This window comes from Pseudomonas sp. 50_B (genome assembly GCF_017491625.1).
In the GTDB taxonomy this organism is placed as follows: Bacteria; Pseudomonadota; Gammaproteobacteria; order Pseudomonadales; family Pseudomonadaceae; genus Aquipseudomonas; species Aquipseudomonas danubii.
This window is the reverse complement of sequence record NZ_JAFGYX010000008.1, coordinates 166,765-224,079: the sequence shown is the minus strand read 5'-3', so window position 1 is coordinate 224,079 and position 57,315 is coordinate 166,765. Positions and strand designations below refer to the sequence as shown.

Genomic DNA, 57,315 nt, shown 5'->3' with positions numbered 1-57,315 from the left:
CTGGGCGATGCCGCCACAGGCGGCGATGTGGTTCTCCTTGATCAGGAAGGCGTCATACAGACCGATACGGTGGTTGTGGCAGCCGCCGCAGGTAACCGCGTATTTCTGTGCCAGGCGCAGGCCGGGAAGGGTCTTGCGGGTATCCAGCAGCTTGACCTGGGTATCGGTGACAAAGTCGGCCAGATAACGGGCGCGGGTGGCCACGCCGGACAGCAGTTGCAGGAAGTTCAGAGCGCTGCGTTCGCCGGTGAGCAGTGAGCGGGCCGGGCCTTCCAGGTGGAACAGCGCCTGGTTGGGTACCACCCGCTCGCCGTCAGCCACTTGCCAGTGCACGGCAACCCGCGGGTCCAGTTGGCGGAACACCGCATCCACCCAGGCTGTACCAGCGACGACCGCCGCTTCGCGAGTGATGATGGTGGCTTTGGCCAGGCGTTCGGCCGGGATCAGTTGCGCGGTGATGTCGCCGCTGCCGATGTCCTCCAGCAACGCGCGGCGCACGTTGGCTTCGATTTCGGCGGTCAGGTCGGCGAGGCGTAGATTCGGCATAACGGGCTCCACAAACTAAGTGCGCCGATTATAGGGGCATGGGATCGGCGAACCCAAGGTGGCAAATCTCGGCGAGTCTTTGACGAACCTGTCTTTCGTCGATTTGTCTGATGAGCTGGAGTGATTTTTCTTGTTTGCCTGAGGGTTATTTCCGGATAGGCGGCAGAGTCTGCTGGCGCAAGAGGGGGCTTTTACAAGATAATATGACTTGTAATTGACGTCATAGCTTTGACGTGTCTTTGGCTCCCCCTTAAATAAAGTGCAGTGGAATGCATTTGCCTCCGCTGAGAGCCGACTGTGAGCGCCGTCGGCTTGACTGAACCTTGATTTCGAACCGAAGAAACACCTTTCCAGGAGGCTTGGATGCACAACGACGGGAATGTAGTGCCTTTGCACAAGGCGGCTACAGATCAGGCGACCGCTTCGCCGCTTGCCCGCCTGCCGGTGATCCTGCTTCAGGTTCGAGACAAGGCCGCCCAGCAGCTGCGTCATGGTTTACAGGGACTGTTCGATAACGCCGACGACACGCTGTTCGAAATGGCCGATCGGGCGCAGAACAATGTCGAGCAGAACACTCTGTTTGAGGCCATGCGCGATCTGCGCTTGAAGCGCAAAAGCATCGAACGCGGTTTTCTGGAAAAGTTTTTCGAAGCCTTCGCCGGCCTGGTGCAGTACGACCCGGCCCTGGTCATTCCCCATACGGTGGCTTACGACCCTTCTCTTGACCCTTCCCGGGATGATCTGGAAAAGACCGTGGCCGTGGATGCCATGGTGGCCAAGGTTCTCAACCGGGACGGCTTCGCCCTCGGGCAACTGACGGCGCGCCTGGGCGTACTGCTGGGCCGGCGCTTGGCGGATGCGGAAAACCCTCTGGCTCCGGCGCTGCTCTGTGAGTACTTCCTCCAGTCCGGACGCAGCCTGGGGGTGGAGATCAAGGTCAAGTTGATCATCCTCAAGCTGTTCGAGCGGTACGTGCTCAGCGATGCCGAACTGCTCTATGGCGAAGCCAACCAACTGTTGATCGCCACTGGAATCCTGCCGGAGCTGATGCCGGCCCCGGCGCGCCGGGCCTCGGATCGAGCCCAGGCTGAAGCCCAGACCGCCATTGCCGATGGCGGTGCGCACAAACCGGGTCAGAGCCCGCTCGACGAGAGCGTGCAGGAAGTCTTCGCGGCCTTGCAGACACTGCTTTTGCATGTGCGCGGCAGCGTTGCCCCGACCCTTGAGCCCAGCGCTGAAACCCAACCGATTTCGACCCGTGATCTCATGCGTCTGCTGTCCCATCTGCAGCAATACGTGCCGGCCCCCAGTGCCCAGGAAGATTTCGACCTGCGCAATCAGCTGGAACAACTGCTCACCCGGGTCAGCGTCAAGAGCGGCAAGTCCCGGGTCGTGGATGTTGCCGACGAGGATGTGATCAACCTGATCGCCATGCTCTTCGAGTGCATCCTTGACGACCGTAACCTGCCGGAGTCCCTCAAGGCGCTGATCGGCCGCCTGCAGATTCCCATGCTCAAGGTGGCGGTGCTGGACAAGAGCTTCTTCAGTCGCGGCAACCACCCGGCGCGGCGCCTGCTCAATGAAATCGCTGCCGCAGCGATGGGCTGGGGCGGCTGCGATGACCATCAGCGCGATAGCCTGTATCTGCGAATCGAACAAGTGGTGCAACGCCTGCTGAGCGAATTCACCGACGACCCGGCGATCTTTTCCGAGCTGCTGGCCGATTTTCTCGCCTTTACCGCCGACGAACGACGTCGTGCCGAGTTGCTGGAGCAGCGCACCCGAGACGCGGAGGAGGGGCGGGCCAAGGCTGAGCTGGCGAGACGGCGGGTGGAACAGGCGCTCAATGAAGCGCTGCTGGGCAAGGTGCTGCCGCACACAGTGGTGGATTTTGTTCGCGATGCCTGGAGCCAGGTGCTGTTGCTCAGTTGCCTGAAGCACGGTGATGACTCTGCCGAATGGCGCACTGCTGAGGGCGTCATGCGCGAGCTGATCTGGAGTGTGCAACGCCACGAGCAGCCGGACACTGCAATGCGCCTGCTGGCCGTGGTGCCGGGACTGCTCAAGGGCCTGCGAGACGGTTTGAGCAGCGCAGCTTTCGATCCTTTTGCCACTAGCGAATTCTTCAGTCAGCTGGAGCTTCTGCACCTGCAGGCATTCGAGCGTGAAGCCCAGGCACCGCAACAGCGAGTGGTGCCCCTGGGGGCCGAGCGTAGCGATCTGATCGTGGTGGCCCAGGAGATCGTTCTGCCCAGCGCCGAAGAAGGCCCCCTGGAGGCCGCTCCGCTGGCTCTGCCGGCCAATGACCCCGGTGTGTTGCAAGTGGAGCAACTGCGCTTGGGGGCCTGGGTCGAGTTTCAGGAGGACGAGGACAATACCTTGCGCTGCAAACTGGCGGCGATTGTTCCCCATCCCGTGGCCAAGTACGTATTCGTCAACCGCACCGGACTGAAAGTCCTGGAGCGCACGCGCATGGGCCTGGCCCTGGAGTTTCATCGCGGCGCGGTGCGGGCGCTGGACGATACCTTGCTGTTCGATCGGGCCCTGGAATCGGTGATCGGCAATCTGCAGCGACTCAATCACGGCAAGTGATCGCAACCCGAGGGGGTAACGCGGCATACTGGGCCACTCAAGGCTTTAGTTGAAGGAATCGGTATGCGGCTGGACCCTGCCACGGGTTGGTGTCACGGCGTACGGCACTGCCCGTCAGTCAATTTCAATGAACGCCCGGCAGGCGAGATATCCCTGTTGGTGATTCATAACATCAGTCTGCCGCCGGGGCAGTTCGGCACCGGCAAGGTGCAGGAATTCTTCCAGAATCGCCTTGATGTCACAGAGCATCCCTATTTTGCCGGGATCGCCGACTTGCGCGTGTCTGCGCATTTTCTGATCGAACGTGACGGCGCGGTCACTCAGTTTGTCTCTTGTCTGGATCGGGCCTGGCATGCCGGAGTGTCGAGCTTCGAGGGGCGGGACACCTGCAACGATTTTTCCCTGGGCATCGAACTGGAGGGCACTGACGAATTGCCCTTCACCGACGCCCAGTACCGTTCCCTGAGTGCCCTGACCAAACAATTACAGGCGGCTTTCTGCGCCATCACGCCACAACGGATTTGTGGTCATAGCGACATCGCTCCCGGGCGCAAGACCGACCCGGGCCAGGCTTTTGACTGGGCACGTTATCGTGCCGCCTTGGAGAAGGGAGAAGGACAATGAGTTTTCTGGTGTTGCTGCTGGCGGTGTGGATCGAGAAATTCTCGGCCTTGCGCCAGCGGGTGCAGCGCGACGGTTGGTGGCTCAAGGAGTTGGCGCGGCTGGAGGCCCGCCCGCGTCTGGCGGGGCATCCATGGTGCCTGTTGCTGGTGCTGGTATTGCTGCCGGTAGCCTTGCTCGGTCTCTTGCTGCTGGTGCTGGAGCCGGTCACCTATGGACTGTTGGCCCTGCCGGTGCATCTGCTGGTGGTGATCTATGCTCTGGGCCGGGGCGATCTGCTCGGTGGCCTCGGGCCGTTTCGCGATGCCTGGCGCCGTGAAGACTTGCAAGCAGCAGTGCATGTGGCCAAGCGTGACCTGAACATTGACGCCGACAATGGCGAGCAACTGCTCGAACGGGTCCAGGGCTATCTGCTGTGGCAGGCCTTCCAGAGCTTCTTCGTGGTGATCTTCTGGTACTTCCTGCTGGGCCCGGTGGCGGCCTTGAGCTATCGCCTGCTGGCGCTGGCTGCCGAGCACGGCAAGAATCCCGCTCTGGTGGAGCGTGCGGCGCAGTTGCGCCATGCCTTCGACTGGTTGCCGGTGCGCCTGCTGGCGGCAAGCTTCGCCCTGGTGGGCAACTTCGTGGCCGTGAGCCGGGTGATGCTCCACGAGTTGCTCAACTGGCACATCAGCGCCGCGCAACTGGTAGAGAAGGTCGGCCTGGTGGCCGCCGAGATTCCTCCGCCTTTGGCCGGGCCCGAAGGCATCAATAGCCTGGACCGCATCTGGGAGCTGCAGCTGCGGGCGGCCGTGCTCTGGTACGCCGGTTTTGCCCTGTGGACCGTTCTCGCCTGAATCTGTGCCCCTGGCGCAGCGAGCCAGTCTGGCTCGCTGCGCCAGCCGGGGCCAGGGGCTCGATCCACCGCCCCGATCCACCGCCCATGCGCGGTTAACTTTAAGTTACAAAACCTCCCCCGAAATTGAGCTATACAGACGGAGCGCCGAATAGTGGCTTTCTGCTGCCTTCGCCTGCCGGCCCATAACAATAAAAGAAAAGGGAGACTTCCTTGTGAAGAGCTTGCTCTATCCCGCTGTCGCGCTGATGAACCGCCTGAGCTTCGGCATGAAGTTCAGCCTGATCAGCGTGCTGTTCTTTGTGCCCATGCTGGTGACCAACTTCTATCTGGTACGCGACTCCTACCGGGAGTTCCAGGGCACCCGGGTCGAACTGCAAAGTCTCGACCTGTTGGGCAGCAGCCTGGCCCTGCGCCGGGACCTGGAGACCCTCAACAACCTGGTGCAGATCAACGCCAGCCTTGGTCAGTCCGGCAAGGCAGGGGATCTGGAGGGCAAGATAGTCGCCCTGGAAAAGTCCGTGCTCGAGCGCATGCAGGCTCTTGAGGCCGTCACCGTCGATCCCCAGCAGGTCGAGGTGTTCAACGCCAAGCGCGACGAGCTGGTGGCGGCCTTCAAGGCCCAGCAGGTGGAAAGCTCGCTGCTGAACAAAAGCGGGCTGATCGGCAAGCTCCTGGGCAGCGCGCAGTTGTTCAGCCAGATCATCGCCAGCCAGTCGGGCCTGAGCCGCGATGGCCAGGGCGACATCCGCCAGCTCAGCGACCTGATCACCAGCATCACCCCGCAAGTGACCCAAACCCTCGGCGAGGGCCGTGCCATGGGCGCCTATTCCCTGGGCCAGGGTTTTCTCAACTCTTCATCCAGCACCCGCTTCGACGAGCTGCTGGTGCAGATCGAAAAGCTTCAGGCCGAGTACGGACTCAAGCTGCAGGATGCCCTGGGCTCCAGCCGCGCCGCCCACGACGCCCTGGACAGCCTGGCCAGTGCCAGCAAAGGCAGCCTCAAGCAGGCCAGCGAACTGTTCGAAGAGCAGGTGGTGATGGCCGATACCCTGGACGCGCCCTGGCAGGGGTTCTACGACCAGATCAGCAGCCTGATGGCGCAGACCTATCAACTCAACGAAGGCACCTTGAAGTTCCTTGATGTCGAGCTGCAAAAACGCCTGCAGCAGAACCGCAGCCACATGGTGCTGCTGGTAGCGGCCCTGGCCCTGGTGTTTCTCTCCATCGTTTATCTGTACGGCGGCTTCTATGCCTCCACCCGCACCACCCTGCGCCAACTGGGGGCGATGATGGACAAGGTGGCGGCGGGGGACATGACCGTCACCTTCACCGCCCACAGCCGTGATGAGCTGGGCGAACTGGGCAGTGTGTTCAACGGCACGGTGCGCAAGATCCACGACCTGATCGAACGGGTCGGCCATACCGTCAGCGAAGTTGAGCGCCAGGCTGGGCAGGTGGAAAGCGTCTCGGCTCAGAGCAATCAGGCCGTGGCTGGCCAGCGCAGCCAGATCGAACAAGTGGCCACGGCCATGAACCAGATGTCCGCCACCTCCCAGGAAGTGGCCCGCAGCGCGGCAGCGGCGGTCAGCAGTGCCCACAGCGTCAACGACGAAACCATCAGCGGCCGTGGGCTGGTGGAGTCCCAGCAAGACAGCATTGCTCGCCTGGCCAGTGAGATCGATCAGTCGGTGCGGGTGATCAACCAGTTGGCCAGCGACAGCCAGTCCATCAGTCGGGTGCTGGAAGTGATCAAGAGCATTGCCGAACAGACCAACCTGCTGGCCCTGAATGCCGCCATCGAGGCCGCCCGCGCCGGCGAGCAAGGCAGGGGTTTTGCCGTGGTGGCCGATGAAGTGCGGACCCTGGCCAAGCGCACTCAGCAATCCACCGAAGAAATCGAGGAAATGATCGGCAAGCTCCACGGCGGCGTCGGCGCGGCGGTCAAGGCCATGGGCAGCAGTCACGCCATGGCCAATGGCACGGTCGACCAGTCGGAAAAGGTTCAGCAGGCCTTGGAAAACATCCTGGGTGCGGTAGGCATGATCGTCGACCAGAACCAGCAGATCGCCGCCGCCGTAGAGCAGCAGACGGCAGTGGCCCACGACATTGACCAGAACATTGTCGAGATCAATCGCGCCGGTGAACGCACTGCCGAAGGCGCGCACCAGACCGAGGATGCCAGCCGCCAGCTGTCGGCCCAGGTGGTGCAGTTGAAACAGCTGATTGGGGCTTTCCGCGTCTGACCTGGGAGGAGGCGATCGTTACGGCGTGCCTGAGGGCCAGCCGAACAGCTCGCAGGCATTACCGGTGCTGGCCCTGGCCAGTTGCTCGGGAGCGATACCGATGATGTCTGCCAGGGCGCTGCAGATCGCCGGTAAATGCTGCGGACTGTTGCGCTGGCCGGGAAACATGGCGGGCGCCATGTCCGGCGAGTCGGTCTCCAGCACCACAGAGTCCAGGGGCAGGTCGGCAAGGACCTTGCGCAGGCGCAATGCCTGAGGCCAGGTAGCGGCGCCGCCCAGGCCCAGCTTGAACCCCAGCTTGATGTATTCCCGGGCTTCCTCGCGGCTGCCGGCAAAGGCGTGGATGATGCCGCCGCGCTTGAGCTTGAAGCGCTTCAAGGTGGCGATCACCGCGGCGTGACTGCGCCGCACGTGCAGCAGGGCGGGCAAGTGAAAGTCCGCCGCCAGCTGCAACTGGGCCTCGAACAGCGATTGCTGGCGCTCGCGGTCCAATTGCGCAAGAAAGTAATCCAGGCCGATCTCGCCCACCGCGCACAGCTGGGGATGCCCTGCCAATCGCGTCAGCCAGTCCTCCAGTTGCTGGAGGTCGGCGGGTTGATGAGCGTCCAGATAGACCGGGTGCAGGCCAAAGGCCGCGTACAACCTGGCATCGCTCTGCACCAGGTCCCAGACCCGCTGCCAATTGGCCTGATAGACCCCCAGCACCACCATTCGCGAGACGCCCCGGGCGCGGCTGTCTGCCAGCAGCGCCTCACGGTCATCGTCGAAATCCGGAAAATCCAGATGGGTGTGGGTGTCGATCAGTTCCACGGATCAGGCCTGCCGGATGCGCTGTTTGAAGGTCCGGGCGATGGCCTGGACGCCGGGCTGGTATTGCCCTTCTTCGATGGCGGCCAGGGCCAGTTGCAGGGCTTTTTCGGCGATCAGTTGATGCTGCTGGGCCATGGCGTTGACCGGCAGCGGCAAGAAGTCCAGCAACTGGGTATCACCGAAGGTGCCCAGGCGCAGCGGCCGGGATTTGAGCGGGAAGTCGTGCAAAGCGTCGAACACCCCCTGCAGCAGCACATAGGAGGTGGTCACCAGGGCATCTGGCAGGTGCCCCAGGCGCTGTAGCAACTCTTCCATCAACTGCCGGCCGCAATCACGACTGAAGGCTTCGCCGTGCTCGATCAGCACCTCACCGCCGAAGCCTTGCAGGGCCTGGCGGAAACCGGCGGCGCGTTCCTGGCTGATGCTCAGTTCCGGGCGCGCGCCGATCAGCACGATCTGCTTGGGCTCGGGCTCAAGCAGGCTCTGGGTCAGCTGCAGGCTGGCGTGCAGGTCGTCGCTGATCACCGAGCAGAACAGCTCGGACGGCATCACCCGGTCGATGGCGATGATCGGCAGGCCCTGGGCCTGCAATTGCTCATAGCTGTCGTCTTCCGGCGGCAGGCAGCTGGCGACGAACAGCGCATCGCAACGCCGCGCGCGAAACAGCTGGAGCAATTGCCGCTCGCTGTCCGGTGCGTCGTCGGAGCTGGCGATCAGCAATTGATAGCCCCGGGCCCGGGCGCCTTGCTCCAGCAGCTTGGCGATGCGCGCGTAGCTGGGGTTTTCCAGGTCCGGAAGAATGAACCCCAGGGTCCGGGTGTGCCGGCTGCGCAAGCCGGCGGCCTGGGGGTTGGGGGTGAAGCCGTGTTCCTCCACCACCGCGCGCACCCGTTCCACGGTGGCGTTGCTGATGCGTTGTTGTTCGGCCTTGCCGTTGATGACGTAACTGGCGGTGGTAACGGACACACCGGCCAGGCGAGCGATATCACTGAGTTTCAACCCGGGATTTCCTTGTTTTTGGTGCTTGCCCCGACATTTTCGCCAATCCTACCTGATCTGGGCAGGCGACCAACGTCGGAACCGGCCATCGAGCGGAAGGACTTCAAGGCGCCGAGATTATCGAGTAACTTAGCAAACTTGCTAGATTAAACGTTTCAGCAGGCGTATTTTCTAGGCTAGATCATAAGCGGAAAAACACCTCTGCCAGGTAACAAGTCCCGTTTGTGGCCATAAACACGCCTACGCTGCTTACTTAAAACAATACCTAGCGCTGCCACCTGCCGCGCTAAATAGGAGAAGCCATGCTCGAGCTCACTGTAGAGCAGATATCCATGGGCCAAACGGCTGTGGATAAGTCCGCGGCGCTGCATTTGCTGGCCGACAAACTGGTGGCTGACGGCCTGGTGGCCGAAGGTTATCTGGCCGGCCTCAAGGCCCGCGAAGCCCAGGGCTCGACCTTTCTCGGCCAAGGCATCGCCATCCCCCACGGCACCCCGGAAACCCGCGATCAGGTGTTTGCCACCGGCGTGCGCCTACTGCAGTTTCCCGACGGCGTGGACTGGGGCGACGGGCAGATCGTCTACCTGGCCATCGGCATCGCGGCCAAATCCGACGAGCATTTGCGCCTGCTGCAACTGCTGACCCGGGCCCTGGGAGAAACCGACCTGGGCCAGGCCCTGCGTCGTGCCAGTTCCCCGGAGGCCCTGCTCAAGCTGTTGCAGGGCGCGCCCCAGGAGCTGGCGCTGGACGCGCAGATGATCGGCCTCGGGGTGGCGGCGGAAGATTTCGAAGAGCTGGTCTGGCGCGGCGCCCGCCTGCTACGCCAGGCCGAGTGCGTGAGCAACGGCTTTGCCGCGGTGCTGCAACAGGTGGATGCGCTGCCCCTGGGCGACGGCCTGTGGTGGTTGCACAGCGAGCAGACCGTGTTGCGCCCCGGGCTGGCGTTCGTCACCCCGGACAAACCCATCCGCTACCTGGGCCAGCCCCTGAGCGGTCTGTTCTGCCTGGCCAGCCTGGGGGAAGCCCATCAAGCCCTGCTGGAGCGCCTGTGTGCGCTGCTGATCGAGGGCCGTGGCCAGGAATTGGGCCGCGCCACCAGCAGTCGCGCGGTACTGGAAGTGCTCGGCGGCGAGTTGCCCGCGGACTGGCCCAGCGCCCGCATTGCCCTGGCCAACGCCCACGGCCTGCATGCGCGCCCGGCCAAGGAGCTGGCGCAGTTGGCGAAGAATTTCGAGGGTGAGATCCGCATCCGTATCGCCGATAGCGCGGCTTCGGCGGTCTCGGTGAAAAGCCTGAGCAAGCTGCTGAGCCTGGGTGCCCGACGCGGCCAGGTGCTGGAGCTGATCGCGGAACCGAGCATTGCCGCCGATGCCTTGCCGGCCCTGCTGGCGGCCATCGAAGCCGGCCTGGGTGAAACCGTCGAGCCCCTGCCAGCGGCCAGCGCCCCCCGGGAAGAGCCACAGGAAGTCGTGGTGCCGATCTGCGCCCCGGCTTCCGGCAGCCTGATCCAGGCCATCGCCGCCGCTCCCGGCATCGCCATCGGCCCGGCCCACATCCAGGTCCAGCAAGCCATCGACTACCCGCTGCGGGGCGAGTCCACCGCCATCGAGCGCCAGCGCCTGCAGCAGGCCCTGGCCGACGTGCGCCAGGACATCGATGGGCTGGTCCAGCGCAGCAAGGCCAAGGCCATTCGCGAGATCTTCATCACCCACCAGGAAATGCTCGACGACCCCGAGCTGACCGACGAAGTGGACACCCGCCTCAAGCAGGGTGAAAGCGCGGAAGCGGCGTGGATGACCGTGATCGAAACCGCCGCCAAGCAGCAGGAAGCCCTGCAGGATGCCTTGCTCGCCGAACGCGCCGCCGACCTGCGGGACATCGGCCGTCGGGTGTTGGCGCAACTGTGCGGCATCGAAACCCCGGCCGAACCGGACCAGCCCTACATCCTGGTGATGGACGAAGTCGGTCCCTCGGACGTCGCGCGCCTGGATCCGGCTCGCGTCGCCGGCATTCTCACCGCCCGCGGCGGCGCCACCGCCCACAGCGCCATCGTCGCCCGGGCCCTGGGCATTCCGGCCCTGGTGGGCGCGGGCGCCAGCGTGTTGCTGATCAAGTCCGGCACGCCCCTGCTGCTGGACGGCCAGCGCGGTCGCCTGCATGTCGACGCCGACAGCCACACCCTGCAGCGGGCCGCCGAGGAACGTGACACCCGCGAGCAACGCCTCAAGGCCGCCGCCGAGCAACGCCATCAACAGGCCCGCACCACGGATGGTCACGCGGTGGAGGTGTTCGCCAACATCGGCGAAAGCGCCGGAGTCGCCGCCGCTGTGGAAAACGGCGCCGAAGGTATCGGCCTGCTACGCACCGAACTGATCTTCATGGCCCATCCCCAGGCCCCGGACGAAGCCACCCAGGAAGCCGAATACCGCCGTGTACTCGACGGCCTTGCCGGGCGTCCGCTGGTGGTGCGCACCCTGGACGTGGGCGGCGACAAACCGCTGCCTTACTGGCCGATCGCCAAGGAAGAAAACCCCTTCCTCGGCGTGCGCGGCATCCGCCTGACCCTGCAGCGGCCGCTCATCATGGAAGCGCAATTGCGCGCCCTGCTGCGCTCGGCGGACAACCGCCCGCTGCGGATCATGTTCCCCATGGTCGGCAGCGTCGAAGAATGGCGTCAGGCCCGCGACATGACCGAGCGCCTGCGCCGGGAAATCCCGGTGGCCGACCTGCAACTGGGGATCATGATCGAAGTGCCGTCCGCCGCCCTGCTGGCGCCGGTGCTGGCCAAGGAAGTGGACTTCTTCAGCGTCGGCACCAACGACCTGACCCAATACACCCTGGCCATCGACCGTGGCCACCCGAGCCTGTCTGCCCAGGCCGACGGCCTGCACCCGGCGGTGCTGCAACTGATCGACATCACCGTGCGTGCCGCCCATGCCCACGGCAAGTGGGTCGGGGTCTGCGGCGAGCTGGCGGCCGACCCGCTGGCGGTGCCGGTGCTGGTGGGCCTGGGGGTGGATGAACTGAGCGTCTCCGGACGCAGCATCGCCGAGGTCAAGGCGCGGATTCGCGAGCTCAGCCTGACCCAGGCGCAAACCCTTGCTCAACAGGCTTTGGCCGTCGGCAGCGCCCATGAGGTGCGTGCCCTAGTGGAGGCCATGTAATGGCAAAGATTCTCACCCTGACCCTCAACCCGGCGCTGGACCTGACGGTGCAGCTGGCCCGCCTGGAGGTCGGGGAAGTCAACCGCAGCAACGCCCTGCACAGCCACGCGGCAGGCAAGGGCCTGAACGTGGCCCAGGTGCTGGCCGACCTCGGCCACCAACTGACCGTCAGCGGCTTTCTTGGGGAAAACAATCCACAGGCGTTTGACGCGTTGTTCGCCCAGCGCGGCTTTGTCGATGCCTTTATCCGCGTGCCTGGCGACACCCGCAGCAACATCAAGCTGGCCGAAGACGACGGGCGCATCACCGATATCAATGGCCTCGGGCCCGAGGTCAGCGAGGCGGCGCAACAGGCCTTGCTGGAGCGCCTGGACCAGATCGCCCCCGGGCATGACGCGGTGGTGGTGGCCGGCAGCCTGCCGCGAGGGATCAGCCCCGAATGGTTCCAGGCGCTGTTGCTGCGCCTGAAAAGCCTGGGCCTGAAGGTCGCCCTCGACACCAGTGGCGCCGCCCTGCGCGCCGGTCTGGCGGCGGGGCCCTGGTTGATCAAGCCCAACACTGAGGAACTGGCGGACGTCCTCGGCAGCCCGGTGCTTGGCGTGGCGGTGCAGGCCGAGGCGGCGCGCCTTCTGCTGGCCCAAGGCGTCGAGCACGTGGTGATCTCCCACGGTGCCGAGGGCGTCAACTGGTTCAGCGCCGCGCCGTCCCTGCAGGCCTTTCCGCCCAAGGTCAGCGTGGTCAGCACCGTGGGCGCCGGCGACTCGCTGCTGGCGGGCATGCTCCACGGCCTGCTCGGCGCCCAGCCGTTAGAACAGACCCTGCGCACCGCCACGGCGATTGCCGCCATGGCCGTGACCCAGATCGGTTTTGGCATCAGCGACAGGGCTCAACTGGCCCGGCTGGAGCAGGGGGTGCGCGTGCACCCCCTCCTAGAACAATAAGAGGGTTGCGTATGAAGTTAGCCATTATTACCGCCTGCCCCAACGGCATGGTCACCAGCGTACTCTGCGCCCGCCTGCTGGACGCCGCGGCCCAGCGCCAGGGCTGGAGCACCAGCGTGGAAGTGCACGATGACGCACACCCCGAACGCCAACTGTCAGCGGCCACCATTGAGGCCGCCGAGTGGGTGCTGGTGGTCAGCACCGGGCCTGTGGACCTGTCGCGTTTTGTCGGCAAGCGGGTGTATCGCAGCACCCCGTCCCAGGCCCTGCAGGACGTCGATGCGGTGCTGCGTCGCGGCGCCGAAGAGGCTCAGATCCATGTCGCCAGCCAAGCCAGTGCCGAGCCGCTGGTCGAGGCCGGCCAGCGCGCGCCGCGCCTGGTGGCGATCACCGCCTGCCCGACCGGCGTGGCCCACACCTTCATGGCCGCCGAGGCCTTGCAGCAGACCGCCAAACGCCTGGGCTACGACCTGCAAGTGGAAACCCAGGGCTCGGTGGGCGCCCGTAACCCGCTGAGCGCCGAAGCCATCGCTGCCGCCGACGTGGTGCTGCTGGCGGCAGACATCGAAGTGGCCACCGAGCGTTTTGCCGGCAAGCGGATCTACCGCTGCGGCACCGGCGTGGCCCTCAAACAGTCCGAGGCCACCCTGAACAAGGCACTGGCCGAGGGCCAGCTGGAGTCCACGGCTGCCGGCGCCCAGGCACCGGCCAAGCAGGAAAAGACCGGAGTCTACAAACACCTGCTGACCGGCGTGTCGTTCATGCTGCCGATGGTGGTGGCGGGCGGCCTGATGATTGCCCTGTCCTTCGTCTTCGGCATCACCGCCTTCAAGGAGCAGGGCACCCTGGCCGCGGCCCTGATGCAGATCGGCGGCGAGACCGCCTTCAAGTTGATGGTGCCGCTGCTGGCCGGTTACATCGCCTACTCCATCGCCGACCGCCCGGGTCTGGCGCCGGGAATGATCGGCGGCATGCTCGCCAGCACCCTGGGCGCGGGTTTTATCGGCGGCATCGTCGCCGGCTTCCTGGCCGGTTATGCGGCCAAGGCAATCAGCCAATATGTGCGACTGCCGCAAAGCCTGGAGGCGCTGAAACCGATCCTGATCATCCCGCTGCTGGCCAGCCTGTTCACCGGGCTGGTGATGATCTACGTGGTGGGCAAACCGGTGGCGGGCATGCTCGCGGCGCTGACCCACTTCCTCGACAGCATGGGCACCACCAACGCCATTCTGCTGGGGGTACTGCTGGGCGGGATGATGTGCGTCGACCTGGGCGGGCCGATCAACAAGGCGGCCTATGCGTTCTCGGTGGGGCTGCTGGCGTCCCAGAGTTATGCACCGATGGCCGCGACCATGGCCGCGGGCATGGTGCCGCCGATTGGCTTAGGGATTGCCACCCTCATTGCCCGCCGCAAATTTGCCCAGACCGAACGCGAAGCCGGCAAGGCCGCCCTGGTATTGGGCCTGTGCTTTATCTCCGAAGGCGCAATCCCGTTTGCCGCCAAGGACCCGCTGCGAGTGATCCCGGCGAGCATTGCGGGCGGCGCCCTGACCGGGGCCTTGTCGATGTACTTCGGCTGCAAACTGATGGCGCCCCATGGTGGTTTGTTCGTCATGTTGATCCCGAATGCCATCAACCATGCGCTGCTGTACCTGCTGGCGATTGTTGCAGGGAGTCTGCTGACGGCGGTTGTCTATGCCCTAGTGAAACGACCAGAGACCGTCGAACTGGCCCTGGAACCGGCCAAGGCGGCCTGACCTCCACGGCACATCCGTTGCGGCGCAATCCCGCAACGGCACCCGCTGTAGCCGCTGTCGCAGGCTGCGAACGCTCTGGGCGGCACTCCGTCGCAGGAGACGCGGCGATCTTGAAGACGCCAGAGGTTCGTCGGTCAATCGCCAAGCAAGGCCCTGCGGTCCTTTTCGCAGCTTCGCAGGCTCAGCAGCGGCTACAGGGCACGGCTTGGTGTAGCCGCTGCCGCAGGCTGCGAACGGCTCCGCAGGAGACGCAGTGATCTTGAAGACGCCCGAGGTTCGTCGGTCAAACGCCAAGCAAGGCCCTGCGGTCCTTTTCGCAGCTTCGCGGGCTCAGCAGCGGCTACAGGCGGCTTTGTGTAGCCGCTGCCGCAGGCTGCGAACGCTCTGGGCGGCACCCCGTCGCAGGAGACGCGGCGATCTGAAGGAGGCTAGACATTTTGTGTCCATTTCGAGAGCAAACTCAGCCACAGGCATAGGCTGCTGTCGGCCAAGTCTCTTTCTTTTGTAAGGCGTTTCCGAGACACTCCCTGGCGCTTGCGGCTGGGTACTCGGCTCACTAGGCTCGGTTCGTCACTGAATGTTCAGTGATCGGGTTTAGCAGCCTGATTCCAAGACACGCAAGTATGGCCCCTGTCCCGGTTGGCTTTTGGCCTGCCGAGTTCTGTTATGGCGGCTGTGCGTGGGGCGCCCTCGGGTGCGCCGGATTCCTTGGACCGGTCTGCTAACCCGCGTACAGCTGCCACCTTACGTTTAGCAGCGTCAGGTGGTGGCTCCACCCCAAGGAGCTACACCATGAAAAAGATCGTCCCCGATCCGCCTGTTTTCCATTCTGTTTCCCGTCGTAATCCCGACCACGATCTGGCCAACGAAGTCATTCGCCATGCGCTGGCCAACACCCGCGTAAACGGCTCGTTGATTGCGGCTCTGCACCCCACCGCCGCGGGTCCTGCGGGCACCGACTCGCCCTTCAGCGTTCGTCCCGGTATCAGCGCCGAGGAAGCCTTGCTCCACGTGTCCATGCTGCTCAAGGCGGCCGAGGAGGTGTCCGACGAGATCACCGAGCAGGCCAGCGGCATCGAGCGTGGCCTGATCTGGTCCCTGGTGCATTCGGTGGAAATGGCCCGTGGCGTGGTCGATGCCTTGCTTGATGGCAATCGCTCGGTTCCGTAGTCGAGATTTTCCGCCCGTTTGGCAAGGGGGCTCCGGCTCCCTTGCCATCAGGTTCAGAGGGGGCAGTCAATCGACGGCCTGGTTTTTCACCATGAGCAAGGCTGCACCCATGGTCATCAGTACGCCGCCAAAGAATCGGCTCTGAATGCTCAGGGCCGATGGGCTGCGCAGGTAGTGTTGCAGTCGGTTGGCGCTGTAGGCGTAGGTTGTCATCACCAGCGTATCCACCAGGGTCATGGTCAAGGCCATGAGTGCAAGTTGAGGGACTAAGGGCGGTGTCTGGTTTATGAAATGGAGCAGGATGGCCACCATGAAAACAATGCCTTTGGGGTTGGATATGTTAGTTGCAAATCCGCTCAGGAAGAGTCGAGTGGTCGGAACGCCGGAGTGTCCTGCTTCAGCCTGGCTTTGAGTCCCGACACTGCGCCAAGCCCGATCTTTCCGTTGAGGGGATGAATAGAGAAAACGGAGATTTTTGTACGCTAAGCCAGTTGGAGAGGCTGAAACCCTTTGCCAATCCAGTTTATGTCCGTTTGAAGTACACCCTAATCGGGCATCAAGTCGACGCCCCACGCAACGTCAGAATAGGGCCAATGCCGATATTTTCTGACGCCTCACTGGCATTCTCCAAGACTTCAACCAGACAAGTCGCAGGCTTAGCGTTCGATTTTTCCCGAGTTCTGTTGGCTTCCCTGATACGCGCCACTACGCGCCCGATGGCTCGCGGCGGTACTTCCTTCGCTCTGATCTTTCCCTGCTTTGGGGTCTCTCCTGAAAGCGGTCATACCGCCTACTTGAAAATATGCATTTATGCATTAAAAATGCTTGAGTGCATGACTGGTTTTTTATACAGTGGTTGTGTCGGGCAGGCCTGATCGACTTTCGAACACGCAATAACACCGAATTAAAGGATAATGTGCATGTCAAACACCAACGACTACCTGGGACCTGGTGCTTCACAGACGGGACCAGGCTCTTATGTATTACCTGCGACAACTATCTACGGAACATCTGCCGGGGTTAGCGCTATGGGAGATAGTTTCCGTATCACCGCAGGTCCAAATACAACCAAATACGATCCTCATCGTGAGGCAATGCTTGCTAATAGGGCCGAATACAAAGAGTTTCATACTGAGCTATCTAGGATTGAAAAAGAAGTAAAAGAAAGATACGAAGACATTTTATCAAAAACTGATAAATACGTTCAGGATGAACTTCAAACATCCGGAGTTTCAAGCATACAAAGCAAACTCAGTGTTGAAAAACTACAGAGAGACACAAAAACCCTAGAAGACTTAATAAACCGCAGAGAATCCGATCGCCAGATCTTAATCGAGCAATCAAAAGCCTACTCAGGGAGTGACCCCCTTAGTTTGAGCATCGAGAAAAGAAACTCTTATGCAATTTTGGGGGCGCCAAGATATAGGCCTACCGTCAAAGCACAAATACAAAAAAACTATGGAGAATCGTATACAGCGGCTTATCAAGCTAAATGGCTCGAAGTACTCATTAAAAACTTAAAGTCCGAGCTTTACTTGCGTCAGATACAAATTCCTGAAGCACAGGCCGAGGCGGCTAGAGTTGCTAACACATTCCACATGCAAGGCTCGGTGGCTGTTGCACAACCGTTGTTTACAGCCGTTAGAGGAACGCTTGCCGTCGAAGGTGGAGCGGTGGCGCTAGCGACCGCTATTCGTTCGGCCATTGCAGGACTCGCCGGCCTTGTAGCAGGAGCCGCATCAAGCGCAGCAGTCGGGGTGATTGCATTCTTGGCTTTCCCTCGTGAACTGGGCAATGGTGAATTGCCGGAGCGCTATTCCTTTAGCACGCCGCTTTCCGATCTAGCACCGAACCTTAGCTCGCAAGCGTTGCAAACCGCAGCAGCTGTTGATGGCACAGTCGACCTGCCGGTGCGTATCAGCTCGAAAACTGCTGAAGACGGACGATCCAAGGTGTTTGTCGTCAAGACCGACGGGGTTACCGTACCATCCAAGGTACGGGTAGTCACGGCAAGCTACAACGCTGGACAGAACGTCTATACAGCGACCACCGCCGACGTGCCGTCGAGGACCTTGACCTGGACACCGGTCGTGTCTCCCGGCAACAGTTCAACGAGTCTGCCAGCAGAAACAGCCCCATCCCCCGTTTACAACGGAGCAACCATCACTCCCGTTGAAGGACGCATCGATACCTTTCCCGAAGTGACCGACGCCAGCTTTGACGATTACATTTTGATCCTGCCCGTCGGTACAGGATTTGTTCCTCTGTATCTTATGTTCCATAGTCCTTACGGGGAAACCAATGCCAAGGGACAATACAGTGGTCGTGATTACAATACGAATAAAGCCGGTGGTCCTGTTCTTGATCTTGATTGGCGTACAGCGACCATAGATCAGGCAGGCGTGAATCAAGTGAAACTGCATACCAGCCGATTTGGTGAGTCGCCCGATAACAAAGTGATGATTGATCGTCTGGAGAGAATTCTGAAGGGTGTCCTACAGGTCACTGATATTGATAAACGTTTTTACACCCATGAGATTAGGGAGCTAGAGCGTTATAGAAACCTTGGAGTTAAGGATGGTGAAATTCCAGAAAACAGAACCGAAGTTTGGAATAATACCCATACTGCAACTCTGGAGGACTATAAAATCAATGAAAAAACGCAGCCTTTGTATACTCCAGAGGCCGAAGAAGCATACTTTAAGTAACAGGAGAGCAAGCTATGACCGAACAAGAAAGCATGTTCAAGAATGAAAGCGTGGAAGATATTCTTTTACATTTCGCCCCGCGCATCCCCTATCCAAGCATCGACAGAATGTATGTTAAATATAACTTTGAGGTGGTTGCAGATGGAAAGCTATTGCGGACATATCAAAAATTAATCAAAGAAGGAAAGTTGGTGGAAAATAAAAAACCCCTCCCAGAAAAGGGCCCAAACTGGAAAGAACCGAACTTTGTCACTGAGAAAAGATACTCTTTTGAATAACGTGTGATGCCATTTGCATCCGCCCAGTTTAAACTAGGCGGATGCAGGTTCTGGGTGCAACACGATATTATCGTCAAAAAGCTCAGTCATCGAGGAAAATAGGTGGCTGAGCTTTTCGGCCTTTGAGACCTCTGAATATGTTGCCATAGAGCTTCTTGGCAAGAAATGCATAAATGCATAAGACGCGTTTTTATTTTGATTCAGGTATCTCAATATCCATCAAACCGGACACACTCAGACTGATAAAGGGTTTCAGCCACGCCAAGCGGCTTAGCGTACAAAAATCACCGTTTTCTCTATTCCCCCCTTGAATTGATGTCGTGCGCGTTACGCGTCGCCTTGGGCACCGCTGGCCATGTCATCAAGTCTTTCCCGCCGAGCTTTGAATGTCTGGTTATTGGTCCAGGGCGATTGTGTAGTGGTCAACGAACCACTTCACTGCCGTATAGGCAGCTAAGAAAAACAAGTCCGCCAAGCGGCTTTATGTCGAGGTCTTCACTGCCCTGTAGGCAGCTCAGAAAACTCACGGTCTGGGCCACGGCCGTGCGTAGCACCTCACTTCCGTGTAGGCAGCTAAGAAAACACGCGTGAGCAGCATGCTTAATCCAGGTCGCAGCCTCGCCACCGTCCTGTCACACCCCCTTCATCCCCACTGACTAAGGTTGCCTTTTGACCATTGTCAGGGAGTCACCATGAGCGAGTTCAACCTCGGCCGTCGTCGGATCATGCAAATCGCCGGGGCGGGGCTGTTGCTGCCGAGTCTGGCGCCGGCGGTGATTGCGTCAGTCAAGGATCGGCCGCAGCTCACCGATGGGGTGCAGTCCGGGGATCTGCTGGGGGATAAGGCGATGATCTGGAGCCGCAGCGATCGACCGGCGCGGATGGTGGTGGAGTGGGACACGCGAAGCATGTTCAGCAACCCTCGGCGTTTCATCTCGCCCCTGGCCGATGCGCGGACCGACTTCACGGCGCGGGTGGAGTTGACCGGGTTGCCGGCCGATCAGGCGATCTTCTATCGGGTGACCTTCGAGGATGCGCAATCCGGTGTGGCCAGTGAGCTGTGGTTCGGCCATTTGCGCAGTGCGCCGACGCAACGCCGGGACATCCGTTTTGTCTGGAGCGGCGACACGGTGGGCCAGGGCTTCGGCATCAACCCGGACATCGGCGGCATGCGTATCTATGAAGCCATGCGCCTGCGTTTGCCGGACTTCTTTATCCACAGCGGCGACACCATTTACGCCGACGGCCCGGTGCCGGCGCAGTTGACCGTGGAGGACGGGCGCGTCTGGCGCAATATCACCACCGAGGCCAAGAGCAAGGTGGCCGAGACCCTCGACGAATACCGGGGCAATTACCGCTACAACCTGATGGACGAGAACCTGCGTCGCTTCAACGCCGAGGTGCCGCAGATCTGGCAGTGGGACGACCACGAGGTGGTCAACAACTGGTCGCCCGGCAAGCAGTTGGACGAGCGCTACGCGGTCAAGGACATCCAGACCCTGGTGGGCCGCGCGCGGCAGGCGTGGCTGGAATATGCGCCGATGCGCCGGCAGAGCGCCGATGGCGGCGGGCGGATTTACCGCAAGCTCAGCTATGGGCCGCTGCTGGATGTGTTCGTGCTGGATATGCGCAGTTATCGCGGGGCCAACGATGACAACCTCGGTGGGGCGAAACCCTTCCTGGGCCGTGAGCAGCTGGATTGGTTGAAGCGTGAACTCAAGGATTCGCAGGCCCAGTGGAAAGTGGTGGCAGCGGACATGCCGATTGGCCTCGGTGTGCCCGATGGTGAAGTCAGCCCCGGGGTGGCGCGTTGGGAGGCCGTTGCCAACGGCGACCCGGGACCGGCCCAGGGCCGGGAGTTGGAGATTGCCGAATTGCTGGCGCATCTGCGCAAGCATCAGGTTCGCAACCATGTGTGGCTGACGGCGGACGTGCATTACTGCGCGGCTCACCATTACCATCCGGATCGCGCGGCGTTCCAGGATTTCGAGCCCTTCTGGGAGTTTGTCGCCGGCCCGCTGAATGCCGGGAGTTTCGGGCCCAATGTGCTGGACAAGACCTTCGGCCCGGAAGTGGTGTTTCAGAAGGCGCCGCCGGCGCAGAACACTTCGCCCTTTGCCGGTTTTCAGTTCTTTGGCGAAGTGCAGATCGACGGGCAGACGGCAGAGCTGAAGGTGATCCTGCGGGACCTGGATGGCGTGGCGGTGTACGAACACAACCTGCAACCGGTGTAACTCTCCTCGCCAGCACCCTGTTCCCTAGGAGCCGTCTTGCCGGCGAAGAGGGCCTTAAGCCTTGCGCTGTTCTGACGGGCGCCTTCGCTGGCAAGCCAGCTCCTACGGAGGGGGCAGCAGGATCGATGTAGGAGCCGGCTTGCCGGCGAAGTGTCTGACGCCTCAGTAGACGTCGCGGCGGTAGCGCCCCTGTTCGATCAGGCGTTCGACCTGGTCTGCGCCCAGTACCTCGTTGAGCACCTGATCCACCCCTGAAGCCATGCCCTGCAAGCTGCCGCAGATGTAGATCGCGGCGCCGTCGGCCAGCCATTTTTTCAGTTCGTCGGCCGCTTGGCGCAGGCGGTCCTGGACGTAGACCTTCTCGGCCTGGTCCCGGGAGAACGCCAGGTCCAGGCGGCTCAGGTCGCCCCGGGTGCGCCATTCCTGCAGTTCATCCTTGCAGTAGAAATCATGTTCGGCGTTGCGCTCGCCAAAGATCAGCCAGTTGCGTTGCTGGCCCTCGGCGATCCGTGCCTTGAGCAAGCTGCGCAGGCCCGCCAACCCGGTGCCGTTGCCCAGCAGAATCAGCGGGCAAGGTTCGGCCGGCAGGTGGAAGCCGCTGTTGCGGCGCACCCGCAGGCTGATGCTGGAACCTACCGCGGCATGCTCGGTGAGCCAGCCGGAACCAATCCCCAGGCTTCCATCGGGGTGGCATTCCTGACGCACCAGAAGTTCCAGGCAGCCGTCGGCGGCAATCGAGGCGATGGAGTATTCGCGCATGCTCAGGGGCACCAGTGCGTCCACCAGGGCCTGGGCATGTAGCCCCACCAGATGGCTGCGGTTGTCTGGTAGCTGGCGGCTGCCCAGGGCCTGTTCCAGGCTTTCTTGCAGGCCATCCAGTTGCACCGGGGTGTTGCCGGAGAGGCCCAGGCCGGCGAGGAAGTCCGCCACCGCGCCGCGGCTGTTGCGTGGCATGACTTCCACCAGATCCCCGGCCAGCCAGCTACTGGTACTGGGGGCCAGCAACTGCAGCAGGTAGACCCCGGAACCGCTGCTTTCAGGGTTGAGCAGGGTACGGGTGTTCAAGGTCCAGTTGTCGAAGGCCGGGGCCTGCCACAGGTCCACGGGAGCCTGTCCGGTCAGTTGGCCCAGTTGCTGTTGCCAGTGGCGCAGGGCGTAGCTGTCGCCGCTGTCCACTTCGATGGGAGCGAACAGAGTGCTGGCGCCCTGGTTCGCCAGCCAGTCGTGCAGGCGCCGGGCAAAGCCGCAGAAGTGCTGATATTGGCGGTCGCCGAGGCCGAGCACGGCGTATTGCAAGCCCGCAAGCGGTAGCTCGCGGCCCAGCAGTTTGCGTTCGAAGCCCCGTGCGCTGTCTGGGGCTTCGCCGTCGCCGAAGGTGCTGACTATGAACAGCGCGCGTTGGGCGCTGCGCAGATCCTGTTCGCTGAGGCTGGCCAGCGACTGGACCTTGGCGCTGACCCCAGCGGCTTGCAATTGCCCGGCAGTCTGCCAGGCCAATTGTTCGGCAAAGCCGCTCTGGCTGGCGAAACCGATCAGCCACGCGGAGCCATCGTCGGCGCTGCTTTCCAGGCCTTGGCGTGCGTTCTTGATCTGGCGCTTCTTGCGCCGGCGATCCAGGTACAGCAGCCAGCCGGTGACGAAGAACAGCGGCATGCTCAATGAAGCCAGGGTCAGCACGATGCGTCCGATCAGGCCGAAGTAGCTGCCCACGTGCAGGGCGTAGACGCTGGTGAGCAACTGCGCCTTGAGGCTCTTGTCGGTGTAGCGCTCATGACGGCTGATGACCCCGGTGGTGGGGTCCAGGGTCAGCTGGTTCAGCGCTCGATCGTGGGGCGAGTCCTTGAGCAGGTAGAACACTGTCGCCGGCTGGCCGGCCACCGCGGGCATGCGGATGTTGTAGGCGCTGAGGTCCTTGCCGGCAGCGCTGTAGAGGCTGCTCCACAGGGCGTTGTAGTCCGCCACGGGAGCGGGGCCCTTGGGCGGTGGGCCACCGCGACCGCCGCGCTGGCGTTCACTGTGTGGCGCGTCAGAGAGCAGTTTGGTCAGGCCCTCCCGGTACCAGTCGTAGGACCAGTACAGGCCGGTGAGGGCGAACAGCAGGTAGAACAGCAGGCACCAGGTGCCGAACACCGCGTGCAGGTCCCAGTTGAAGCCGCGGCCTTTCTTGGCCCAGTCCAGGGTCAGCCATACGCGCCAGTTGCCGACCTGGCGCGGCCAGCGCAGGTACAGGCCGGACAGGCAGAAGAAGATCAGGATCAGGGTGCAGGCGCCGGTGATCTGCCGGCCGGTGTCGCCGATGGCCAGGAAACGGTGCAGCTGCAGCATCAAGCCGAAGAAGTCCTGGCCGACCGCGTCGCCCAGGAACTCGCCGGTGTAGGGATCGAAGTAGCGCATCTGGCCACGGCGTTCCCCCGGCGGCGGGGTGAAGAACACCCGTGCGGCGTTGCCGCTGTCGGTTTCCACCCAGAGCATGGACACGGTCTTGCCTTCGGCGGCCTGGATTTTGTCCACCAGTTCGGCGGGTGGCAGCACCCCGGCGGGGAGCTTGTCGACTTGCAGCACCGATGGGTTGAGGGCGCGCAGGATCTCGTCCTGGAACGACACCGTCGCCCCGGTGATGCCCATCAGGGCCAGGATCAGCCCCGCGCTGATGCCGAAGAACCAGTGCAGCTGGAACAGGGTTTTCTTCAACACGTCACTCGCCTTGTTCGTCCAGAGAGAGAAAACACGGCGCGCAGTATGCCGTGGGTTGTCGAGAAGCATTCTTTTTTACACGCAAAAGCCCCAGGCATTGCAATGCGTGGGGCTTGGCGGCCTGTGGCGGGGGCCACAGGCGGTCGGGTGCTGGGTCAGAAGTGGAAGTTGGCGCTCATCAGGGCGGTACGGCCGGCGGCCTGGTTGGCGAAGTGCGCCGCGAAGGCCTTGTCGTAGTAGGTCTTGTCGGTGAGGTTCTGCACGTTCAACTGCAGGTCGACGTTCTTGGTCAGCTTATAGCTGGCCATGGCGTCGTAGCGGGTGTAGGACGGTACGTACACGGTGTTGCCGGTGTCGCCGTACACTTCGTCGACGTAGAACGCACCGCCACCGACGGTGAGTTTCGGGGTGATGGCGTAGGTGCTCCAGAGGCTGAAGCTGTTTTTCGGCGTGTTGGGCATTTCATTGCCTTTGGCCGATGCTGCACCGGCGGTGATCACGCCGTTACGACCGGTCAAGCCGGGGTCGACCAGCTCGCTCTTGAGGTAGCTGTAGCCAGCGAAGACTTGCCATTTGTCGGTGATCTTGCCGCTGGCGCCCAACTCCAGGCCATCGACACGGGACTCACCAGCGTTCTGGTAGGTCAGTGCGTCCACCAGGACCCGGGTGTTTTTCTTCTCGGTGCGAAATACCGCAGCGGTGAGGGACAGGCGGTCGTTGAGCACGTTCCACTTGGTACCCAGTTCGTAGTTGACCGTCTCTTCAGGTTGCAGGTCGCTGGTGCTGGCGCCGGCAGCCAGGGGGTTGCCCTCTGCGCCTTCACCCACCAGGGCACCGGCCGGGGTGGCCGAGGTCGCGTAGGAGGCGTAGATGCTGCCGTTGTCGGTCGGCTTCCAGACCAGGCCAGCCTGCCAGTTCCAGAACTGGCTGTCGTCCTTGAGCTTGCTTCTGGCCTTGACCGTGGCAGTGGGTACCGCGTTGGTGTTGGCCACGGTGTCGAAGGTGTCGTAGCGCAGGCCGACGTTCAACAGCCATTGCGGGTCCAGTTCGATGGTGTCGAAGACGTAGGCGGCACGGCTGGTGGCCTTGGTGTTGGTGCCGTTGTAGTTACGGGTGATGCTGCCGGTCCAAGGGTCGTTGGGGTTCGGGTTGCCCAACGAGGTGCAGCTGGGCGTGTTGCCCGGATTACATACCTGGGCAGTATTGCCTGCGATGTTGTAGCTGCTGACCCGGGTTTCTTCGCCCGTGAACTCAAGCCCGGTGGAGTAATTGTGCTTGAAGCCCAATGCGTGGAATTCACCAAACAGATCGGTCTGGTTGGTGGTGGTTTCCGTGGTCGAGACGCGGCTGTTGGCGCGACGCCATACGGTGCCGTAGCGGTTGACGTTGAACTTGCTGTCGTCCGGCTGGGTGAGGATGTAGTCCTGCCCGGTGTTGCCGTGACGCAGAGTGTTTTTCAGCGTCATGCTGTCGCTCAGGTCATGCTCGATGGAGATGGTGCTGATGTCCGCGCGGGTCTTGCGGAAATCACGGCCCTTCAAGCCGTAGAAGTTGCTGCTGTCGCCACCGTCGTTGGGTTTGTCGTGAACGTGGGCCGTGGCGCTTGCGGAGCCGTAGCCATACGGAATGCCCGAATCTGGCAGGTCGTCGCTTTCCATGTGGTAGTAGCTGACATTGACTCGGGTCGGGGTGCCCAGGCCGAAGGTCAGCGATGGCGCCACGCCCCAGCGGTCGTAATTGACGGCGTCGCGGCCAGCCACATTCTGTTCGTGGCTCATCAGGTTCAGACGGAACGCGGCACCCTCGAGGAACTGACGGTTGACGTCCAGGGTGTAGCGACGGGTCTGGTCGGAACCGTAGGTGAAGCCGCCATTGAGGAAGTCTTGTTGCTTGGGCATCTTGCTCGTCAGGTTCAGGCTGCCGCCTGCCGAGCCACGCCCACCAAAGGCGGAGTTCGGGCCTTTGCTCACTTCAATGGTTTCGATGTCGAAGATCTCGCGGCTCTGGCCGCCGGTGTCACGCACACCGTCGAGATAGGTGTCGCCCTGGGCGTCGAAACCACGAATGAACGGGCGGTCACCTTGAGGGTTGCCACCTTCACCGGCACCGAAGGTGATGCCCGGTACGGTGCGCAAGGCGTCTTGCAGGGAGGTGGCAGCGGTGTCCTTGAGGACTTGCTGTGGAACCACAGTGACCGAGCGCGGCGTATCCACCAGCGGGGCGGTGTACTTCTGCGACGAAGCCTTTTCCACTTGGTAGGAGGTGTTGTCCTGGGCCTCACCAGTAATGCTGGTGGCTTCCAGGGCAATGGCCTTGCCCGCCGTCTTTTGCTGGGTGTCTTGCGCGGCCTGGACCATATGGCCCGCGGAGCCGGCGGTAATCGCCACGCCAATGGCGGAGGCCAGCAGGCGCGGTGAACTGACAGCGGATGGTGGTTGTTGGCGTGACATGGTGGTTCCCCTCCCCAAGGATTTGAGGTCGCGGAATATAGGGGAAAGAAACAATCGTTATCAATTGCGAAACGTTACTATTCGCGCTGAATTTACAATCTTTACAATTTATCCTTACGGTTTTTGCGCGCTCATTCGTCACCGGGTTTTACACAGTCAATAAGAATCAATACCATTGACGACCTTTCGCTGCTCAGGTACCTGGCCATGTTGCTGCACATCCCCGGCGTGTTCACCCGTGATGAAGTGGGGCGCATCCGCGAAGCCCTGGAGCAGGCGGACTGGGCGGATGGCAAGATCACCGCCGGTTACCAGTCGGCCAAGGCCAAGCACAACCTGCAGTTGCCCGAAGGGCACCCGCTGGCCCAGGAGATCGGCGCGGCGATGCTCGATCGCCTGTGGCAGAACCCGCTGTTCATGTCCGCCGCCTTGCCGCACAAGGTGTTCCCGCCGCTGATCAACTGCTACACCGCCGGCGGCAGTTTCGACTTCCATATCGACAACGCCGTGCGCCAGCCCAAGGGCAGCCCGGAGCGGGTACGCACCGACCTGTCGTCGACCCTGTTCTTCAGTGATCCCGAGGATTACGACGGCGGCGAGCTGGAGATCCAGGACACCTACGGCCTGCAGCGGGTCAAGCTGCCGGCGGGGGACATGGTGCTGTACCCCGGCACCAGCCTGCACAAGGTCAACCCGGTGACCCGCGGCGCTCGCTATGCCTCCTTCTTCTGGACCCAGAGCCTGGTGCGCGAAGACAGTCAGCGCGCCTTGCTGTTCGAGATGGACGGAGCGATCCAGGAACTGACCCGGGATGTGCCCGAGCATCCTTCGCTGATCCGCCTGACCGGCACTTATCACAACCTGCTGCGGCGCTGGGTCGAGGTGTAGGCGGTGACTGTTCAACTTCGCCGCGAGGAAGTCCTCGACGGCGCGCAACTGAGCGCCATGCTCCAACAGAGTCCGGCCCGTGCAGCCCAGGCGATATTGGTGGCGGCCCGAGAGGGTCTGGTGGAGGCCCAGGCGCTGCTGGGACAGATCCTCCTCGACGGCCACGGCATCCAGCAGGATCAACCCCTGGCCTTGCGCTGGTTCGAAATCGCCGCGCGACGTGGGCACCTGATGGCGCGCAACATGCTCGGCCGCTGCCATGAGCACGGGTGGGGTTGCCCGGCGGATGCCGTCCGCGCTGCCGGGCATTATCGATTGGCCGCCGAAGCGGGGCTGGACTGGGGGCTGTACAACTACGCCAACCTGCTGGCCACCGGCCGTGGCGTGGCGCAGAACCACGCCCTGGCACTGGCCTGCTACCGCCGCGCGGCGGACCTTGGCCATGCCAAATCGATGAACCTGCTGGGGCGTTACCTGGAGGAAGGGCTGGTCTGCCCGGCTGACCCCGAGGCGGCCCGTGACTGGTACCGACGCTCGGCCGAAGGCGGGGATTTCCGTGGACAGTTCAGCTATGCGGCGGTGCTGGCCGATGCCGGTCGTATCGACGAAGCCGTGGATTGGCTGCAGCAGGCGCTAGCTGGCGGCAATCTGAATTTCCTGCGGGTGGCTTGCGCTGCGTTGCTCAATGCCACGCATCCAAAGATTCGCGAACTGGCCCAGGCCTATCAGCGGCGGGCAGCGCAATTGGCGGATGAACGGGATGGCGAGCAGCTTACAGACTTGGCCTGAGTGGGGATGACGCAAGGAAAAGTCTCATGAGTGATTCCCAGGTCTCTTTTGGCCCGCCGTCTTTCAATGTCGCCACTCGCAGGACACTGGAAGCAATGGCCGATGTCGATTGCGCAAGAGTGATCGACCATCAGCAAGTCGTGGCGTGGGCTGCGAGCTTGAGTCAGCCTTGTCCTTTGCCAAAACCGCCGCCACAAAAAGCCAAAAGCCCATGACACGTCATGGGCTTTTTCTTGCAGCTTGCCGCTAGCAGCTAGCCACTGTCCTTACAGGTAAAACGCCTTCAGCGGCGGAAAGCCGTTGAATTCCACCGCGCTGTAGCTGGTGGTGTAGGCGCCGGTGGACAGCCAGTACAGGCGGTCGCCGATGGCCAGGTTCAGCGGCAGGCCGTACTTGTAGTTCTCGTACATGATGTCGGCGCTGTCGCAAGTTGGGCCGGCGATCACCACTTCTTCCACTTCGCCTTTCTTCTCGGTCCAGATCGGGAACTTGATCGACTCGTCCATGGTTTCGATCAGGCCGGAGAACTTGCCCACGTCGGTGTAGACCCAGCGCTCGACGGCGGTGCGGGATTTACGCGCCACCAGCACCACTTCGCTGACCAGGATGCCAGCGTTGGCAATCAGCGAACGGCCCGGCTCGAGGATGATTTCCGGCAGCTCGTCGCCGAAGTCTTCCTTGAGGAAGCGGATGATTTCCTCGGCGTAGGTTTCCAGGCTGTTGGTACGGGTGATGTAGTTGGCCGGGAAGCCACCGCCCATGTTGATCAGTTTGAGCTCGATGCCGTCTTCTTCCTTCAGGCGTTCGAAGATCACTTTGACCTTGGCGATCGCCGCGTCCCAGACGCTGATGTCGCGCTGTTGCGAACCCACGTGGAACGACACGCCGTAAGGCACCAGGCCCAGGTCGCGGGCGAGGATCAGCAGGTCCATGGCCATGTCGGTCTGGCAGCCGAACTTGCGCGACAGTGGCCAGTCGGCGGTGGTGGAGCCTTCGGTGAGGATGCGCACATAGACTTTCGAACCCGGGGCGGCCTTGGCGATGTTGCGCAGGTCGGCTTCGGAGTCGGTGGCATACAGACGCACGCCCTTCTCATAGAAGTAGCGGATGTCCTTGGATTTCTTGATGGTGTTGCCGTAGCTGATGTTGGCCGGGTTGACGCCGCGGCCCAGCACTTTGTCCAGCTCGTAGATCGAGGCGATGTCGAAGCTGGAGCCTTTTTCGTGCAGCAGGTCGATGATCTCGGCGGCCGGGTTGGCCTTGACCGCGTAGTAGACCTTGGCGAATTCGAAACCGGCACGCAGGTCGTCATAGGCCTGGGCGATCATCTGGGTGTCGATGACCACGAACGGGGTTTCTTGCTGGTCGGCGAACGCCTTCATTTTCTGAAAGGTTTCGCGCGCAAAATAGTCTTCGACGTTAATCGACATGCGTTGGGAGCTCCTACTGGCAAACGTTAGAAATCAATGGGTGCAAATGAACGTCCTCCGTATCCCCACTTTGGTTCGCCTACTTCCCAAGGCATGTCGCCGAAAGCAAAAAGGCCATGGGAAAGTTTCCCTTGGCCTTGCTGTCTCGTCGTCAGTACTTGAGCCGGATGGATCGTTTCCAGCATGGACGTTCGGCGCGAACTTTAGGTGGTGAGGGGCCTGAGATCAACAAAAAATGTCGCGTTTTTGCACTTGTCTGACGTGCGTAAACGACACCTCTCTTTGTAGCCGACACAGATGACGGACAGATGTTCCCGAAGATTTTCCAGGTGTTAAAAATACCTGCACGTTCGACGCTGTTGCGCGCCAAGTGTCTGGAAAGTATGAAGGCGTCAACATCGGCGACGTTAGCGACGACAGGCAGGTCAGAGGGGGATCTTGGCTGTTTCGGGAGGTATCGCCTGACGGCGTTTGTGGGGGCGGCTGTTGATATTTTTTTCCGCCATGTAAGTGGGCCGAAAAACCAGTGGCGAGGGCGCTTGCTCCCGGTGAACTGCGCAGCAGTTCCACTCTTTTTGGCAAAGAGGGGCCGCTGCACGGCCCCGGGGCAGCAAGCGCCCTCGCCATAGGTTCGTTATTGGCTATTTATTGATCAGGCGACCACTGCCTCAGCCGGCGAGACGATGTTGGTCTTCATCCCCCGCGAACGCCCGGAGCTCAGGTAGGCCGCAATGGATTCCTGGGTCACCTCACCGAGAAATACCCGCTCGGCATCCAGCACCGGCAGCCATGAACGGTTGAACTCGTACATGCGCGACAGAAGAATCCGCAGGTGTTCGTCGTAGGCGGCGGTGGCGTTGAACTCCCGCAGGAACTGGGCGCAGGTGCCGGTCTGACGATGCAGGTCGCGACGACGTACATAACCCAGGGCCTTGTTCTCGGCGCAGGTCACCACCACGTAGCGGCGGTCATGTTCGTCCATCAGGTCCAGGGCCTCGGCTACCGGAGTTTCCGGGCTGACCGATGGGGCGTTGTCTGCCGCGTCTTCGGCCTTGACCAGCAACAGGCGCTTGAGGGTGCTGTCCTGGCCGACGAAGTTGCTGACGAAGTCGTCCGCCGGGTGGGCGAGCAAGGTGTCCGGGTGATCAATCTGCAGCAGCTTGCCAGCGCGGAAGATGGCGATTTTGTCACCCAGCTTGATGGCTTCGTCGATGTCGTGGCTGACCATGATCACGGTCTTGTTCAGCGCGCGCTGCATCTCGAAGAACTCGTTCTGGATCATCTCGCGGTTGATCGGGTCCACCGCGCCGAAGGGCTCGTCCATCAGCAGCAGCGGTGCGTCCGCCGCCAGGGCGCGAATCACCCCGATGCGCTGTTGCTGGCCGCCGGACAGTTCCCGCGGATAGCGGTGCAGGTACTGCTTGGGTTCGAGCTTGATCATGCTCATCAGCTCGCGGGCACGGTCGTGGCATTTCTGCTTGTCCCAGCCCAGCAGCTTGGGCACCACCACGATGTTTTCCTCGATGGTCATGTTGGGGAACAGGCCGATCTGCTGGATCACGTAGCCGATGTTGCGGCGCAGGGTGACTTCGTCGAGGTCGGTGGTGTCTTCGCCGTTGATCAGGATCTTGCCCGAGGTGGGTTTGATCAGGCGGTTGATCATCTTCAGCGTGGTGCTTTTGCCGCAGCCCGAAGGGCCGAGGAATACGCAAATTTCGCCTTCATTGACGGTCAGGCTTACGGAGTCAACGGCGGTGATGGTCTTGCCGTTGCTTTGGAAGGTCTTGGTCAGCTTTTGAAGTTCGATCATTTGAGCAGTCCTTTTGGTGTCAGCGAGCGTTGCAGCCATTGCAGAAGCAGGTCGGCGAAGATGGCCAGGAGACTGACCAGTAGCGCGCCGACGATCAGCATCGACATGTCGCTGCGGCTGATGGAAGCAAGAATGAGTACGCCCAGGCCGCCGGCGCCAATGGTGGCGGCGATGGTCATGACGCCGATGTTCATCACCACGGCGGTGCGTACCCCGGCGAGGATCACCGGCACGGCGATCGGCAGTTCGACCATGCGCAGGCGCTGGCCGAAGGTCATGCCGATGCCGCGGGCGGCTTCGCGGATGCCCGGCTCGACGCCGGTCAGCGCCAGGTAGGTGTTGCGCATGATCGGCAGCAGGGAATAGAGGAACACCGCCGTGATGGCCGGCAGCGGCCCCAGGCCCTGGCCGAACTTGGAGTAGAACGGCAGCAGCAGGCCGAACAGGGCGATGGAAGGGATGGTCAGCAACACCGTGGCGCTGGCCTGCAACGGGCCGGCCAGGGTCGGGAAGCGGGTCATCAGGATGCCCAGGGGCACACCGAAGACAATCGCCAGGGTCACGGCGATGCCCACCAGGGTGATGTGCTGCCAGGTCAGGTGCAGGACTTGGGCCCAATCGAGATGGGAAAAGGCGTTCAAGAATTCCATGTCTTCTCCTCTCTATCAGTGGTTGATCGGATGCTGGCGCAGGAAGTCGGCGGCCACGGCGGAAGGGCTTTCATGGTCGACGTCGACCCGCGCGTTCAGCTGGCGCATGGTTTCGTCGTCGAACAGCGCCGCCAGCGGCTTGAGGTCCGCCGCCAATTGCGGGTGGGCGTCGAGATACGCCTGACGCACCACGGGGGCTGCGGTGTAGTCCGGGAAGTAATGCTTGTCGTCTTGCAGTAGCTTGAGCTTGAAGGCGTTGAGCCGACCGTCGGTGGTGTAGACCAAACCGGCAAATACCTGGCCATTGCGCAAGGCGGTGTAGACCAGGCCGGCATCCATCTGCCGGGTGTTCTTGCGGGTCAGGTTCATGTCGTACAGCTTGACCATGCCGGCCAGGCCGTCGGAGCGGTTGGCGAACTCGGTGTCCAGGGCCACCAGGCGGTTTTCCTTGGAGTTTTCGGCCAGGGCTCGGGTCAGGTCGCTGATGCTGTTGATCTGCGGATGTTCCTTGGCCACGTTCTCCGGCAGGGCCAGGGCGTAGGTGTTGCTGAACTTGGACGGCGCCAACCAGACCAGGCCTTTTTTCGCGTCGAGTTCTTTGACTCGGGCGTAGGACTGCTGGCTGTCGAGTTTCTCGTCGATGTGGTTGTAGGCCACCAGCGAGACCCCGGTGTATTCCCAGATCAGGTCCAGCTGGCCGCTTTCCTGGGCGCTGCGCGCCAGGTTGCTGCCCAGGCCGCCGGTGACGCGGGTGTCGTAACCCTTGCTGCGCAGGTACTGGGAGGTGATTTCCGCCAGCAGAGTCTGTTCGGTGAAGACCCGGGCACCAATGCGGATCAGTGGTTTTTCCGCGGCTTGCACCCATCCAGCTAAAAGCAGGATGCAGCCGAGTATCAGGCTTGTTTTTTTCATGTTCATTCCTTGGCGCTTACGGACTTAGGACGGGCGCAGACCACGTTCCAGCCAGAGGCGGCTGGCCAGGGTGACCAGGCCGTCGAGGAGCAAGGCCAGCAGCGCAGTGCAGGCGGCGCCGAGCAGCAATTGCGGCTGATTGTTCAGGGCGATGCCGGGGAAGATCAGGCTGCCCAGGCTGTTGGCGCCGATCAGGAAGGCCAGGGGCGCGGTGCCGACGTTGATCGCCAGGGCCACCCGCACGCCACCGATGATGATCGGCACGGCATTGGGCAATTCGACTTTCCACAGCACCTGGCGCGGCGTCATGCCGATGCCGACCGCGGCTTCCTTGAGGGAACCCTGGACGTTTTTCAGGCCTTCGTAGGTGTTACGCACGATGGGCAGCAAGGAGGCGAGGAACAACGCGAAGATGGCCGGGCCACTGCCGATGCCGAGAATCCCCAGGGCGATGGCCAGGACGGCCAGAGGGGGGACGGTGTTACCGATGTTGAACACTTGCATGAAGCGTTCGGCGCGTCCGACCATGCTCGGGCGGCTGAGGAAGATGCCGGCGGGGATACCCACCAGCAGTGCGGCGAGCATGGACGCCAGGACCAGGAACAGATGAGCTTGCAGGTAGAACAACAGATCGTCGCGGTAGTGTTCGATCGTCGTGATGCCGATCCAGTGGACCAGCAGGGCCAGGAGGGCGATGACCGCAACCCCTCCTATCAGCCCTTTGCCATAGCGAATAGCCACAGGCGGACTCCTTTTTTCAGTCGGCGGGCACTTTCCCGTGTGGCAAGGCCATTCCTGGCTGCCGCGAAAGTACGCGCGAAAAGCAGCTCGTCGAGTGCCGGCAAAGCGGCGGGTGAACGAGCCATGAGCGCAGCTTCGTCAAGCTAACGTGCTGATATTTCAGCCCCTGACGACAGCGCGTGACAGGGGAGTGGACGTCTCCACGTTTTAAAAGGTTCCATACTTGGCAGCATTTAGCCACCGTTTATCTGCCGCGCGGTGGCCTGGGCGACGGGGGCAGCGGTGGCCCGCGCGGCTTTGTCTGGGCTATAATCTGCGCCCTTTTTTGATCACCGCCAGGCGATTTCCCATGACCAACCAGGCCGCCGAAGTCGCGAAACGCCGCACTTTCGCCATTATTTCCCACCCGGATGCGGGTAAGACCACCATCACCGAAAAGCTCTTGCTGATGGGCAAGGCGATTGCAGTGGCGGGTACGGTCAAATCGCGTAAGTCCGATCGCCATGCCACTTCCGACTGGATGGAGATGGAGAAGCAGCGCGGTATTTCCATTACCACGTCGGTCATGCAGTTCCCCTATCGCGAACACATGATCAACCTGCTGGACACCCCGGGCCACGAAGACTTCTCGGAAGATACCTATCGCACTCTGACTGCCGTGGACTCGGCGCTGATGGTGCTCGATGGCGGTAAGGGCGTTGAGCCCCGGACCATTGCCCTGATGGACGTCTGCCGCCTGCGGGATACGCCCATCGTCAGCTTCATCAACAAACTCGACCGCGATATTCGCGACCCGATCGAGCTGCTGGACGAAATCGAAGCGGTGCTGAAGATCAAGGCCGCGCCTATCACCTGGCCGATCGGTTGCTACCGCGACTTCAAGGGTGTGTACCACCTGGCGGGCGACTACATCATCGTCTACACCCCGGGCCACGGCCACGAACGTACCGAAACCAAGATCATCGAGAAACTCGACTCCGACGAAGCCCGCGCCCACCTGGGTGACGAGTACGAGCGTTTCATCGAGCAGTTGGAACTGGTGCAGGGTGCCTGCCACGAGTTCAACCAGCAGGAGTTCCTCGACGGTCAGTTGACCCCGGTGTTCTTCGGTACCGCCCTGGGCAACTTCGGTGTCGATCACGTGCTCGATGCCGTGGTGGACTGGGCGCCACTGCCGCTGGCTCGTGTTGCCAACGAGCGCAGCGTCGCGCCCCAGGAAGAAAAATTCAGCGGTTTCGTGTTCAAGATCCAGGCGAACATGGACCCCAAGCACCGCGACCGTATCGCCTTCATGCGCATCTGCTCGGGCAAGTACGAGAAGGGCATGAAGATGCGTCACGTGCGCACCGGCAAGGACGTGCGCATCGGCGACGCCCTGACCTTTTTCTCCTCCGAGCGTGAACAGCTGGAAGAGGCCTACGCTGGCGACATCATCGGCCTGCACAACCACGGCACCATCCAGATCGGCGACACCTTCACCGAAGGCGAGGCCCTGGGCTTCACCGGTATCCCGCACTTCGCCCCGGAACTCTTCCGCCGCGTGCGCCTGAAGGACCCGCTCAAGTCCAAGCAACTGCGCCAGGGCCTGCAACAGCTGGCCGAAGAAGGCGCGACCCAGGTGTTCTTCCCGGAGCGCAGCAACGACATCATCCTCGGCGCCGTCGGTGTGCTGCAGTTCGATGTGGTGGCCAGCCGCCTGAAGGAGGAATACAAGGTGGAGTGTTCCTATGAGCCGATCACCGTGTGGTCCGCCCGTTGGATCGACTGCAGCGACAAGAAGAAGCTGGAAGAGTTTTCCAACAAGGCGGTGGAAAACCTGGCTTTGGACGGCGGTGGTCACCTGACTTACCTGGCACCGACCCGGGTCAACCTGGCGCTGATGGAAGAGCGCTGGCCGGACGTGAAATTCCGCGCCACCCGCGAACACCACTAAGTTCGCCTGTAACACCCCAAGCCCCGCTGTGCAGACAGCGGGGCTTTTTATTGCGCGCAGGATAGGCCCGCCGCCCCGTAGGAGCTGGCTTGCCAGCGAAGGCGGCGGTGCATGGCTTGCGGGCCTCTTCGCCGGCAAGCCGGCTCCTACGGGTTGTGGTGTATTTCAGGGAGCGCCGTTAGTCGGAAGGGCCCGGCAGGTTTGGCTGTCGATAGCCTGCTATCTGGAAAAGCCGGGATATCGGGACTAGGTTTCAGACAGTGCTGTGACCTTCGCAAGGTTGGGCGCAGCCTTTGATGATTCACCTGTGAAGGATGGAATCGGCTATGAATATTTTTCAACGCACGCTGTTGCTGATCAAAGTGCTGGTGATGCTGTCGCTCGGAACCTCGGCGGCCTGGGCTCACAATCTGCTGGAGGTCAAGGAGCCGGGCTTTTCGTCGACCATAGGCGAACCGGAACAGATGCTCGCCAAGTCCGAGTCGGAGCCGGGCGATGACGATCAGACTACCGACGACGAGGGTGACAGCCAGAGCTAAAAGAAAACCCCTGGCCACGGACTGATGCGCAATCCATTGCCAGGGGCGAGTGGAACACTGTACAGGCGCTCCCAGAGTGTTTCGGGAGCGCCTTTTTCATGTCCGCTTAAACCACAAACTGCTCGGCGTAGTGGCAAGCCACCTGGCGGCTGTCGAGCTGACGCAGGGCCGGCTCTTGCGTGCTGCAACGCTCGGTGGCGTAGGGGCAGCGCTTGTGGAAGGCACAGCCGGGTGGCGGGTTCAGCGGGTTGGGCAGTTCACCGACGATCTTGATCTTCGGCTTGTCCGGGTCCGGATGAATGGTCGGGGTCGCCGACAGCAGCGCCTGGGTGTAGGGGTGCAGCGGGCGGGTGTAGATGTCCTCCTTGGGACCCATTTCTACCGGCCGGCCGAGGTACATCACCAGCACCTGGTCGGCGACGTGACGCACCACTGCCAGGTTGTGGGAGATGAACACGTAGGCGGTGTTGAATTCCTGCTGCAGGTCCATGAACAGGTTCAGCACCTGGGCCTGGATCGACACGTCCAGGGCCGAGGTTGGCTCATCCGCCACCAGCACCTTGGGTTGCAGCATCATCGCCCGGGCCAGGGCAATGCGCTGGCGCTGGCCGCCGGAGAACATGTGCGGGTAGCGCTGGTAATGCTCGGGGCGCAGGCCCACCTGCTTCATCATCGCCTGGACTTTTTCCCGGCGTTCGGCGGCGGACAGCTTGGTGTTGATCAAGAGCGGCTCGGCCAGTTGATCGCCAATCTTCTGCCGTGGGTTGAGCGAGGCATAAGGGCTCTGGAACACCATCTGCACGTCTTTGCGCAGTTGCTTGCGCTGCGCCTTGTCGGCGCCGGCCACTTCCTGGCCGGCGATTTTCAGCGAGCCGGAAGAGGGTTCCTCGATCAGGGTCAGGGCCCGGGCCAGGGTGGACTTGCCACACCCGGACTCGCCGACCACGGCCAGGGTCTTGCCGGCTTCCAGTTCAAAGGACACGCCGTTGAGGGCGCGCACGGTGGCGTGGCCCTTGAACAGGCCTCGGGACACTTCGTAGTGACGGGTCAGGTCGCGGGCGGTAAGAACGACGGCCATTACGCCACCTCCTGATTGAGCGGGTAGAAGCAGCGCACCAGGCTGGCGGCTTTCGGGTCGAGGCTGGGGCGTTGCTGACGGCAGTTGTCCTGAGCGTAGGGGCAGCGCGGCGACAGCAGGCAGCCTTGTGGGCGGTCATAACGCCCGGGGACGATACCCGGCAGAGTCGAGAGGCGGGTGGCGCCCAGGCTGTGCTCGGGAATTGCCGCCAGCAGCGCTTCGCTGTAAGGGTGCGCGGGGATGTCGAACAGCTGCGGTACCTGGCCGACTTCCACGGCTTGCCCGGCGTACATCACGCAGACGCGCTGGGCGGTTTCGGCCACCACGGCCAGGTCGTGGGTGATCAGCACCAGGCCCATGTTCTGCTCTTTCTGCAGGTTGAGCAGCAGGTCCATGATCTGCGCCTGGATGGTCACGTCCAGAGCGGTGGTGGGTTCGTCGGCGATCAGCAGCTTGGGTTCGCCGGCAATCGCCATGGCGATCGCCACCCGCTGGCTCATGCCACCGGAGAGCTGGTGCGGGTAGGCGTCCATGCGGCTGGCAGCGCCGGGAATCTCGACCTTTTCCAGCAGCTCGATGGCGCGCTTGCGCGCGGCCTTGGCGGACATCTTCAGGTGCAGGCGCAGCACTTCCTCGATCTGGAAGCCCACGGTGTAGCTGGGGTTGAGCGCGGTCATCGGGTCCTGGAAGACCATGGCCAGGTCCTTGCCGACGATCTGCCGGCGCTGGCGGGCGCTGAGCTTGAGCATGTCGCGGCCGTCGAAGCTCAAGGCATCGGCGGTGACGATACCGGGGTGCTCGATCAGCCCCATCAGCGCCATCATGGTCACCGATTTGCCGGAGCCGGACTCGCCGACGATGGCCAGCACTTCGCCCTTGTCGACCTTGAGGTCGAGGCCGTCCACCACCGGCACCGCCGTGGCATCGCCGAAGCGTACGTTGAGATTCTTGATTTCTAGCAATGACATGGGAATCTCCTCAGGCGGCGTTCTTGAGTTTCGGGTCCAGCGCATCGCGCAGGCCGTCGCCCATCAGGTTGATTGCCAGCACGCTGAGCAAAATGGTCAGACCCGGCAGGCTCACGACCCACCAGGCGCGTTCGATGTAGTCCCGGGCCGAGGCCAGCATGGTGCCCCACTCTGGAGTCGGCGGTTGCACGCCCAGGCCGAGGAAGCCCAGGGCGGCGGCGTCGAGGATCGCTGAGGAGAAGCTCAAGGTGGCCTGGACGATCAGTGGCGCCATGCAATTGGGCAGCACGGTGATGAACATCAGGCGCGGCAGGCCGGCACCGGCCAGGCGCGCGGCGGTCACGTAGTCGCGGTTCAGTTCGCCCATCACCGCGGCACGGGTCAGGCGCACATAGGACGGCAGGGACACCACGGCAATGGCGATCACGGTGTTGATCAGGCCTGGGCCGAGGATGGCGACGATGGCCACGGCCAGCAGCAGCGAAGGCAGGGCCAGCATGATGTCCATCAGGCGCATGATGGTCGGGCCCAGCAAGCGCGGGAAGAAACCGGCGAACAGCCCCAGGAGGATGCCCGGGATCAGCGACATCACCACCGACGACAAACCGATCAGCAACGACAGGCGCGAACCCTGGATCAGGCGCGACAGCAAGTCGCGGCCCAGTTCGTCGGTGCCCAGCAGGAACTGCATCTGCCCGCCTTCGAGCCAGGCCGGCGGCGTCAGCAGGAAGTCGCGGTACTGCTCGCTGGGGTTATGCGGCGCCACCCAAGGGGCGAACAGTGCGCAGAACACGATCAGCAGCATGAACAGCAGGCCGGCCACCGCCCCCTTGTTGCGGGAAAAGTGCTGCCAGAATTCTTTGTAGACCGACGGATAGAGCAGGCTTTGATCGACTGCTACTGAGGAAGTTGGAGTGCTCATTAGTCTTGATCTCAGCGCTGGTGACGGATGCGTGGGTTGGCAAAGCCGTAGAGGATGTCCACCACGAAGTTGACCATGATCACCAGGCAGGCGATCAGCAGGATGCCGTTCTGCACCACGGGATAGTCCCGGGCGCCGATGGCTTCGATCAGCCACTTGCCGATTCCCGGCCAGGAGAAGATGGTTTCGGTCAGCACGGCGCCGGCCAGCAGGGTGCCGACTTGCAGGCCGACCACGGTCAGTACCGGAATCAGTGCGTTGCGCAGGCCGTGGACGAATACCACCCGGGCCGGCGACAGGCCCTTGGCCTTGGCGGTGCGGATGTAGTCTTCACGCAGTACTTCGAGCATCGAGGAGCGAGTCATCCGCGCGATCACCGCCAGGGGAATGGTGCCCAGCACGATGGCCGGCAGGATCAGGTGATGCAGGGCGTCGAAGAAGGCGTCGGTGTCTTTGGCCAGCAGGGTGTCGATGAGCATGAAGCCGGTTTTCGGCTCGATGTCGTAGAGCAGGTCGATGCGTCCGGACACCGGGGTCCAGCCCAGGCTCACCGAGAAGAACATGATCAGGATCAGGCCCCACCAGAAGATCGGCATCGAGTAACCCGCCAGCGAGATGCCCATGACCCCATGGTCGAACAGGGAGCCTCGCTTGAGGGCGGCGATTACCCCGGCCAGCAGCCCGAGGATGCCGGCGAACAGCAGGGCGGCCATGGACAGTTCCAGGGTCGCGGGGAACAGCGAAGTGAATTCGCTCCACACACTGGTGCGGGTGCGCAGGGATTCGCCCAGGTCACCGTGGGCGAGCTTGCCGATGTAGTCCAGGTATTGGGCATACAGCGGTTTGTTCAATCCAAGGCGTTCCATTGCCTGGGCATGCATCTCGGGGTCGACCCGACGTTCGCCCATCATGACTTCCACGGGGTCGCCGGGAATCATGCGTATCAAGGCGAAGGTCAGCAAGGTGATGCCGAAGAATGTGGGGATCAACAACCCCACACGGCGGGCAATAAAACTAAACATCTTCTGAAGTACCTCAATCAGCCGGTTAGGCGTTCCCGCCGCCCTTGGGGTCAAGGGCGGCGGGCGTTTCTTATCACTTCACTTGGGTGGTCGCGAAGTTGTTGGTGGTCAGGGGGCTCTGGTGGTAACCCTCGACGTTCTTGCGCATGGCGGTGAACATTTTCGGATAGGCCATGGGAATCCACGGTTGATCCTGTTGGAAAATCAGCAACGCCTTTTCGTAGAGCTCTGCGCGTTTGGCAGGTTCAGCGTCGGAACGGGCCTGGTCGATCAGGTCCTGGAACTCCTTGTTGCACCAGCGGGCGTAGTTTTCGCCGTTCTTGGCGGCGTCACAACTCAGGTTCGGGGTCAGGAAGTTGTCCGGATCGCCGTTGTCACCTGCCCAGCCGGCCGACACCATATCGTGTTCGCCGTTTTTCGCACGCTTGAGCATCTCGCCCCACTCCATGACGCGGATCTCGAGCTTGAGGCCGATCTTGGCCAGGTCAGCCTGCATCATCTGGGCCCCCAGCAAAGGGTTGGGGTTGGTTGGGCCACCGCCATTGCGGGTGAACAGGGTGATGACCGTGCCCTCCGGCACGCCGGCTTCCTTGAGCAGGGCACGGGCCTTGTCCAGGTCCCGGGCCGGGTTCTGCAAGCTGGTATTGAAGCCCAGCAAGGTCGGAGGATAAGGGCCGGTACCCACCAGGGCGTTGCCTTTGCCGTAGAGGCTGTTGACGTAGGCTTCTTTGTCGAAGGCGATGTCGATGGCTTTGCGTACCCGCACGTCGCTCATGTATTTGCGCGTGGTGTTCATGGCGATGTAGCCGGTGGTCATGGCGGCCAGCTCGTCGACCTTGAGGTTGGCGTCGGCCTTGATGCTGGGGATGTCATCGGGCTTGGGGTACAGGGCGATCTGGCATTCGTTGGCCTTGAGCTTCTGCAGGCGCACGTTGTTGTCGATGGTGATCGCCAGCACCAGCGGGTCCGCCGGTGGCTTGCCGCGGAAGTAGTCCGGGTTGGCCTTGAAACGGACCTGAGCGTCCTTGGCGTAACGCGTGAAAATGAACGGGCCGGTGCCGATGGGCTTGCTGTTGAGGTCGCCGGTCTTGCCTTCCTTGAGCAGCTTGTCGGCGTATTCCGCCGGGAAAATGGAAGAGAAGGCCATGGCGATGTCGGCCAGGAACGGTGCCTCGCGGCGGGTCAGGGTGAAGACCACGGTGTGATCGTCGATCTTCTCGACGCTTTTGAGCAGTTCCTTGAACCCCATGCTCTCGAAGTAGGGGAAGCCGACGCTGGACTTGTCATGCCAGGGATGCTTCGGGTCCAGTTGACGCTGGAAGCTCCAGAGCACGTCGTCGGCGTTCATGTCGCGGGTTGGGGTGAAGTAGTCGGTGGTGTGGAACTTGACGCCTTTGCGCAGGTGGAAAGTGTATTGCAGGCCGTCCGGGCTGATCTCCCAGGACTCCGCCAGGGCGGGCTGGATGTCCGTGGTGCCGGGCTTGAAGTCCACCAGGCGGTTGAAGATGGTTTCCGCCACCGCATCGGCAGTGACTGCAGTCGTGTACTGGACCATATCGAAGCCTTCCGGGCTGGCTTCGGTACAGACCACCAAGGGTTTGGCTGCGACGCCCATGGCGACGCTCAGCAGTGCGGCGCCCATGGCCGCTCTCAGGGGAAGCATTTTCATCAAGAACCCTCTGCAATCAATTGAACCAGATTAGCTTGAATGGCGGATTCGTCATGAGTCCGCCATTCAACTGGTGGGTTAGAGAATATTGAACGGGATGGTGGTGACCAGACGGAACTCGTTGATGTTGCCGTCGGCCTGGTTCTCGCTCGCGCGGTGAGTGGTGTAGGTGGCGCGGATCGCCGTGGCTTTCAGCGGGCCGCTCTGCACGGCGTAGGAAGCACCGATGCCGTATTCGTAGTGGTGTTCGCCGTCCATGGTGCGTACGCCATAGAGCTTGCCTTCCGAGTTGATACCGCCGTAGGCACTGCCGTTGTAGTGGGTGCCGTCGATGCCCCAGCCACGGGCCTGGTAGATGTTGAACTTCAGGCCGGGCACGCCGTATTCGGCCATGTTCAGACCGTAGGCGATCTGGAAGGATTTCTCGTTCGGGCCGTTGAAGTCCGAGAGCAGGGAGTTGGCCAGGTAGATGCCGTTGGTTTCGTGCAGGTAGTCGAAGTATTCGTTGCCGCTGACTTCCTGGTACGAGAAGGTCAGGCTATGGGCCTGGTGGGTCAGGCCGAGAGACAGGGAGTAGGTATCGTTGTCGATATTGCCCATCTCTTTCTTGCCGGTGTCGACGGTCTTGTAGTAGTTCAGGCCGGTGGTCAGGCTCAGCACCGAGCTGTCGCCCAGTTCGTGGGTGGCGCCGAAGTAGTACTGGTTCCAGAAGTCTTCCACCTTGGAGGCGTAGAGGCTGGTCTTCAGGCTTTTCAGCGGCTGGTAGTTGAGACCGACGATGCTCACGCGGTCGGTCTCGGCGGTGTTGCTGGTGTACTCGGAGCGGAATTTCGACAGGCTCTGTTCGGTCCGTGGCGATACCCGGTCGAAGGTGCCGGCATCGAACGACAGGTTGTTGAACTCTTCGCTGTGGATGCTCACCCCTTCAAAGCTCGAAGGCAGCGCACGGTTGCCGATGACGTCGACGATCGGCGTGCTGAAGTTCTGCCGGCCGGCGGTCAGGGTGGTGTTGGACACGCGGAACTTGACGTTGGCCAGGCCCAGCTTGCTCCACTGGCCCACGGCATCGCCGTCGGAATGGGTCAGGGTGCGGTTGTTCTTGCCGGCGATGTGCTTGCGGTCACGATCCAGGGCAATGGCGTTGTAGGCCGCGACTTCGGTGCTGACGCCCACGGTGCCTTCGGTGAAGCCGGAGCTGTAGTTGAGGATGGTGCCCTGGACCCAGTTGATGCGGCGTGGGGTCGAGGTATCTACACCATTGTGTTGGTACGAAAAACGGTCATTGCGCCGTTTCAGCTCGTTGGCGTACCAGTTGCGGGTGGTACCCGACAGGCTTTGCCCTTCGATGAAGCCTTTGGCCTCCGCCTGGGCATTGGTGCTGTTCTGTACAGTCGGGACGAAGTCCTGGCTGACGTTCTCCGCATAGGCCGTGGCGGTGATGCTACTGATAGCCAAGGCTAACAATGCGCTGCTGCTCAGTTTCATGGGTGAAGCTCCTTTGTTTTCTTTTTTAGATGCCGGTTTTTTTGGGCCGGCTGGTTTTTGGAACTCATTCATGGCATCGCAAACGTTTGCACGCGGCTCAATCGCCGAATTCAGGCAAAGCGCCTGCGTGAGGGCGAGAGTCGCCCTCAGGGTTCTGGCTCATCGGTTATGGGGTCAGGCTGACACCTGAGAAGGAGTTGCGGCCGAAGGGACTGACCTTGAAACCCTCGACTTTCGCACTCAACGGCTGGTTGATCGTCGAGTGGGCAACAGGCGTGATCGGCACTTGCTGCTTGAGCAACTGCTGGGCCTGCTTATAGAGCTCGGTGCGCTGTTCACGGTCGGTGACGACCTTGGCTTGCTTGATCAACTGGTCGTATTGCGGGTCGCACCACATGGAGTAGTTGTTGCCGCCGATGGCGTCACAGCTGTACAGGGTGCCGAGCCAGTTGTCCGGGTCACCGTTGTCTCCGGTCCAACCGATCAGGCTGATGTCGTGTTCGCCGTTTTTGGTGCGCTTGATGTATTCGCCCCATTCGTAGCTGACGATCTTCACCTTGAGGCCGATCTTCGCCCAGTCGGACTGGAGCATTTCGGCCATCAGCTTGGCGTTGGGGTTGTAGGGGCGTTGCACGGGCATGGCCCAGAGGGTGATTTCCGTGCCTTCCTTGACCCCGGCAGCCTTGAGCAACTCGCGGGCCTTTTCCGGGTTGTAGGCAGCGTCCTTGATCGTCTCGTCGTAGGACCACTGGGTGGGCGGCATGGCGTTCACCGCCAACTGGCCGGCGCCCTGGTACACGGCATTGAGGATGCTCTGCTTGTTCACCGCCATGTCCAGTGCCTGGCGCACTTCGAGGCGGTCGAAGGGTTTGTGTTGCACGTTGTAGGCGATGTAGCCGAGGTTGAAGCCGGGCTTCTCGATGACTTGCAGTTTCGGGTCGTTTTTCAGGGCATCGATGTCGGCGGGACGCGGGTGCAGGGTCACCTGGCATTCGCCGGCGCGCAGCTTCTGCACGCGTACCGAGGCATCGGTGTTGATGGCGAAGATCAGCCTGTCGAGCTTGACCCGGCTCGGGTCCCAGTAATGCGGGTTGGCGGCGTAGCGAATCTGCGAGTCTTTCTGGTAGCGCTGGAACACGAACGGTCCGGTGCCGATGGGTTGCTGGTTGATCTGGCTGGGCGTGCCGGCCTTGAGCAGTTGCTCGGCGTATTCGGCGGAGAGGATCGCGGCAAAGCTCATGGCCAGGTTCTGGATGAACGCCGCGTCCACGGTGTTGAGGGTCATGACCACGGTCATGGGGTCGGTTTTTTCGACCTTGGCGATGTTCTTGTTCAGGCTCATGCCGTTGAAGTAGGGAAACTCCGTCGGATAAGCCTTACGGAACGGATGTTCGGCGTCGAGCATGCGATTGAAGGTGAACAGCACGTCGTCGGCGTTGAGGTCACGGCTGGGCTTGAAGTAGGGAGTGCTGTGGAATTTCACCCCTTCACGCAGGTGAAAGCTGTACTTGAGGCCGTCCTCGGAAATATCCCAGCTCTTGGCCAGGGCCGGCAGTACGTTGGTTGCGCCTTTTTCGAACTCCACGAGGCGGTTGTACAACGGCTCGGCGGCATCGTTGTCGGTGGCGGTGGTGTACTGCGCGGTGTCAAAGCCTGCGGGGCTGCCTTCGGAACAGAACACCAGGCTGCGGTCGGCAGCGCTGCAGATCGAACTGGTGGCCAGCAGGGCCGAGAAAATCAACGAATGACGCATGACGGTCCATCTCCATTTTTTGTTGTGATGATCAATGGACCCTGGCTCCTTCCTGGAGCCTGTACAGGCCATTGATGCCCAACCATGGCTGCAGCAAATGCCCACCGATAGACGCAGTTTTGCCATGCCTCGACGTTAGGAGCCGAAGGCTGGGTCGTATATGCGCTGTACCTGAAAGGCTTGTAGGAATCGGCTCTAAATTCGAAAGATCACGTCCAAAAGGACGCAATCTCGACCCCAGGGCCGGACGCTTTCAGGGGGGGCGGTCAAACAACGGCGACGCCAGGGACGTCGCCGTTGCAGAACCTTATTTGCCGATGCCTACGCCGTAGAAGGAGTTCAAGCCAAAGGGGCTGATCTTGAAATCCTGCACGTTGGCGCGCATGGGTTGGAACACCGTCGAGTGAGCGATAGGTGTCATCGGAACGGCATCTTTGAGAATGTGTTGCGCCTGCTTGTACAGCTCGGTGCGTTTGGCCACATCCGACGTGGCCTTGGCTTGCTTGATCAGGGCGTCATAAGGCTTGTCGCACCATTTCGAGAAGTTGTTGCCGTTCATTGCATCGCAGCCGAACAGGGTGCCGAGCCAGTTGTCGGGGTCACCATTGTCGCCGCTCCAGCCGATGATCATCGCCTGGTTCTCGCCGCCTTTGGAGCGCTTGATGTACTCGCCCCACTCGTAGCTGACGATGTTGACCTTGAGACCGATCTTGGCCCAGTCGGACTGCAGCATCTCGGCCATCAGTTTGGCGTTCGGGTTGTACGGACGCTGTACCGGCATGGCCCAGAGGGTGATCTGGGTGCCTTCCTTGATGCCCGCTTCCTTGAGCAACTGCTTGGCTTTCTCGGGATCGTACTGGGCGTCCTTGATGCTGGTGTCGTAGGACCATTGGGTCGGCGGCATGGCGTTGACCGCCAGTTGGCCGGCGCCCTGGTAGACCGAGTCGATGATCTGCGGCTTGTTGACGGCCATGTCCAGTGCCTGGCGAACCTTGAGGTCAGCCAGCGGGTTGGCGTCGGTGCGGCCCTTGAGCACCGGCATCACGTTGTAGGCGATGTAGCCCAGGTTGAAGCCTGCCTGTTCAGGCATCTTCAGGGTCTTGTCTTCCTTGAGCGCCTTGAGGTCGGCCGGGCGCGGGAAGAGGGTGATCTGGCATTCGTTTTTCTTCAGCTTCTGGATGCGCACCGATGGGTCGGTGGTGATGGCGAAGATCAGGTTGTCGATCTTCACGTCTTCAGGTTTCCAGTAGTCCTTGTTGCCGGTGTAGCGGATGTTGGAGTCTTTCTGGTAGCTCTTGAAAACGAAGGGACCTGTGCCGATCGGCTTCTGGTTGATATCGCTGGTCTTGCCTTCCTTGAGCAGCTTGTCGGCGTACTCGGCGGACTGGATGGAGGCAAAGCTCATGGCCAGGTTCTGGATGAATGCGGCATCAACGGTTTTCAGGGTGAACTTGACGGTCTTGTCGTCGACTTTCTCGACCTTGGTGATGTTGGTGTCCATCCCCATGTCGGTGAAATACGGGAATTCGGTCGGGTATGCCTTACGGAACGGCATGTCCTTGTCGATCATGCGGTTGAAGGTGAACAGCACGTCGTCGGCGTTGAAGGTCCGGGTCGGGGTGAAGTACGGCGTGGTGTGGAACTTGACCCCTTCGCGCAGGTGGAAGGTGTAGGTCAGACCGTCGTCCGAGATGTCCCAACTGGTGGCCAGGCCCGGAATGACTGCGGTGCCGCCACGTTCGAACTGGCTGAGGCGGTTGTAGAGGGTTTCGGCTGAGGCGTCGAAGTCGGTTCCGGTGGTGTACTGGCCAGGGTCGAAACCGGCCGGGCTCCCTTCAGAGCAGAACACCAGGTTAGTCGCCGCGTGGGCGAAGGGGGTGCTGGCCAGCAAGCCGGCACTGACTAAAAACGGAAGGACTGCTTTTTTGAACATGGTGGCCTCATGATTTGTTGTCATTTTTGGTGTAGAGGGCGACCTTGTGAGTCGACCCGCCGATACTTATGCAGCCCTCATACCCATTGCAAGATGCAGGGCCGACACAAGTCTCAAAGAGTGGAACGAACGTACACGAATGACGCATTTGTATAAATATTGACGCATTTGACCGTTTGCGCAGGTCTTTTCTGGTGCATGCGTTGCTTTTCTATTGGGCAAACAGGGCTGTTCGCGCCCTCGCTTGGTGCATCAATGGAATGGGCGCCGACTGGCTTGTGCTTGAGCCGCCAGACCTTTTCAGGCAGGCGCAAATCTTCGACGCATCCGGTTGACCGGATGGCGTAGAACGACGGGGTAGGGGAGGCCGTTGGAGACGGTTGCCCGGGACCTTGCAGGCGATGGCGAATGGACAGCGCATCGTCGGCGGTGTTGAAGTCGCGGCTCGCAGTGAAGTTGTCACTGTGGAGGTTGCTGGTGGCGCGTGACAGTGGCGTATCGAGGATCAGCCCCGCTGTCTGCCAAACCCGGAGCGGAAAGGTCTTACGCATGCAAACCTCATTTTTTCTTTTTCTAGGGCATATCTGAGGATTGGCCTTGTGGGCCGCGGTAACTCGCCTTTCTATGGGGCGTGGATGCAGCCCCATGGACCCTGTGCGGCGATGGCGATCACTTGTTGTGTTGTTGTTTGTCGATTCGCCGATGCCGAAATTAAGTCATGCTGAAATCGTGGTCAACGAAAATTAAGCCTGACTAACATTTCTCTTGCGCACAGGTACCTCTGTAAGGTTCGGCAGGCGACTGCGGGTGGGGCTTACGCTGCCGAATGGTCGTCGAACAGGCCCATGGTCGTGACCGTCAGGACTTCCGCCGGGCCGTTACCGACATTGGCCAGGCAGTGGGTCTTGGTCGAGTCGAAGTGCACCGAGTCGCCGGCGCCAAGTGGGTATTGCTGATCTTCGATGGTGTAGACGATCTGTCCCGAAAGAACGTAGGAAAACTCAGAGCCATCGTGGGAGATCAGTTCCGACTGATAGCCCACCGGGATGTTCATTTTCACCGCGTTGATCAGGTTGCCGGGAAAGGAGCTGGACAGCCGTTCGTAGGCCAGTGGCTGACCTTCGATGGTGTAGCGCACGCGCTTGCCGTCGTGGGAGTCGGGTTGCGCCTGGGTCGGCTGGTCGAACAGAGCGTTCAGCGGAACGTTCAGCGACTTGGCAATGTTGACCAGAGACGAGATCGATACACCGGTGAGATTGCGTTCCGCTTGGGAGAGGAAACTGGCGGTCAGGCCGGATTCACTGGCAATTTGGCGCAGGGTTTTCTTGGCGGCGCGGCGATAGCGGCGCAGGCGTTCGCCGATGCGATCTGCGGTCATTAGAGAGACTCTTATAGGAAAGAAGCAGTATACCCGGCAGACACCCATGACGCCTGGCAGGCGCAATACCGAGGTGCGTAACTTTAGCATCACCCTGGTGGCCGAACGCACCTTCCCTGAGCTGAGTTCATCGAGTGCCGGTTGAAATGCCTGGTCACGAAAAACGGCGGTGACCTCGGTTTGCGCTGGAGGTTACCGCCGTTGGGGGACTCTGGGAGAGGTTTACGGCATCAGCACTTCGATGGCGCCGTCGGCGGTCATGCTGACCTGGCTGGTGCCAGCCTCGACTTCCGGAGTCACGGGCGCCGAATCCATGCTGGCGGCCTTCATCATCATTGGCGCACGCAGGTAGGGCTGTGGATAACCGTTGCTGTTGAGGTTCAGGTTGACGATTTTGTAGCCCTTGCCACCCAGGGCTTCGGTGGCCAGTTGAGCACGGGCCTTGAACGCCTTGACCGCGTCCTTGAGCAGGGCATCTTCGCTGGCCTTGCGGGTCGGGTCGGCGATGGCGAAGTCCATGCCCGCCATTTTCAGGTCGCCCAGCAGTTCGCCGGTGAGCTTGGACAAGGCGGCGAAGTCGGAGCTTTCCAGGCGCAGTTCGGCGCGCTCACGCCAGCCGGTGATCTTCTGGCCTTTGTCGTCGTAGATCGGGTAGCTGTTGCGGCTGCCCTGGCGCAGCGTCACATCCTTGACCTGGCGGGCCTGACCCAGGGCCTTGTTCATGGTGCTGGTGATTTCTGCAGCAAGTTTGGCCGGGTCGCTGTTCTGCGACTCGCTGTAGAGGGTCACGATCATCAGGTCCCGTGCCACTTCCTGGCTGACTTCGGCACGCAGGGAAATCTGGTTGTAGTGCAGTTCATCGGCGGCCAGGGCGGGCAGACTGGTGAGGGTGCCGGCGCTGAGGGCCAGAAGGGCGAGGCTGCGACTGAAATGCTGCATGGAAACTCCTTGAGTGCGGTCCGCAGGATCAGCTCAGAGCCTGCGTGAAACATTCAGACAGTGTGGGGCTGCGGCAAGTTTCAAGCCGCAAGCTGCATGTTGAGAGCCAATACGCTTGTAGCTCAAAGCGTGCAGCTTGCCACTGTTTTTCTGTGACGCTTTGCCGCAGTTTTGCCTGTGGCGGGGGCTGCTTGGTTATACTCCCGCCGATTGCCCTGGAGCGCTCATCAGGAGAGCTCATGCTCGCCCCCGTAAAATTATTGTCTGCCACTCGTCAGAACCTCTGGCGCCTGACCTTTATTCGTACCCTGGTTCTGGCTGCTCAGGCCGGTTCGGTGGGGCTCGCCTATTGGTTGGAACTGTTGCCACTGCCCTGGTTGCAACTGGGCGTCACCTTGATGTTTTCCATGGTGCTCTGTGCCTTCACCGCCATCCGCTTGCGAACCTCGTGGCCGGTGACGGAGCTGGAATATGCCCTGCAACTGGCTTGTGACCTGTTTATCCACAGTGTGCTGCTGTATTTCTCCGGCGGCTCTACCAACCCCTTCGTCTCCTATTACCTGGTGCCCCTGACGATCGCCGCCGTGACCTTGCCCTGGCGCTATTCGGTGGTGCTGTCGGGTATTGCCCTGACCCTCTACACCTTGTTGCTGGCGCGGTTCTATCCCTTGCAGACTTTCCCCATCGCCCGGGAAAACCTGCAGGTCTATGGCATGTGGCTGAGTTTTGCCCTGGCGGCGGCGGTGATCACCTTCTTCGCTGCACGCATGGCCGAAGAACTGCGCCGTCAGGAAGAGTTGCGGGCGATCCGCCGTGAAGAAGGCCTGCGCGATCAGCAATTGCTGGCCGTGGCGACCCAGGCCGCCGGTGCCGCCCATGAGTTGGGCACGCCGCTGGCGACCATGAGCGTATTGCTCAAGGAGATGCGCCAGGACCATCCCGACCCGCTGTTGCAGGATGACCTCAGCGTGCTCCAGGACCAGGTCAAGTTGTGCAAGGAAACCCTGCAGCAACTGGTGCGCGCCGCCGAGGCCAATCGCCGTATGGCGGTGGAGATGCAGGAAGTCACCCAGTGGCTGGACGAAGCCTTGAATCGCTGGCACCTGATGCGTCCCGAGGCCAGCTACCGCTTTCATCTGCTGGGAGAGGGACCAGTGCCGCGCTTGGCGCCGCCGCCGGACTTGACCCAGGCCTTGCTCAATCTGTTGAACAATGCAGCCGATGCCTGTGCCGAAGGTCTGGAAGTGCGCCTGGACTGGGATGCGGAAAACCTCACCATCAGTATTCGTGACCACGGCGCCGGAGTACCCTTGGCCATCGCCGAGCAGATCGGCAAACCGTTTTTTACCACCAAGGGCAAAGGCTTCGGCCTGGGCCTGTTTTTGAGCAAGGCCAGCGTGACCCGCGCCGGCGGCTCAGTGAAACTCTACAGTCATGAGGAAGGCGGAACGCTCACCGAGCTGCGCCTGCCCCGTGCCGCCCGAGGAGACGACCATGAGTGAAGAGATCCAAGTCGAAGGCGAAGAACTGCCGCATCTGTTGCTGGTGGATGATGACGCCACCTTTACCCGGGTAATGGCACGCGCCATGAGCCGCCGGGGCTTTCGCGTCAGTACCGCAGGTTCCGCGGAAGAGGGCCTGACCATCGCCCAGCAGGATCTGCCGGACTACGCCGCGCTGGACCTGAAGATGGATGGCGACTCCGGGCTGGTGCTGCTGCCCAAGCTGCTGGAGCTGGACCCGGAAATGCGCGTCCTGATCCTCACCGGCTATTCAAGCATCGCCACGGCGGTGGAAGCCATCAAACGCGGTGCCTGCAACTACCTGTGCAAACCCGCGGACGCCGATGATGTGCTGGCCGCGCTGCTCTCCGAACATGCGGACCTGGACACCCTGGTGCCGGAAAACCCGATGTCCGTGGACCGTCTGCAATGGGAGCACATCCAGCGTGTGCTGACCGAGCACGAAGGTAATATCTCCGCCACTGCCCGGGCCCTGGGCATGCATCGCCGTACCTTGCAGCGCAAACTGCAGAAGCGTCCCGTGCGTCGCTGAACCGCGACTGAATGAATGTCGCTGGACACCGTGAAAAAGCGAGCCGATCTACTAAGATCGGCTCAACGCTTGTCCTTCTCCCTATCGAGCCACAACGATGAATCAGAACGCTGAGTACTCCGCGGTCAACGATGCTGTGCGCGGTCAATTTTTTCGCCGGGTCTGGGCCATGATTACCCCTTACTGGCGTAGTGAAGAGAAGGGCAAGGCCTGGCTGCTGCTGATCGCGGTGATTGGCCTGTCGCTGTTCAGTGTCGCCATTTCGGTATGGATCAACAGTTGGTACAAGGACTTCTACAACGCCTTGCAGAAGAAGGACGAGGCGGCTTTCTGGAGCCTGATCCTGTATTTCTGCGGGATCGCCGCGGTGGCCATTCTCGGTGCGGTGTATCGCTTGTACCTGACCCAGATGCTGACCATCCGTTGGCGCGCCTGGCTGACCGAAAGACACTTTGCCCGTTGGCTGGGCAACAAGAACTACTACCAGCTGGAGCAGGGCGGCTACACCGATAACCCCGACCAGCGGATTTCCGAAGACCTCAACGGCTTCACCACCAACACCTTGTCCCTGGGCCTGGGTTTGATCCGCAACGTGGTCAGTCTGGTGTCCTTCTCCATCATCCTCTGGGGCGTATCCGGCAGTATCGAGGTCATGGGCTATACCATTCCCGGCTATATGTTCTGGTGCGCCCTGGTGTATGCGGCGGTCGGCAGTTGGCTGACCCACCTGATCGGGCGTCGCTTGATCGGCCTGAACAATCAACAGCAACGTTTTGAAGCCGACCTGCGTTTCTCCATGGTGCGAGTCCGGGAGAACGCCGAGAGCATTGCCCTTTACGACGGCGAGAAGAATGAGAACCAGCGTCTGAGCAGCCGTTTCAGCAAGGTCTGGCACAACTTCTGGGACATCATGAAGGTCTCCAAGCGCCTGACCTTCTTCACCGCCGGTTATGGCCAGATCGCGATCATCTTCCCGTTTATTGTCGCCGCGCCGCGTTACTTCGCCGGCAAGATCGAGCTGGGAGAGCTGATGCAGATCAACTCGGCGTTCGGCAATGTCCAGGAGAACTTCAGTTGGTTTATCAGCGCTTATTCGGACCTCGCCGCCTGGCGCGCTACCTGTGACCGTCTGTTGAGCTTCCGCCAGGCCATGAGTGAAAACGAGGAGCGTCCTCCGGCGATTGACGTGCAGCACCAGGGCGAACAATTGCAGGTGCGTGATCTGGGACTGGATCTGGCGGATGGCCGTCATTTGCTGGCCGGTGCCCAGATGACCGTGAATCCTGGCGAGCGACTGATGCTCAGTGGTCGCTCCGGCAGTGGCAAGAGCACCCTGTTGCGAGCCATGGGACGCTTGTGGCCGGCGGGGCACGGGAGCATCTTGCTGCCGAACCAGCGCTACCTGTTCCTGCCGCAGAAGCCCTACCTGCCCATTGGCAGCCTGCGGGAAGCCTTGAGTTATCCACAGTCGGGCGACAGCTACCCCCAGGAGCGTTATGCACAGGTCCTGGAAACTTGCCGTCTGCCCCATCTGGTGGCGCGTCTGGACGAGAGCAATCACTGGCAGCGCATGTTGTCGCCGGGGGAGCAGCAGCGGCTAGCGTTTGCCCGGGCGCTGCTCTATGCGCCGCAATGGCTGTACATGGATGAGGCGACTTCGGCCATGGATGAAGAAGATGAAGCCAATCTGTACCAGGCGTTGATCGATCAGTTGCCGGGGCTGAGCATTGTCAGCGTCGGCCATCGCAGCAGCCTCAAGCGCTTCCATCCCCGTCATGTACGCATTGAGCAGGGGCATTTGCTGGAACAGACGGTGACCGTATGACGCTGGCCAGGTAAGCCTTGCCGCTTGGCTTGAGTGCGAGGTTCGGGAGGACGTCTCGGTGAAATCAGGGGTTGGCGATCATTGAGGGCAATGACGCCGGCTGCGCCAGGGCCATGAACCGGCGCTGGCGCAGCGGAGCAGGAGGCCTGCTCGCGGGTGAGCCCGCTCCTACAGCGCGCGGTTAGGCTTTGTGCAGGATCGAACGGTCAACTCGTACGGCCAGTTGGCCGCTTCCCGGCTTGGCGTTGAAGGCCACGTTGCCGTGTTCATCCACGCAGGCGCGGGCAATCGGAGCGCCGTTGAGCAGCAGCTCCAGAGGTGCGTCCTTGAGGGATTGCCCGGAGGCCAGTTGCAGTTTCAGGTTGATAGCCATGGTGATTTCCTTATCAGGCGTTACGGTCGATGAAGCGGCTGGCGTTCTTGTCGATGGAGCCGATCAGCTCCGGCGAGCCACCGCGGAACTGACGGAACACATTGCGTCCGGTGGCGCTGCTGTTGCTGGTGCCGGCCGGGATGCTCAAGGTCGGCTGGAAGCTGTCGCTCAGTTCCATGTAGGCCGACCAGGGACCGATGTATGACTCGTTCAAGCCGTTGGTTTCGCTGAGGGCATAGCGCACCGCCTGGCCAGGGAGCCAGTTGGGCTCGCTGGGGGTGTGGCTTTGCCAGCCATCGGCCAGGATTGTCGGGACCGCGCTTGGGGTTTCCAGGTAGCCCGCCGGCTTGTTCGGGCTGTAGTTCTTCAGCAGCAGGTAGGTGCTCCAGCCCCACCAGTTGTCGATGGTCTTGCTGTCATTGAGATTGTTGACGTCGCTGCGGCGCAGCACTTTGTCACCGCTCATCACGAACAGTGGCGAGAAGTTGCCGCTCTTGGCGGCATTCAGGTCCGGCAAGGCCTTGAGGGTCGCGTAACTGGCGGGCGCCGGCAGGTTGCCGCTGAGGTAGCTGGTAAAGATCTCGTCTGCCGAACGCTGCACCGCCTGTTTCACCTGCTGGCGATTGCGATGATCGACGCTGTCGAAATAACGCTTGTCGCCGTAGGCGTGCCAGCGGTCGCCCTGGGCGTTACTGACATTGAGGCCGAACTTGCTGTCCTCGTCGTGCATGAAACGGGTAATCAGCGAGCCCAGGTCGCTGGGGGTGACCACCGCCGCCACCTGTTTGCGTGGCACTCGTACGTGGCCGGCAGAAAACAGGTCGGTGAGGAAGTGGTCGGCGAAGGCGTTCATCGCGTAGGCCAGTTCCAGTTGCTTGTCGTCGGCAGTCTTGCCCGCCAGTACCGCTTGTTGCAGGGCGGCCGTGTGCCCGGCGATATACGCCGTCAGGGCCCATTCGCCAAAGTGGTCGGCATTGTTGGCCGCCAGCTTCAGGTAGCGCCCCAGAGGGAACAGGGCGGAGACCACGCTGCCGCCGCCGGTGATCCGGTTCCACTCTTCAGACAGGGTATCGCCCAGGGCGTCATAGGCTTCGTGGGGCTGTTTGCCGTCGCGGATCGCCTGGTTGGCGGCAACGATTTCCTTCTGCATCACCGCGAGGATCTGTCGGGCTTCGTCTTTCGCCGCCGGCAGTACGGCCAGGGAGTTGAAGGCCGCGGTAAAGCGTTGCACTCGATCAGCCGGCGTTGCGCCTTCGCAGATCGGCTGCTCGGGAATACCGTAGAAATCGCCGCCGAGCGCAACCACCTGGCCGTAAGTCAGGGCCAGGCCGTTGGGCAGGTGCAGTTCGACCTGCCACGCGGGAATGGCCGGCGCATCCTTGACGAAGCGCAGCAGGGTGCTGTCGCCAATGGCGGTGTGTTCACCGCCCTCAAAACGCAATTGAGGCAGGCCCCTGGCGGACTTTTGCGGGGTGTGGGGCAAATCTTCCGGGCGGTGGTACTTGATGGTGTGGTGGCCGTCGGCGACCAGCACCAGGGTGTCGCCATCGCCGGAAATGGCGACGCCTTGTTCAGTGAACAAACGGTCCAGATCGGCAATGATCTTGCCGGCCTGTTGTGGCTGTTGCTGCATCTGTGCAGAGAGTCCTGACATTTCTAGCTCCTTGATATGTCATGATTATGCTTGGTTTAACTGTATGTATATACAGTTATCGTGAGCATAATTGAAAATGACACGCCGTCAAGAAGACGGTTACGTGAGGGCGGGTTGATTGGATTATCATTAGCGCCCTAACGACAGGCTCAAGGTCCCCCCGCGCATGCTGGCTATTTTTTTCGAAACCCTGGCGATCACTGCGCCGGTGTTTGCGATGCTGTTTCTGGGGCTGCTACTCAAGCGGGTGGGGTGGATCAACGACAACTTCATCCATACGGCGTCGGCCCTGGTGTTCAACGTCACCATGCCGGCCTTGCTGTTTCTCGGCATTGTCCATGCCGACCTGCATGCCTCACTGAAGCCTGGCGTGCTGATCTACTTTTCGCTGGCCACCCTGGTCTGTTTTGCCCTGGCCTGGGGCTGGGCCATCTGGCGTTGCCCGAAGGTGGATCGGGGGATCTATACCCAGGGGGCGTTTCGCGGCAATAACGCGATCATCGGCCTGGCCCTGGCAGCCAGCATGTATGGGGATTACGGGATTTCCCTGGGGGCGCTGCTCGCCGCGTTGGTGATTCTTTACTACAACACCCTGTCGACGGTGGTCCTGGCGGTCTACAGCCCGGCGATCAAGTCCGACCCTTGGAGCATCTGCAAAAGTGTGTTCAGCAATCCGTTGATTGTCAGCGTGCTGGTGGCTGCGCCGTTTGCCTACTGGCAGATCAGCCTTCCCGGCTGGCTGGAGACTTCGGGAAAATACCTGGCACAGATGAGTCTGCCTCTGGCGCTGATCTGCATCGGCGGCACATTGTCCATGGCGGCCTTGCGCAACAGTGGGCGGATGGCCGTGAGCTCCAGCCTGCTGAAGATGGTCAGCCTGCCGACGCTGGCAACCTTTGGCGCTTGGTTATGCGGTTTTCGCGGGGCGGAACTGGGGATTCTGTTTCTGTATTTCGGCAGTCCGACTGCTGCAGCGAGCTATGTCATGGCCCGGGCGGCCAATGGCAATCATGAGCTGGCGGCGGCCATTATCGTCATCACCACCGTGATGGCGGCAGTGACCACCAACATTGGGATCTTTGTGTTGCAGTGGGGTGGGTGGATCTGAAGCTGTTCGCCGGCAAGCCGGCTCTTACAAGGCAGCGCCAGGAGGCGGCTTGTCGACGAACAACGGGTTCACTGCGGCTGCTGATAAGCGTCAATCACTTCCTGGGCTGCGCGAAACGCATCGATGGCGGCCGGCACTCCGGCATACACCGCGCAATGCAGCAGCGCTTCACGTATCTCTTCCACGGTGCAGCCGTTGTTCAGGGCGCCACGCACGTGGCCCTTCAACTCCTGGGGACACTTCAGCGCGGTCAGCGTTGCCAGGGTGATCAGGCTACGGGTTTTCAATGGCAGGCCATCACGGTTCCACACGCCGCCCCAAGCGTGTTCGTTGACGAACTCCTGCAGTGGCTGGGTGAATTCGGTGGCGTTGCCCAGAGCTCGGTCGACGAAGGCGTCGCCCATCACTTGGCGACGCATTTGCAGTCCGCTTTTCTTGTTTTCGCTCATGGCGCTTCTCTCTTGTGTTGGCGGCGCCAGGCCCGTAGCGAACTGAACAGCAGAAACGCCACCAGCGCTGGCAGGACGAAAAACAGCATCAAGTGTTCCAGCTTGCCCGCCAGGGGCATGCCCGTGGTGAAGGACACCACGTGCAGTCCATAGGCCAGGTACAGGCCGAGAAACAGCAAGCCTTCGGCCCGGGTCACGCGATACCCCGAATAGAACACCGGCAGGCACAGCACCGCGACGCCGAGCATCACCGGCAAGTCGAAATCCAGGGCGTTGGGCGAAACCGAGAGCGGCGTCGGAGCCACCAGGGCGGTAAACCCCAGGACCCCCAGCAAGTTGAAGAGATTGCTGCCGATGACATTGCCCACGGCGATATCCCGCTGGCCCCGCAGGGCCGCGAGCAGGGAAGTGGCGAGCTGGGGCAGGGAGGTGCTGACGGCAATCACCGTCAGTCCCATGACCCGCTCCGACAAGCCCAGATCGTCGGCCACGGTGACGGCGGCGCCTAGCAGCAAGTGTCCGGCGAAGACCAGCAGCCCCAGGCCTATAAGCACCATCAGCATGCTGCTGAACCTGGGCGCGAAACCGCGCTGGCCGGCTGGAGCGGGCAGGTGATGGCGTGCCGAGTGCCGCGACTGGCGCAACAGCAGGAGCAGGTACAGCACCAGGGCCGCCAGCAGGATGACGCCGTCGGAGGGGCTGAGACGCTTGTTATAGGCCAGCATGAATACCAGCAGGCTGGCACCGATCATCAACGGGATGTCCAGGCGCACCAGCTGTCGCGATACCCGCAGCGGAATGATCAGGGCCGATAGACCCAGGGTCACCAGGATGTTGAAGATGCTGCTGCCGATCACGCTGCCTACGGCGATATCGGTGTTGTCGGCCAGGGTCGCCTGCAGGCTGATGGCCATCTGCGGCGCGCTGCTGCCGAAGGCGACGATGCTCAAGCCCATGATCAGCGGAC

The 57,315-nt window shown here is 61.6% G+C and carries 46 protein-coding genes (2 of these 46 cut by a window edge); 20 read left to right on the top strand and 26 right to left on the bottom strand.

What is annotated here, in order from left to right; translation table 11 throughout:
* Positions 1–546, bottom strand: the 5' portion of a protein-coding gene (gene nadC / locus J5M73_RS14105) for a carboxylating nicotinate-nucleotide diphosphorylase (RefSeq protein ID WP_102861091.1). It extends 303 nt beyond the left edge of the window; the window shows 546 of its 849 coding nt (coding positions 1–546); the start codon lies at positions 544–546; the stop codon falls past the left edge of the window.
* Between the two features lie 363 nt (positions 547–909).
* On the opposite strand from nadC, the gene J5M73_RS14100 reads away from it, so the two are divergent.
* From J5M73_RS14100 to J5M73_RS14085, 4 genes are all read left to right on the top strand, one after another.
* On the top strand, positions 910–3,138 hold the full coding sequence (locus J5M73_RS14100; RefSeq protein WP_102861092.1) for a DUF1631 domain-containing protein: 2,229 nt from the start codon (positions 910–912) through the stop codon (positions 3,136–3,138).
* A 63-nt stretch (positions 3,139–3,201) separates the two neighbouring features.
* Entirely contained in the window at positions 3,202–3,762 is a 561-nt protein-coding gene (gene ampD, locus J5M73_RS14095; RefSeq protein WP_102861093.1) for a 1,6-anhydro-N-acetylmuramyl-L-alanine amidase AmpD, read from the top strand.
* The gene (gene ampE / locus J5M73_RS14090; protein ID WP_102861094.1) at positions 3,759–4,595 is read left to right on the top strand and encodes a regulatory signaling modulator protein AmpE; all 837 of its coding nucleotides are present in this window, start codon (positions 3,759–3,761) and stop codon (positions 4,593–4,595) included. Before ampD ends, ampE begins: the two co-directional genes overlap by 4 nt.
* Before the next feature lie 214 nt (positions 4,596–4,809).
* On the top strand, positions 4,810–6,840 hold the full coding sequence (locus J5M73_RS14085) for a methyl-accepting chemotaxis protein (protein WP_102861095.1): 2,031 nt from the start codon (positions 4,810–4,812) through the stop codon (positions 6,838–6,840).
* Positions 6,841–6,858: 18 nt separating this feature from the next.
* Here J5M73_RS14085 and J5M73_RS14080 read toward each other — a convergent pair whose 3' ends face one another.
* Together J5M73_RS14080 and cra are read right to left on the bottom strand one after the other, a co-directional pair.
* Entirely contained in the window at positions 6,859–7,650 is a 792-nt protein-coding gene (locus J5M73_RS14080) for a TatD family hydrolase (protein WP_102861096.1), read from the bottom strand.
* 3 nt (positions 7,651–7,653) lie between these two features.
* Positions 7,654–8,649 (bottom strand): catabolite repressor/activator, encoded by a 996-nt coding sequence (gene cra / locus J5M73_RS14075; RefSeq protein WP_102861097.1) that lies wholly within the window; start codon positions 8,647–8,649, stop codon positions 7,654–7,656.
* A gap of 302 nt (positions 8,650–8,951) precedes the next feature.
* Between cra and ptsP the strand changes: the two genes are divergently transcribed.
* The 4 genes from ptsP to J5M73_RS14055 all read left to right on the top strand — a co-directional run bounded on the left by ptsP (position 8,952) and on the right by J5M73_RS14055 (position 15,681).
* Positions 8,952–11,813, top strand: a complete 2,862-nt coding sequence (gene ptsP / locus J5M73_RS14070) for a phosphoenolpyruvate--protein phosphotransferase (RefSeq protein ID WP_102861098.1) — start codon at positions 8,952–8,954, stop codon at positions 11,811–11,813.
* The gene (pfkB, locus tag J5M73_RS14065) at positions 11,813–12,754 is read left to right on the top strand and encodes a 1-phosphofructokinase (RefSeq protein ID WP_060837502.1); all 942 of its coding nucleotides are present in this window, start codon (positions 11,813–11,815) and stop codon (positions 12,752–12,754) included. Before ptsP ends, pfkB begins: the two co-directional genes overlap by 1 nt.
* Positions 12,755–12,765: 11 nt before the next feature.
* The gene (locus tag J5M73_RS14060; RefSeq protein WP_102861099.1) at positions 12,766–14,511 is read left to right on the top strand and encodes a PTS fructose-like transporter subunit IIB; all 1,746 of its coding nucleotides are present in this window, start codon (positions 12,766–12,768) and stop codon (positions 14,509–14,511) included.
* Positions 14,512–15,303: 792 nt separating this feature from the next.
* A complete protein-coding gene (locus J5M73_RS14055; RefSeq protein WP_102861100.1) occupies positions 15,304–15,681 on the top strand; it encodes a hypothetical protein in 378 nt (125 codons plus the stop codon).
* A gap of 66 nt (positions 15,682–15,747) precedes the next feature.
* Here the strand turns inward: J5M73_RS14055 and J5M73_RS14050 are convergent, their stop codons facing one another.
* The gene (locus tag J5M73_RS14050) at positions 15,748–16,254 is read right to left on the bottom strand and encodes a LysE family translocator (protein WP_207167053.1); all 507 of its coding nucleotides are present in this window, start codon (positions 16,252–16,254) and stop codon (positions 15,748–15,750) included.
* A gap of 347 nt (positions 16,255–16,601) precedes the next feature.
* On the opposite strand from J5M73_RS14050, the gene J5M73_RS14045 reads away from it, so the two are divergent.
* The 3 genes from J5M73_RS14045 to J5M73_RS14035 all read left to right on the top strand — a co-directional run bounded on the left by J5M73_RS14045 (position 16,602) and on the right by J5M73_RS14035 (position 20,901).
* Positions 16,602–18,389, top strand: coding sequence for an S-type pyocin domain-containing protein (locus J5M73_RS14045; RefSeq protein ID WP_243433793.1), 1,788 nt, complete (start codon positions 16,602–16,604; stop codon positions 18,387–18,389).
* Positions 18,390–18,403: 14 nt separating this feature from the next.
* Complete coding sequence (locus J5M73_RS14040; protein WP_102861103.1) at positions 18,404–18,667, top strand: immunity protein; 264 nt, start codon at positions 18,404–18,406, stop codon at positions 18,665–18,667.
* 692 nt (positions 18,668–19,359) lie between these two features.
* Complete coding sequence (locus J5M73_RS14035) at positions 19,360–20,901, top strand: alkaline phosphatase D family protein (protein WP_102861104.1); 1,542 nt, start codon at positions 19,360–19,362, stop codon at positions 20,899–20,901.
* A gap of 162 nt (positions 20,902–21,063) precedes the next feature.
* Here the strand turns inward: J5M73_RS14035 and J5M73_RS14030 are convergent, their stop codons facing one another.
* Positions 21,064–23,595: a sulfite reductase flavoprotein subunit alpha gene (locus J5M73_RS14030; protein ID WP_102861105.1), complete on the bottom strand. Its 2,532-nt coding sequence runs from the start codon at positions 23,593–23,595 to the stop codon at positions 21,064–21,066.
* Positions 23,596–23,750: 155 nt separating this feature from the next.
* The gene (locus tag J5M73_RS14025; RefSeq protein WP_102861106.1) at positions 23,751–26,045 is read right to left on the bottom strand and encodes a TonB-dependent siderophore receptor; all 2,295 of its coding nucleotides are present in this window, start codon (positions 26,043–26,045) and stop codon (positions 23,751–23,753) included.
* A gap of 207 nt (positions 26,046–26,252) precedes the next feature.
* On the opposite strand from J5M73_RS14025, the gene J5M73_RS14020 reads away from it, so the two are divergent.
* From J5M73_RS14020 to J5M73_RS14010, 3 genes are read left to right on the top strand one after another with little or no spacing between them, the layout of a single operon-like run.
* The gene (locus J5M73_RS14020) at positions 26,253–26,933 is read left to right on the top strand and encodes a Fe2+-dependent dioxygenase (protein WP_102861107.1); all 681 of its coding nucleotides are present in this window, start codon (positions 26,253–26,255) and stop codon (positions 26,931–26,933) included.
* Positions 26,934–26,936: 3 nt separating this feature from the next.
* Positions 26,937–27,722 (top strand): tetratricopeptide repeat protein, encoded by a 786-nt coding sequence (locus tag J5M73_RS14015; RefSeq protein WP_102861108.1) that lies wholly within the window; start codon positions 26,937–26,939, stop codon positions 27,720–27,722.
* Positions 27,723–27,748: 26 nt separating this feature from the next.
* Positions 27,749–27,937 carry a hypothetical protein gene (locus tag J5M73_RS14010; RefSeq protein WP_102861109.1) on the top strand — a complete coding sequence of 63 codons (189 nt, stop codon included), beginning with the start codon at positions 27,749–27,751 and terminating at the stop codon, positions 27,935–27,937.
* 51 nt (positions 27,938–27,988) lie between these two features.
* On the opposite strand, the gene J5M73_RS14005 is transcribed toward J5M73_RS14010, so the two are convergent.
* The 5 genes from J5M73_RS14005 to J5M73_RS13985 form a co-directional block, all read right to left on the bottom strand.
* Positions 27,989–29,152 carry a type III PLP-dependent enzyme gene (locus tag J5M73_RS14005; protein WP_102861110.1) on the bottom strand — a complete coding sequence of 388 codons (1,164 nt, stop codon included), beginning with the start codon at positions 29,150–29,152 and terminating at the stop codon, positions 27,989–27,991.
* Positions 29,153–29,804: 652 nt separating this feature from the next.
* Entirely contained in the window at positions 29,805–30,962 is a 1,158-nt protein-coding gene (locus J5M73_RS14000; protein ID WP_102861111.1) for an ABC transporter ATP-binding protein, read from the bottom strand.
* Positions 30,959–31,612: an ABC transporter permease gene (locus J5M73_RS13995; protein ID WP_102861112.1), complete on the bottom strand. Its 654-nt coding sequence runs from the start codon at positions 31,610–31,612 to the stop codon at positions 30,959–30,961. Before J5M73_RS13995 ends, J5M73_RS14000 begins: the two co-directional genes overlap by 4 nt.
* A gap of 15 nt (positions 31,613–31,627) precedes the next feature.
* Positions 31,628–32,524 (bottom strand): glycine betaine ABC transporter substrate-binding protein, encoded by an 897-nt coding sequence (locus J5M73_RS13990; protein WP_102861113.1) that lies wholly within the window; start codon positions 32,522–32,524, stop codon positions 31,628–31,630.
* A gap of 24 nt (positions 32,525–32,548) precedes the next feature.
* Positions 32,549–33,265, bottom strand: coding sequence for an ABC transporter permease (locus J5M73_RS13985; RefSeq protein WP_102861114.1), 717 nt, complete (start codon positions 33,263–33,265; stop codon positions 32,549–32,551).
* Positions 33,266–33,614: 349 nt separating this feature from the next.
* On the opposite strand from J5M73_RS13985, the gene J5M73_RS13980 reads away from it, so the two are divergent.
* On the top strand, positions 33,615–35,198 hold the full coding sequence (locus tag J5M73_RS13980; RefSeq protein WP_102861115.1) for a peptide chain release factor 3: 1,584 nt from the start codon (positions 33,615–33,617) through the stop codon (positions 35,196–35,198).
* 326 nt (positions 35,199–35,524) lie between these two features.
* Positions 35,525–35,737 carry a hypothetical protein gene (locus J5M73_RS13975; RefSeq protein ID WP_180988520.1) on the top strand — a complete coding sequence of 71 codons (213 nt, stop codon included), beginning with the start codon at positions 35,525–35,527 and terminating at the stop codon, positions 35,735–35,737.
* 106 nt (positions 35,738–35,843) lie between these two features.
* On the opposite strand, the gene J5M73_RS13970 is transcribed toward J5M73_RS13975, so the two are convergent.
* From J5M73_RS13970 to J5M73_RS13920, 11 genes are all read right to left on the bottom strand, one after another.
* Positions 35,844–36,815 (bottom strand): peptide ABC transporter ATP-binding protein, encoded by a 972-nt coding sequence (locus tag J5M73_RS13970; RefSeq protein WP_102861117.1) that lies wholly within the window; start codon positions 36,813–36,815, stop codon positions 35,844–35,846.
* Entirely contained in the window at positions 36,815–37,783 is a 969-nt protein-coding gene (locus tag J5M73_RS13965) for an ABC transporter ATP-binding protein (protein WP_102861118.1), read from the bottom strand. The genes J5M73_RS13970 and J5M73_RS13965 overlap by 1 nt, the downstream gene beginning before the upstream one ends.
* A 10-nt stretch (positions 37,784–37,793) precedes the next feature.
* Positions 37,794–38,705 carry an ABC transporter permease subunit gene (locus J5M73_RS13960; protein ID WP_011059232.1) on the bottom strand — a complete coding sequence of 304 codons (912 nt, stop codon included), beginning with the start codon at positions 38,703–38,705 and terminating at the stop codon, positions 37,794–37,796.
* An 11-nt stretch (positions 38,706–38,716) separates the two neighbouring features.
* On the bottom strand, positions 38,717–39,727 hold the full coding sequence (locus tag J5M73_RS13955; protein ID WP_102861119.1) for an ABC transporter permease subunit: 1,011 nt from the start codon (positions 39,725–39,727) through the stop codon (positions 38,717–38,719).
* Positions 39,728–39,800: 73 nt separating this feature from the next.
* The gene (locus J5M73_RS13950) at positions 39,801–41,396 is read right to left on the bottom strand and encodes an ABC transporter substrate-binding protein (RefSeq protein ID WP_102861120.1); all 1,596 of its coding nucleotides are present in this window, start codon (positions 41,394–41,396) and stop codon (positions 39,801–39,803) included.
* A gap of 78 nt (positions 41,397–41,474) precedes the next feature.
* On the bottom strand, positions 41,475–42,881 hold the full coding sequence (locus J5M73_RS13945; protein WP_102861121.1) for an OprD family porin: 1,407 nt from the start codon (positions 42,879–42,881) through the stop codon (positions 41,475–41,477).
* 166 nt (positions 42,882–43,047) lie between these two features.
* Positions 43,048–44,634 carry an ABC transporter substrate-binding protein gene (locus J5M73_RS13940; protein WP_102861122.1) on the bottom strand — a complete coding sequence of 529 codons (1,587 nt, stop codon included), beginning with the start codon at positions 44,632–44,634 and terminating at the stop codon, positions 43,048–43,050.
* A 307-nt stretch (positions 44,635–44,941) separates the two neighbouring features.
* Positions 44,942–46,567 (bottom strand): ABC transporter substrate-binding protein, encoded by a 1,626-nt coding sequence (locus J5M73_RS13935; RefSeq protein ID WP_102861123.1) that lies wholly within the window; start codon positions 46,565–46,567, stop codon positions 44,942–44,944.
* Between the two features lie 113 nt (positions 46,568–46,680).
* Positions 46,681–47,118, bottom strand: coding sequence for a hypothetical protein (locus J5M73_RS13930; protein ID WP_102861124.1), 438 nt, complete (start codon positions 47,116–47,118; stop codon positions 46,681–46,683).
* A gap of 263 nt (positions 47,119–47,381) precedes the next feature.
* Positions 47,382–47,945, bottom strand: coding sequence for a cupin domain-containing protein (locus J5M73_RS13925; protein WP_102861125.1), 564 nt, complete (start codon positions 47,943–47,945; stop codon positions 47,382–47,384).
* Between the two features lie 222 nt (positions 47,946–48,167).
* The gene (locus tag J5M73_RS13920; protein ID WP_102861126.1) at positions 48,168–48,884 is read right to left on the bottom strand and encodes an SIMPL domain-containing protein; all 717 of its coding nucleotides are present in this window, start codon (positions 48,882–48,884) and stop codon (positions 48,168–48,170) included.
* A 239-nt stretch (positions 48,885–49,123) separates the two neighbouring features.
* Between J5M73_RS13920 and J5M73_RS13915 the strand changes: the two genes are divergently transcribed.
* From J5M73_RS13915 to J5M73_RS13905, 3 genes are all read left to right on the top strand, one after another.
* On the top strand, positions 49,124–50,386 hold the full coding sequence (locus J5M73_RS13915; RefSeq protein ID WP_102861127.1) for an ATP-binding protein: 1,263 nt from the start codon (positions 49,124–49,126) through the stop codon (positions 50,384–50,386).
* The gene (locus tag J5M73_RS13910) at positions 50,379–50,939 is read left to right on the top strand and encodes a response regulator transcription factor (RefSeq protein ID WP_025132017.1); all 561 of its coding nucleotides are present in this window, start codon (positions 50,379–50,381) and stop codon (positions 50,937–50,939) included. Before J5M73_RS13915 ends, J5M73_RS13910 begins: the two co-directional genes overlap by 8 nt.
* Before the next feature lie 97 nt (positions 50,940–51,036).
* Entirely contained in the window at positions 51,037–52,764 is a 1,728-nt protein-coding gene (locus J5M73_RS13905; RefSeq protein WP_102861128.1) for an ABC transporter ATP-binding protein/permease, read from the top strand.
* 181 nt (positions 52,765–52,945) lie between these two features.
* Here J5M73_RS13905 and J5M73_RS13900 read toward each other — a convergent pair whose 3' ends face one another.
* Together J5M73_RS13900 and J5M73_RS13895 are read right to left on the bottom strand one after the other, a co-directional pair.
* Complete coding sequence (locus J5M73_RS13900) at positions 52,946–53,137, bottom strand: hypothetical protein (protein WP_102861129.1); 192 nt, start codon at positions 53,135–53,137, stop codon at positions 52,946–52,948.
* 13 nt (positions 53,138–53,150) lie between these two features.
* Entirely contained in the window at positions 53,151–54,791 is a 1,641-nt protein-coding gene (locus J5M73_RS13895; protein ID WP_102861130.1) for a phospholipase, read from the bottom strand.
* A 166-nt stretch (positions 54,792–54,957) separates the two neighbouring features.
* Here J5M73_RS13895 and J5M73_RS13890 point away from each other — a divergent pair, with 166 nt between their 5' ends.
* Positions 54,958–55,899 carry an AEC family transporter gene (locus tag J5M73_RS13890; protein WP_102861131.1) on the top strand — a complete coding sequence of 314 codons (942 nt, stop codon included), beginning with the start codon at positions 54,958–54,960 and terminating at the stop codon, positions 55,897–55,899.
* 68 nt (positions 55,900–55,967) lie between these two features.
* On the opposite strand, the gene J5M73_RS13885 is transcribed toward J5M73_RS13890, so the two are convergent.
* Both J5M73_RS13885 and J5M73_RS13880 read right to left on the bottom strand, forming a co-directional pair.
* Positions 55,968–56,348 carry a carboxymuconolactone decarboxylase family protein gene (locus J5M73_RS13885; protein WP_102861132.1) on the bottom strand — a complete coding sequence of 127 codons (381 nt, stop codon included), beginning with the start codon at positions 56,346–56,348 and terminating at the stop codon, positions 55,968–55,970.
* Positions 56,345–57,315: the 3' portion of a calcium/sodium antiporter gene (locus J5M73_RS13880; RefSeq protein WP_102861133.1), read on the bottom strand. The gene runs 94 nt beyond the window's last position; 971 of the gene's 1,065 nt are visible here — the last part of the coding sequence; its start codon lies off the right edge, out of view; it ends in the stop codon at positions 56,345–56,347. The genes J5M73_RS13885 and J5M73_RS13880 overlap by 4 nt, the downstream gene beginning before the upstream one ends.

What these genes read in the sequence shown, in the direction of transcription:
- J5M73_RS14010 (WP_102861109.1), top strand. Translation starts at nt 27,749, where the DNA reads ATGAGTGATTCCCAGGTCTCTTTTGGCCCGCCGTCTTTCAATGTCGCC.
- J5M73_RS13905 (WP_102861128.1), top strand. Translation starts at nt 51,037, where the DNA reads ATGAATCAGAACGCTGAGTACTCCGCGGTCAACGATGCTGTGCGCGGT.
- J5M73_RS13925 (WP_102861125.1), bottom strand. Translation starts at nt 47,945, where the DNA reads ATGACCGCAGATCGCATCGGCGAACGCCTGCGCCGCTATCGCCGCGCC.
- J5M73_RS13965 (WP_102861118.1), bottom strand. Translation starts at nt 37,783, where the DNA reads ATGTCATTGCTAGAAATCAAGAATCTCAACGTACGCTTCGGCGATGCC.
- J5M73_RS13930 (WP_102861124.1), bottom strand. Translation starts at nt 47,118, where the DNA reads ATGCGTAAGACCTTTCCGCTCCGGGTTTGGCAGACAGCGGGGCTGATC.
- J5M73_RS14005 (WP_102861110.1), bottom strand. Translation starts at nt 29,152, where the DNA reads ATGTCGATTAACGTCGAAGACTATTTTGCGCGCGAAACCTTTCAGAAA.
- J5M73_RS14020 (WP_102861107.1), top strand. Translation starts at nt 26,253, where the DNA reads ATGTTGCTGCACATCCCCGGCGTGTTCACCCGTGATGAAGTGGGGCGC.
- J5M73_RS13980 (WP_102861115.1), top strand. Translation starts at nt 33,615, where the DNA reads ATGACCAACCAGGCCGCCGAAGTCGCGAAACGCCGCACTTTCGCCATT.
- J5M73_RS14025 (WP_102861106.1), bottom strand. Translation starts at nt 26,045, where the DNA reads ATGTCACGCCAACAACCACCATCCGCTGTCAGTTCACCGCGCCTGCTG.
- J5M73_RS13945 (WP_102861121.1), bottom strand. Translation starts at nt 42,881, where the DNA reads ATGAAACTGAGCAGCAGCGCATTGTTAGCCTTGGCTATCAGTAGCATC.
- J5M73_RS13910 (WP_025132017.1), top strand. Translation starts at nt 50,379, where the DNA reads ATGAGTGAAGAGATCCAAGTCGAAGGCGAAGAACTGCCGCATCTGTTG.
- J5M73_RS13890 (WP_102861131.1), top strand. Translation starts at nt 54,958, where the DNA reads ATGCTGGCTATTTTTTTCGAAACCCTGGCGATCACTGCGCCGGTGTTT.
- J5M73_RS13955 (WP_102861119.1), bottom strand. Translation starts at nt 39,727, where the DNA reads ATGTTTAGTTTTATTGCCCGCCGTGTGGGGTTGTTGATCCCCACATTC.
- ampD (WP_102861093.1), top strand. Translation starts at nt 3,202, where the DNA reads ATGCGGCTGGACCCTGCCACGGGTTGGTGTCACGGCGTACGGCACTGC.
- J5M73_RS13995 (WP_102861112.1), bottom strand. Translation starts at nt 31,612, where the DNA reads ATGGAATTCTTGAACGCCTTTTCCCATCTCGATTGGGCCCAAGTCCTG.
- J5M73_RS13935 (WP_102861123.1), bottom strand. Translation starts at nt 46,567, where the DNA reads ATGTTCAAAAAAGCAGTCCTTCCGTTTTTAGTCAGTGCCGGCTTGCTG.
- J5M73_RS14055 (WP_102861100.1), top strand. Translation starts at nt 15,304, where the DNA reads ATGAAAAAGATCGTCCCCGATCCGCCTGTTTTCCATTCTGTTTCCCGT.
- J5M73_RS14035 (WP_102861104.1), top strand. Translation starts at nt 19,360, where the DNA reads ATGAGCGAGTTCAACCTCGGCCGTCGTCGGATCATGCAAATCGCCGGG.
- J5M73_RS13885 (WP_102861132.1), bottom strand. Translation starts at nt 56,348, where the DNA reads ATGAGCGAAAACAAGAAAAGCGGACTGCAAATGCGTCGCCAAGTGATG.
- J5M73_RS13970 (WP_102861117.1), bottom strand. Translation starts at nt 36,815, where the DNA reads ATGGCCGTCGTTCTTACCGCCCGCGACCTGACCCGTCACTACGAAGTG.
- J5M73_RS13990 (WP_102861113.1), bottom strand. Translation starts at nt 32,524, where the DNA reads ATGAAAAAAACAAGCCTGATACTCGGCTGCATCCTGCTTTTAGCTGGA.
- ptsP (WP_102861098.1), top strand. Translation starts at nt 8,952, where the DNA reads ATGCTCGAGCTCACTGTAGAGCAGATATCCATGGGCCAAACGGCTGTG.
- J5M73_RS13900 (WP_102861129.1), bottom strand. Translation starts at nt 53,137, where the DNA reads ATGGCTATCAACCTGAAACTGCAACTGGCCTCCGGGCAATCCCTCAAG.
- J5M73_RS13950 (WP_102861120.1), bottom strand. Translation starts at nt 41,396, where the DNA reads ATGAAAATGCTTCCCCTGAGAGCGGCCATGGGCGCCGCACTGCTGAGC.
- J5M73_RS14100 (WP_102861092.1), top strand. Translation starts at nt 910, where the DNA reads ATGCACAACGACGGGAATGTAGTGCCTTTGCACAAGGCGGCTACAGAT.
- J5M73_RS13895 (WP_102861130.1), bottom strand. Translation starts at nt 54,791, where the DNA reads ATGTCAGGACTCTCTGCACAGATGCAGCAACAGCCACAACAGGCCGGC.
- J5M73_RS13915 (WP_102861127.1), top strand. Translation starts at nt 49,124, where the DNA reads ATGCTCGCCCCCGTAAAATTATTGTCTGCCACTCGTCAGAACCTCTGG.
- pfkB (WP_060837502.1), top strand. Translation starts at nt 11,813, where the DNA reads ATGGCAAAGATTCTCACCCTGACCCTCAACCCGGCGCTGGACCTGACG.
- J5M73_RS14045 (WP_243433793.1), top strand. Translation starts at nt 16,602, where the DNA reads ATGTCAAACACCAACGACTACCTGGGACCTGGTGCTTCACAGACGGGA.
- J5M73_RS14000 (WP_102861111.1), bottom strand. Translation starts at nt 30,962, where the DNA reads ATGATCGAACTTCAAAAGCTGACCAAGACCTTCCAAAGCAACGGCAAG.
- J5M73_RS14060 (WP_102861099.1), top strand. Translation starts at nt 12,766, where the DNA reads ATGAAGTTAGCCATTATTACCGCCTGCCCCAACGGCATGGTCACCAGC.
- J5M73_RS13960 (WP_011059232.1), bottom strand. Translation starts at nt 38,705, where the DNA reads ATGAGCACTCCAACTTCCTCAGTAGCAGTCGATCAAAGCCTGCTCTAT.
- J5M73_RS13940 (WP_102861122.1), bottom strand. Translation starts at nt 44,634, where the DNA reads ATGCGTCATTCGTTGATTTTCTCGGCCCTGCTGGCCACCAGTTCGATC.
- J5M73_RS13920 (WP_102861126.1), bottom strand. Translation starts at nt 48,884, where the DNA reads ATGCAGCATTTCAGTCGCAGCCTCGCCCTTCTGGCCCTCAGCGCCGGC.
- ampE (WP_102861094.1), top strand. Translation starts at nt 3,759, where the DNA reads ATGAGTTTTCTGGTGTTGCTGCTGGCGGTGTGGATCGAGAAATTCTCG.
- J5M73_RS14040 (WP_102861103.1), top strand. Translation starts at nt 18,404, where the DNA reads ATGACCGAACAAGAAAGCATGTTCAAGAATGAAAGCGTGGAAGATATT.
- J5M73_RS13975 (WP_180988520.1), top strand. Translation starts at nt 35,525, where the DNA reads ATGAATATTTTTCAACGCACGCTGTTGCTGATCAAAGTGCTGGTGATG.